This window comes from Bradyrhizobium sp. 45 (genome assembly GCF_023073155.1).
GTDB classification, from domain to species: domain Bacteria; phylum Pseudomonadota; class Alphaproteobacteria; order Rhizobiales; family Xanthobacteraceae; genus Bradyrhizobium; species Bradyrhizobium canariense_D.
On sequence record NZ_JADPIX010000065.1, the window covers coordinates 1 to 55,164 of the forward strand.

General features: G+C 59.9%; 48 protein-coding genes and 15 pseudogenes. 15 read left to right on the forward strand and 48 right to left on the reverse strand.

Translation table 11 applies throughout. The features are described 5' to 3' along the window. On the forward strand, nucleotides 1-397 hold a 397-nt coding region (locus IVB42_RS12340; protein WP_276576645.1), incomplete at its 5' end, for a TCP-1/cpn60 chaperonin family protein. A 248-nt stretch (nucleotides 398-645) separates the two neighbouring features. Here IVB42_RS12340 and IVB42_RS12345 read toward each other — a convergent pair. Beyond that, entirely contained in the window at nucleotides 646-990 is a 345-nt protein-coding gene (locus IVB42_RS12345) for a prolyl oligopeptidase family serine peptidase (RefSeq protein WP_247470283.1), read from the reverse strand. 1,800 nt (nucleotides 991-2,790) lie between these two features. Here IVB42_RS12345 and IVB42_RS12350 point away from each other — a divergent pair. The 4 genes and pseudogenes from IVB42_RS12350 to trpD all read left to right on the forward strand — a co-directional run bounded on the left by IVB42_RS12350 (nucleotide 2,791) and on the right by trpD (nucleotide 5,947). Continuing rightward, a complete protein-coding gene (locus tag IVB42_RS12350) occupies nucleotides 2,791-3,189 on the forward strand; it encodes a VirK family protein (protein WP_247470284.1) in 399 nt (132 codons plus the stop codon). A 154-nt stretch (nucleotides 3,190-3,343) separates the two neighbouring features. Then, a pseudogene (locus tag IVB42_RS12355) lies at nucleotides 3,344-3,607 on the forward strand (carbonic anhydrase); the annotation flags it as partial. A gap of 573 nt (nucleotides 3,608-4,180) precedes the next feature. Then, nucleotides 4,181-4,366 carry a hypothetical protein gene (locus IVB42_RS12360; RefSeq protein ID WP_247470286.1) on the forward strand — a complete coding sequence of 62 codons (186 nt, stop codon included), beginning with the start codon at nucleotides 4,181-4,183 and terminating at the stop codon, nucleotides 4,364-4,366. Nucleotides 4,367-4,933: 567 nt separating this feature from the next. Then, complete coding sequence (trpD, locus tag IVB42_RS12365; RefSeq protein ID WP_247470287.1) at nucleotides 4,934-5,947, forward strand: anthranilate phosphoribosyltransferase; 1,014 nt, start codon at nucleotides 4,934-4,936, stop codon at nucleotides 5,945-5,947. A 679-nt stretch (nucleotides 5,948-6,626) separates the two neighbouring features. Here the strand turns inward: trpD and IVB42_RS12370 are convergent. The 12 genes and pseudogenes from IVB42_RS12370 to IVB42_RS12425 all read right to left on the reverse strand — a co-directional run. Continuing rightward, on the reverse strand, nucleotides 6,627-7,103 hold the full coding sequence (locus IVB42_RS12370) for an Lrp/AsnC family transcriptional regulator (RefSeq protein WP_247338325.1): 477 nt from the start codon (nucleotides 7,101-7,103) through the stop codon (nucleotides 6,627-6,629). A 479-nt stretch (nucleotides 7,104-7,582) separates the two neighbouring features. Further along, nucleotides 7,583-8,188 (reverse strand): hypothetical protein, encoded by a 606-nt coding sequence (locus IVB42_RS12375; protein WP_247470289.1) that lies wholly within the window; start codon nucleotides 8,186-8,188, stop codon nucleotides 7,583-7,585. 1,615 nt (nucleotides 8,189-9,803) lie between these two features. Further along, nucleotides 9,804-10,010: a hypothetical protein gene (locus IVB42_RS12380; RefSeq protein ID WP_018459463.1), complete on the reverse strand. Its 207-nt coding sequence runs from the start codon at nucleotides 10,008-10,010 to the stop codon at nucleotides 9,804-9,806. A 562-nt stretch (nucleotides 10,011-10,572) separates the two neighbouring features. Beyond that, the gene (locus tag IVB42_RS12385) at nucleotides 10,573-10,842 is read right to left on the reverse strand and encodes a hypothetical protein (RefSeq protein ID WP_247282153.1); all 270 of its coding nucleotides are present in this window, start codon (nucleotides 10,840-10,842) and stop codon (nucleotides 10,573-10,575) included. Nucleotides 10,843-10,873: 31 nt separating this feature from the next. After that, nucleotides 10,874-11,215, reverse strand: coding sequence for a DUF3024 domain-containing protein (locus tag IVB42_RS12390; protein ID WP_247367642.1), 342 nt, complete (start codon nucleotides 11,213-11,215; stop codon nucleotides 10,874-10,876). A gap of 15 nt (nucleotides 11,216-11,230) precedes the next feature. Beyond that, nucleotides 11,231-11,470, reverse strand: coding sequence for a nitrogen fixation protein NifZ (locus IVB42_RS12395; protein WP_247369408.1), 240 nt, complete (start codon nucleotides 11,468-11,470; stop codon nucleotides 11,231-11,233). Next, nucleotides 11,467-11,781, reverse strand: coding sequence for a nitrogen fixation protein NifZ (locus IVB42_RS12400; RefSeq protein ID WP_247282156.1), 315 nt, complete (start codon nucleotides 11,779-11,781; stop codon nucleotides 11,467-11,469). The genes IVB42_RS12395 and IVB42_RS12400 overlap by 4 nt, the downstream gene beginning before the upstream one ends. Beyond that, the gene (locus IVB42_RS12405) at nucleotides 11,778-12,071 is read right to left on the reverse strand and encodes a hypothetical protein (protein WP_247369406.1); all 294 of its coding nucleotides are present in this window, start codon (nucleotides 12,069-12,071) and stop codon (nucleotides 11,778-11,780) included. Before IVB42_RS12405 ends, IVB42_RS12400 begins: the two co-directional genes overlap by 4 nt. Before the next feature lie 638 nt (nucleotides 12,072-12,709). Further along, the gene (locus tag IVB42_RS12410; RefSeq protein WP_247369403.1) at nucleotides 12,710-12,952 is read right to left on the reverse strand and encodes a ferredoxin; all 243 of its coding nucleotides are present in this window, start codon (nucleotides 12,950-12,952) and stop codon (nucleotides 12,710-12,712) included. Nucleotides 12,953-13,044: 92 nt separating this feature from the next. Next, nucleotides 13,045-13,470 (reverse strand): annotated as a pseudogene (locus IVB42_RS12415) (nitrogenase cofactor biosynthesis protein NifB); the annotation flags it as partial. A gap of 1,204 nt (nucleotides 13,471-14,674) precedes the next feature. Then, nucleotides 14,675-14,867 (reverse strand): annotated as a pseudogene (gene nifT, locus IVB42_RS12420) (putative nitrogen fixation protein NifT); the annotation flags it as partial. Next, nucleotides 14,864-15,123: pseudogene (locus IVB42_RS12425) on the reverse strand (cysteine desulfurase NifS); the annotation flags it as partial. The pseudogenes IVB42_RS12425 and nifT, both read right to left, overlap by 4 nt. 8 nt (nucleotides 15,124-15,131) lie before the next feature. Between IVB42_RS12425 and groEL the strand changes: the two are divergent. Next, nucleotides 15,132-15,328, forward strand: a pseudogene (gene groEL, locus IVB42_RS12430) (chaperonin GroEL); the annotation flags it as partial. 1,249 nt (nucleotides 15,329-16,577) lie between these two features. After that, a pseudogene (locus tag IVB42_RS42145) lies at nucleotides 16,578-18,334 on the forward strand (aldehyde dehydrogenase family protein). A gap of 227 nt (nucleotides 18,335-18,561) precedes the next feature. Here the strand turns inward: IVB42_RS42145 and ald are convergent. Then, complete coding sequence (gene ald, locus IVB42_RS12445; protein ID WP_247470292.1) at nucleotides 18,562-19,674, reverse strand: alanine dehydrogenase; 1,113 nt, start codon at nucleotides 19,672-19,674, stop codon at nucleotides 18,562-18,564. A 592-nt stretch (nucleotides 19,675-20,266) separates the two neighbouring features. Here ald and IVB42_RS12450 point away from each other — a divergent pair. From IVB42_RS12450 to IVB42_RS42260, 3 genes and pseudogenes are all read left to right on the forward strand, one after another. Further along, nucleotides 20,267-20,734 carry a LuxR C-terminal-related transcriptional regulator gene (locus tag IVB42_RS12450; RefSeq protein WP_276576647.1) on the forward strand — a complete coding sequence of 156 codons (468 nt, stop codon included), beginning with the start codon at nucleotides 20,267-20,269 and terminating at the stop codon, nucleotides 20,732-20,734. 76 nt (nucleotides 20,735-20,810) lie between these two features. Then, nucleotides 20,811-21,437, forward strand: a pseudogene (locus IVB42_RS12455) (acyl-homoserine-lactone synthase). 184 nt (nucleotides 21,438-21,621) lie between these two features. Beyond that, nucleotides 21,622-21,948, forward strand: a complete 327-nt coding sequence (locus IVB42_RS42260; protein WP_346659079.1) for a LysR family transcriptional regulator — start codon at nucleotides 21,622-21,624, stop codon at nucleotides 21,946-21,948. 461 nt (nucleotides 21,949-22,409) lie between these two features. Here the strand turns inward: IVB42_RS42260 and IVB42_RS12465 are convergent, their stop codons facing one another. From IVB42_RS12465 to IVB42_RS12530, 14 genes are all read right to left on the reverse strand, one after another. Beyond that, entirely contained in the window at nucleotides 22,410-22,652 is a 243-nt protein-coding gene (locus IVB42_RS12465; protein ID WP_247289307.1) for a DUF2274 domain-containing protein, read from the reverse strand. 5 nt (nucleotides 22,653-22,657) lie between these two features. After that, nucleotides 22,658-23,863: a TrbI/VirB10 family protein gene (locus IVB42_RS12470; protein WP_247394965.1), complete on the reverse strand. Its 1,206-nt coding sequence runs from the start codon at nucleotides 23,861-23,863 to the stop codon at nucleotides 22,658-22,660. Continuing rightward, entirely contained in the window at nucleotides 23,860-24,834 is a 975-nt protein-coding gene (gene trbG, locus IVB42_RS12475; protein WP_247394949.1) for a P-type conjugative transfer protein TrbG, read from the reverse strand. Before trbG ends, IVB42_RS12470 begins: the two co-directional genes overlap by 4 nt. Nucleotide 24,835: 1 nt before the next feature. Further along, nucleotides 24,836-25,516 (reverse strand): conjugal transfer protein TrbF, encoded by a 681-nt coding sequence (trbF, locus tag IVB42_RS12480; RefSeq protein WP_247394946.1) that lies wholly within the window; start codon nucleotides 25,514-25,516, stop codon nucleotides 24,836-24,838. A gap of 47 nt (nucleotides 25,517-25,563) precedes the next feature. Then, nucleotides 25,564-26,799 (reverse strand): P-type conjugative transfer protein TrbL, encoded by a 1,236-nt coding sequence (gene trbL / locus IVB42_RS12485; RefSeq protein WP_247470293.1) that lies wholly within the window; start codon nucleotides 26,797-26,799, stop codon nucleotides 25,564-25,566. 3 nt (nucleotides 26,800-26,802) lie between these two features. After that, nucleotides 26,803-27,174: a putative entry exclusion protein TrbK-alt gene (gene trbK-alt / locus IVB42_RS12490; protein ID WP_247296878.1), complete on the reverse strand. Its 372-nt coding sequence runs from the start codon at nucleotides 27,172-27,174 to the stop codon at nucleotides 26,803-26,805. Between the two features lie 2 nt (nucleotides 27,175-27,176). Next, complete coding sequence (trbJ, locus tag IVB42_RS12495) at nucleotides 27,177-27,911, reverse strand: P-type conjugative transfer protein TrbJ (RefSeq protein ID WP_247394942.1); 735 nt, start codon at nucleotides 27,909-27,911, stop codon at nucleotides 27,177-27,179. Beyond that, the gene (gene trbE / locus IVB42_RS12500) at nucleotides 27,908-30,343 is read right to left on the reverse strand and encodes a conjugal transfer protein TrbE (protein WP_247394924.1); all 2,436 of its coding nucleotides are present in this window, start codon (nucleotides 30,341-30,343) and stop codon (nucleotides 27,908-27,910) included. Before trbE ends, trbJ begins: the two co-directional genes overlap by 4 nt. Before the next feature lie 9 nt (nucleotides 30,344-30,352). Continuing rightward, nucleotides 30,353-30,616, reverse strand: a complete 264-nt coding sequence (locus IVB42_RS12505) for a VirB3 family type IV secretion system protein (protein WP_247386364.1) — start codon at nucleotides 30,614-30,616, stop codon at nucleotides 30,353-30,355. Continuing rightward, nucleotides 30,616-30,942 (reverse strand): TrbC/VirB2 family protein, encoded by a 327-nt coding sequence (locus tag IVB42_RS12510; protein WP_247338342.1) that lies wholly within the window; start codon nucleotides 30,940-30,942, stop codon nucleotides 30,616-30,618. Before IVB42_RS12510 ends, IVB42_RS12505 begins: the two co-directional genes overlap by 1 nt. Then, entirely contained in the window at nucleotides 30,939-31,859 is a 921-nt protein-coding gene (gene trbB, locus IVB42_RS12515) for a P-type conjugative transfer ATPase TrbB (protein WP_247394877.1), read from the reverse strand. Before trbB ends, IVB42_RS12510 begins: the two co-directional genes overlap by 4 nt. 573 nt (nucleotides 31,860-32,432) lie before the next feature. After that, complete coding sequence (gene dctA / locus IVB42_RS12520; RefSeq protein WP_247470294.1) at nucleotides 32,433-33,728, reverse strand: C4-dicarboxylate transporter DctA; 1,296 nt, start codon at nucleotides 33,726-33,728, stop codon at nucleotides 32,433-32,435. A 536-nt stretch (nucleotides 33,729-34,264) separates the two neighbouring features. After that, nucleotides 34,265-35,479, reverse strand: coding sequence for a TlpA disulfide reductase family protein (locus IVB42_RS12525; protein WP_247371267.1), 1,215 nt, complete (start codon nucleotides 35,477-35,479; stop codon nucleotides 34,265-34,267). Between the two features lie 214 nt (nucleotides 35,480-35,693). Beyond that, nucleotides 35,694-36,938, reverse strand: a complete 1,245-nt coding sequence (locus IVB42_RS12530) for an MFS transporter (RefSeq protein ID WP_247470301.1) — start codon at nucleotides 36,936-36,938, stop codon at nucleotides 35,694-35,696. A 55-nt stretch (nucleotides 36,939-36,993) separates the two neighbouring features. Here IVB42_RS12530 and IVB42_RS12535 point away from each other — a divergent pair, with 55 nt between their 5' ends. Then, on the forward strand, nucleotides 36,994-37,164 hold the full coding sequence (locus IVB42_RS12535) for a hypothetical protein (protein WP_247371270.1): 171 nt from the start codon (nucleotides 36,994-36,996) through the stop codon (nucleotides 37,162-37,164). 8 nt (nucleotides 37,165-37,172) lie between these two features. Here the strand turns inward: IVB42_RS12535 and IVB42_RS12540 are convergent, their stop codons facing one another. Next, a complete protein-coding gene (locus tag IVB42_RS12540) occupies nucleotides 37,173-37,586 on the reverse strand; it encodes a hypothetical protein (RefSeq protein WP_247394863.1) in 414 nt (137 codons plus the stop codon). A gap of 1,122 nt (nucleotides 37,587-38,708) precedes the next feature. Between IVB42_RS12540 and IVB42_RS12545 the strand changes: the two genes are divergently transcribed. After that, nucleotides 38,709-38,879, forward strand: coding sequence for a hypothetical protein (locus IVB42_RS12545; RefSeq protein WP_247339234.1), 171 nt, complete (start codon nucleotides 38,709-38,711; stop codon nucleotides 38,877-38,879). Between the two features lie 1,123 nt (nucleotides 38,880-40,002). Here IVB42_RS12545 and IVB42_RS12550 read toward each other — a convergent pair. The 14 genes and pseudogenes from IVB42_RS12550 to IVB42_RS12610 all read right to left on the reverse strand — a co-directional run bounded on the left by IVB42_RS12550 (nucleotide 40,003) and on the right by IVB42_RS12610 (nucleotide 49,767). Next, entirely contained in the window at nucleotides 40,003-40,998 is a 996-nt protein-coding gene (locus IVB42_RS12550) for a nitrilase-related carbon-nitrogen hydrolase (RefSeq protein WP_247289279.1), read from the reverse strand. A 68-nt stretch (nucleotides 40,999-41,066) separates the two neighbouring features. Beyond that, nucleotides 41,067-41,708 carry an SDR family oxidoreductase gene (locus tag IVB42_RS12555; RefSeq protein ID WP_247470295.1) on the reverse strand — a complete coding sequence of 214 codons (642 nt, stop codon included), beginning with the start codon at nucleotides 41,706-41,708 and terminating at the stop codon, nucleotides 41,067-41,069. Nucleotides 41,709-41,811: 103 nt separating this feature from the next. Beyond that, a complete protein-coding gene (locus IVB42_RS12560; RefSeq protein ID WP_247470296.1) occupies nucleotides 41,812-42,036 on the reverse strand; it encodes a hypothetical protein in 225 nt (74 codons plus the stop codon). 603 nt (nucleotides 42,037-42,639) lie between these two features. After that, nucleotides 42,640-43,059: pseudogene (locus IVB42_RS12565) on the reverse strand (CopG family transcriptional regulator). Between the two features lie 111 nt (nucleotides 43,060-43,170). Then, entirely contained in the window at nucleotides 43,171-43,623 is a 453-nt protein-coding gene (locus tag IVB42_RS12570) for a type IV secretory system conjugative DNA transfer family protein (RefSeq protein ID WP_247470303.1), read from the reverse strand. Continuing rightward, nucleotides 43,620-43,772, reverse strand: coding sequence for a TraM recognition domain-containing protein (locus IVB42_RS12575; protein WP_247470305.1), 153 nt, complete (start codon nucleotides 43,770-43,772; stop codon nucleotides 43,620-43,622). The genes IVB42_RS12570 and IVB42_RS12575 overlap by 4 nt, the downstream gene beginning before the upstream one ends. Further along, a pseudogene (locus IVB42_RS12580) lies at nucleotides 43,753-44,244 on the reverse strand (type IV secretory system conjugative DNA transfer family protein); the annotation flags it as partial. The gene IVB42_RS12575 and the pseudogene IVB42_RS12580, both read right to left, overlap by 20 nt. Next, nucleotides 44,186-44,503 carry a hypothetical protein gene (locus IVB42_RS41900; RefSeq protein ID WP_247480162.1) on the reverse strand — a complete coding sequence of 106 codons (318 nt, stop codon included), beginning with the start codon at nucleotides 44,501-44,503 and terminating at the stop codon, nucleotides 44,186-44,188. The gene IVB42_RS41900 and the pseudogene IVB42_RS12580, both read right to left, overlap by 59 nt. A 55-nt stretch (nucleotides 44,504-44,558) precedes the next feature. Continuing rightward, nucleotides 44,559-44,936 carry a DUF3363 domain-containing protein gene (locus IVB42_RS41905; protein ID WP_253075411.1) on the reverse strand — a complete coding sequence of 126 codons (378 nt, stop codon included), beginning with the start codon at nucleotides 44,934-44,936 and terminating at the stop codon, nucleotides 44,559-44,561. 47 nt (nucleotides 44,937-44,983) lie between these two features. Beyond that, nucleotides 44,984-45,253, reverse strand: coding sequence for a DUF3363 domain-containing protein (locus tag IVB42_RS12590; RefSeq protein WP_247394855.1), 270 nt, complete (start codon nucleotides 45,251-45,253; stop codon nucleotides 44,984-44,986). A gap of 1,375 nt (nucleotides 45,254-46,628) precedes the next feature. Further along, nucleotides 46,629-47,717, reverse strand: a complete 1,089-nt coding sequence (locus IVB42_RS12595; protein ID WP_247470307.1) for an IS110 family transposase — start codon at nucleotides 47,715-47,717, stop codon at nucleotides 46,629-46,631. 193 nt (nucleotides 47,718-47,910) lie between these two features. Beyond that, nucleotides 47,911-48,804: a lytic transglycosylase domain-containing protein gene (locus tag IVB42_RS12600; protein WP_247470297.1), complete on the reverse strand. Its 894-nt coding sequence runs from the start codon at nucleotides 48,802-48,804 to the stop codon at nucleotides 47,911-47,913. A gap of 2 nt (nucleotides 48,805-48,806) precedes the next feature. Then, nucleotides 48,807-49,308 (reverse strand): annotated as a pseudogene (locus IVB42_RS12605) (S26 family signal peptidase). Then, a pseudogene (locus tag IVB42_RS12610) lies at nucleotides 49,305-49,767 on the reverse strand (DUF2840 domain-containing protein). Before IVB42_RS12610 ends, IVB42_RS12605 begins: the two co-directional pseudogenes overlap by 4 nt. Nucleotides 49,768-50,045: 278 nt before the next feature. Here IVB42_RS12610 and IVB42_RS12615 point away from each other — a divergent pair. Beyond that, nucleotides 50,046-51,092 (forward strand): annotated as a pseudogene (locus tag IVB42_RS12615) (IS110 family transposase). A 586-nt stretch (nucleotides 51,093-51,678) separates the two neighbouring features. Here IVB42_RS12615 and IVB42_RS12620 read toward each other — a convergent pair. The 5 genes and pseudogenes from IVB42_RS12620 to IVB42_RS12645 all read right to left on the reverse strand — a co-directional run bounded on the left by IVB42_RS12620 (nucleotide 51,679) and on the right by IVB42_RS12645 (nucleotide 54,327). Further along, nucleotides 51,679-52,568, reverse strand: a pseudogene (locus IVB42_RS12620) (replication initiator protein A). Between the two features lie 7 nt (nucleotides 52,569-52,575). Further along, nucleotides 52,576-52,857: a helix-turn-helix domain-containing protein gene (locus tag IVB42_RS12625; protein WP_247397833.1), complete on the reverse strand. Its 282-nt coding sequence runs from the start codon at nucleotides 52,855-52,857 to the stop codon at nucleotides 52,576-52,578. A 249-nt stretch (nucleotides 52,858-53,106) separates the two neighbouring features. Further along, nucleotides 53,107-53,454 carry a DUF2285 domain-containing protein gene (locus tag IVB42_RS12635; RefSeq protein WP_247470299.1) on the reverse strand — a complete coding sequence of 116 codons (348 nt, stop codon included), beginning with the start codon at nucleotides 53,452-53,454 and terminating at the stop codon, nucleotides 53,107-53,109. A gap of 111 nt (nucleotides 53,455-53,565) precedes the next feature. Then, nucleotides 53,566-53,745 (reverse strand): DUF6499 domain-containing protein, encoded by a 180-nt coding sequence (locus tag IVB42_RS12640; protein ID WP_247397836.1) that lies wholly within the window; start codon nucleotides 53,743-53,745, stop codon nucleotides 53,566-53,568. A 261-nt stretch (nucleotides 53,746-54,006) separates the two neighbouring features. Beyond that, nucleotides 54,007-54,327, reverse strand: coding sequence for a DUF736 domain-containing protein (locus tag IVB42_RS12645; protein WP_247397839.1), 321 nt, complete (start codon nucleotides 54,325-54,327; stop codon nucleotides 54,007-54,009). 402 nt (nucleotides 54,328-54,729) lie between these two features. Between IVB42_RS12645 and IVB42_RS12650 the strand changes: the two are divergent. Together IVB42_RS12650 and IVB42_RS12655 are read left to right on the forward strand one after the other, a co-directional pair. Beyond that, nucleotides 54,730-54,981: pseudogene (locus tag IVB42_RS12650) on the forward strand (hypothetical protein); the annotation flags it as partial. A gap of 3 nt (nucleotides 54,982-54,984) precedes the next feature. Next, nucleotides 54,985-55,071: pseudogene (locus IVB42_RS12655) on the forward strand (SOS response-associated peptidase); the annotation flags it as partial. Between the last annotated feature and the right edge of the window lie 93 nt (nucleotides 55,072-55,164).

Consider the following 55,164-nt stretch of genomic DNA (forward strand, 5'->3'; position numbering starts at 1 on the left):
CCTGCTCCGTGCCTCCGAGCAGCTCAAGGGCCTGCGCACCAAGAACGACGACCAGAAGACCGGCGTCGAGATCGTGCGCAAGGCGCTCTCCGCGCCCGCCCGCCAGATCGCGATCAACGCCGGTGAAGACGGCTCGGTGATCGTCGGCAAGGTCCTGGAGAAGGAGCAATACGCCTACGGCTTCGACTCGCAGACGGGCGAGTATGGCAACCTGGTCAGCAAGGGCATCATCGACCCGACCAAGGTGGTCCGCACCGCGATTCAGAACGCAGCCTCGGTTGCGGCTCTGCTGATCACCACGGAAGCCATGGTCGCCGAGCTGCCCAAGAAGGGCGGCGCCGGTCCGGCGATGCCTCCGGGCGGCGGCATGGGCGGCATGGGCGGCATGGACTTCTGATCCAACTCTCTCAAATGCGATCCCCGGCAGAAAAATGCCGGGGGTCATTTTTTTGCTCGCGGCTTTTTCAGTTCGTTGTTCTGATCTCGCGCTATGCGCTCCCGCTATTTGCACTGGCGACCTTAACGAACTCACTCGTCAACCGCACTCAATCCACAAGCCGCCTGGATGCATAGGTCTATTCGGGTGCCAGCCGGCGCGCGTATCCCATGAGATTGGCGGCCGCGCTATGCCCGCCGTCGATATTTTCATAGCAGTAATGGGGCTGGCCGAGCGCCGCAAGCCTGGCGGCTGCCTTGCGGCCGTGGGCCGGATGCACGCGATCGTCCTTGTTGGAAGTGAGAATGAACGGGACCGGGTAGGTCTTGCCCAGGACACGCTTCTGACAGGGTGAGTTGGTCTCGATCCAGCCGCGCTGCTCGGGATGGCGGGATCGCCGTATTCGCCGATGTAGGAGGAGCCTGCGCGAACTTGGTGAACCGAAACATGTCGAACAGCGCCACCTGCACGATCGCAGCGTTGAAGCGGTCCCGGCGCTGAGTAATCGCGGTGCCCACCAGCAGACCTCCGTCGCTGCCGCCGACCACGCCCATCGGCGCGGAGAGGTGACTTTCCGACGGATTAAGTCCTCCGCAAAGGCGATGAAATCATCCATGCCCGCCGCTTCGTTGCCGCCTGGGCCGCCTCGTGCCAGCGCGGCCCAAACTTGCCGCCGCCCCGCAGGTTCGCGACGACATATGCACTGCCCTGCTCGGGCCAGAGCCGGCCCGTCGCTCCGGCAAAGGATGGCAGGAGGGTGGCGAGGACTCCGCCATAACCATTGTAAAGAGTTCGGATCTCCGCTCCGAACCTCGCGTTCTTCGGACGTACCAGAAAGTAGGTGCGGGTCCTGGCCGCGCTAGCTGTCAAGCCTGGTACGCGCCCAGATGCCGCGCATGTGATTCTTGTCCTGATATTGCTGCGATCCCCCCGTTCCAACGAAACATACCAAATCCGGTCTTTGGCCTGAAGCATGCTGAGCGCCTCCTCAAAGAAGCGGCGATTGCACGGATCTGATTGGAGCACGCCGAGCGTCTTGTCATTCTCGGCGCGGGCCCAAGCCAGTGCGCGCGGCTCTTCGATTTCCTGGAGCCAAAGGACGGGCCGCAGGGGCCGACTTCTGGAGAACCGCCGTGGAGGACAGACACGTCAGCGAGAGCAACACGGCGGCAAGGGGAGTGATCCTGGACTGGGTGGGCCGCCCGGCTCGCGCGAGCGAGCTGGGCCGGAAGCAGACAGAAGAGGTACATTCGGTCTCGACAGCGGACATGCGTGGGACCGTGCCCGCCGGTCCAAACGAAGCAAGCAGGGTGCCGCCTGAAAATTGGAGCTCCTCCAGTCGCCCTGTCGCGCCCGTTGGCTCAAACCTGACAATGTGGTGTTAGCTTCGAAAGTATTGTGATGCGGTTTACGCTTCTCACCGATGGAACAGAGGTGCCCTGCGCTGGCGTTTCACAGATCGGTCCGTAATCGCGCTAGAAGCATTTATGGCGCGCCTAGCTTGTAACGGCACGTGCTCAAGGAAGGCTCTCGCGCGGAGAATTTGCCGCGGCTTGGTGCAGCGAGCGCGAGCACATGTCAGCACGGCGCGTCATCATGCGGAGGGTCAGTGGCGAGCCCGCCGAAATTCGCAGGCATTGCACGAAGTGTCTCGCACTCCGCGGGATCGACCATGATTATTTGCAAGCGCAACGCACCCTTAGGCGCACATACCCAATCACCTGCGCAGGTTCCTCGCGTGAGAACAAGAACCGGCTTCACGGAATCAAGCACAGGCTCTCGGCTTTTCGTCAAAACCGTCAGGGCAACGTCTCTTGATTGTTCATTAAGAGCCGCCACCAATGGTAGTTCGCTACTCACCGACCTGCGAAATCGAGGCGGCGACCCAGGGAGAGGTTGGTCTTACCGGCTGGCAACGACGGCCGTGATTTCCCGAGTCTCTGGTCGTCCGACGCTGACAGGGTGCCAAGGTCAACAAGCGTGCATAATCAAAGGTCTCGAGCATGGCGCGATTCGCCTTTCGACACGCGCTTGATCTTGGCACCGCTGCGTTGGCGCACGAAACGACTTTCGTTTGCGCCGGCTACCGCCGAAGGCAGGTGTTCGGCACCTGAATTAATCCGGCGGACCGCCAACCGTGCACAGTCTTACATACGAGTTTGTGACGTTAGATTCCCTTCGAAGCACTTGAGAACGGTTAGGGCACATGCTTGCATGCCATCGAGCAACTTGACTTCTTCGCGCCTGCTCCGTGGAGGAAGAAGAGAATATGCTGTGCAATGGCAGACGCCCGCCACTCCTGCAGACGCCCGCCACTCCTAGTGTCCTTACTGTTGGCCGTTAGCGTCAGCACGATGGTCAAGGCCGAAGAGCCCTCACCGAAGTACGCTGAGGTGCTCAGTGCCTTGCAGACCGGCAATACTCCGAAGGTCATACTGGACCTAAACCGCTGCACCACGCGCACCGCGGGACGGCGCGCAGTTCGTCTAGAAATTGGAATGAGGCTTGAGCCGTTCTTAGCTGCGTCGCAATGTGATAGGCATCCCATTGGGCACGCGCCGATGACAACTTCGGTCGGGCTACATTACCTGAGGAGCGCTAGCGACCAGGATGCCAGTTCGTTCGTGCTCACCGTGCGTGCGCACATGGGAATTCCGGCGCTAAGGCCGTTCGCGCGGCTCCGCGTTCACTCCACTCCTCCCAATCTAGTGAAGCGCATGCCGCCTGAAGAACGGCTGTTTGGGAGGCGGTGACGTTGTCTCGAAATCCTGATCAGGCTGCCGTAATGACACTTTAGAACTCCTTCTCGGAGCCATTTTGGATAACGCCCATCGCGCTGTCATCAAGCGAAGCGAGAGGCGCTAGGGCGAACACATCTGTGCAACTGAGTTGGTGAACCTCCACGGTGCTACGATCGAGTCTTTAAGAGAGGGCAAGCCTTTGCCTGGGCACATTCCATCTCTCGCCGCCGCACTTGCGCCCGCGGTAAAAGCGTCTTCCCAGGAAAGCGGGGATGCACTCGCAAATGCGATCCGGCAAAATGTAATCGACAATGTCAATAAGCTCAAATCGGCAGCTCCGATTCTAAATATAGCAATTGAGCAGAATAGGCTGAAAGTCGTCGGGGGTCTTTATCGGCTCGACACCGGCCGAGTCGAATTGGTGAGCTGACCGTCATCAGAGCCCTATTCTGAGCAGTGCCGTTTGAAGCGACAACGTTGAAAGGTTGTTGTCTCTGCCGCCGAGTCGACCAGATCCTGGTGATCGGAGGGACGGATCATACTCAGCGGGCCGGCGCAGCGCCTTGACGTGGCAGGCCCCACCGGTGGGACAGAATGGATAGTACGTTACGCACGGACCTGGCTACTTCCGGGGAGCCAAAAGCTTGGAGATCTTTCTGCGATCATTTCGTTGAAAGGACTTGAATCGCACGTAACGTCACATTGTACAATCTTGAAATGAAATCGCGAACTCTAACAAACAAATGTAACCTACTCCTAGCGTGTGGGGTGATGGCATAACGATCCTATCCTATTTCGAATTTGCGGCGAACGCTCGCCGCAAATGAGCCGGCGGCAACTCTCCCTTGCCCACGGTCGGTGCGATGTGTAGCAGCGTCGCTCCTCCCAGACTGACTTCGCCCGGCTTCCAAAATGAGGCCGGGCCTTTTTTTGCATGCAAGCCATCATACGATCGCGGTCAACGATTCCACGATGGGCTGGTTGCAGAAGAAGTCGTCCCGCCATGCTCGGCTATGGAAACCACCCACCGTCTTCCCATCCAATCGCCGGCTCTGATCTCGAGCAAAGAACGCTTGCTCCTTTGCAGGTGAACGCCATGGATAGCTTGATTCTTACGCAGCGTCAGGTTGTAGGATCGCAGAGCGGACTGACGTTCAAGCTGACCGCGCATGCCTTCGACGAAGCATAACGGTCCTAGCCGGACCGGCTGCCGAGCTGCATGCCCCACGAATGCCCCCCTCAAATGACGCCTCGCTGTTGAACGCAGAAAACGAAAACGGGTGAGAATGATGTCATGGGCGCGCAAGTATCGATAACGAGTTACTTAGGATCAGTGCAAACATCCACCAAGCCCACAAGCGCTGCCGGTAACGAGCCCCGATGATGCCGGCCGAGACGCGCAAGTTGTGCAACGCGCTCGAAGGTCAGTTACCTCAAAGAGGAGGAGCACCATTTTTGATCGAGACGGCGCGACATAATGCCATATCAAGAGCAACATGCAGTGTATTTGGTCAGGATCTCGAGCTATGCGCCGGCGCCAGCTGGGAGCATCAACGACGAGTAGTCGTGTGTGGCATGGACGTCATTCTGCAACCGTCGAGTGCGGCTCGATCCCAAAAACCGCAACGTTTGTCCGATCATATATCAGCAAAGAACAGCGTGGGTAGCGACAACATGGAGATGGGATCATCTAGCGGATTAAGGTCGCGCTCGCACGCGCGACTGGCCAGTTGGCACGCTAAACACGTGTAGAGCAATGAACGCGCTCAAATCGATCATTAGCAAAGTTGCTACCGGTGCCACGCTGACCCGCGAGGAGACCGCAGCAGCCTTTGAAATCATGATGTCGGGCCAGGCGACATCCTCCCAGATCGGGGGATTACTAATGGGCATGCGGGTACGTGGCGAAACCGTAGAAGAAGTCACCGGCGCAGCCTCGGCCATGAGGAGCAAAATGCTCCGGGTCAGCGCGCCCCCCGATCCTGTCGACATCGTTGGTACGGGCGGTGACGCTTTGGGCTCAGTCAACGTGTCGACATGCGCCTCATTCATCGTCGCCGGCGCCGGCGTTCCTGTGGCCAAGCATGGCAACCGCGCCGTGTCCTCACTATCGGGCGCTGCTGACGTCTTGGCCCGGCTCGGCGTGAAAGTCGACCTCCCGCCTGTAAGCGTTGCTCGTTGTGTGCACGAAGCTGGCATCGGCTTCATGCTTGCGCCCATCCGTCATCGAGCTATGCACCACGTTGCCCGGATCCGAGCGGCACTTGGGACCCACACGATCTTCAATCTAGTCGGACCGCTCGCAAATCCAGCCGGAGTCAAGCGGCAGATCGTCGGAGTGTTTTCGCGTCGATGGGTGCAGCCCTTGTCGCAGGTGTTAAAGAACCTTGGTGCTGAGTCGGTGTGGGTGGTGCATGGCTCAGATGGACTCGATGAGATCACCCTCACCGGACCGTCATTTGTTGCCGCGCTAGAGAGAGATGCGATCCGTACCTTCGAAGTCACCCCGGAAGACGCGGGCCTCGCCCGCTGCCACAACGAGGCGCTGAGGGGCGGCAACGCCGATGCCAATGCAATCGCGCTGCAAAGCGTGCTCGACGGCATGCCAAGTCCGTACCGCGATGTTGCTCTTCTCAACGCCGCCGCAGCAATGATCGTGGCCGGCCACGCAACCAGCTTGAGGGACGGCGTCGCCCTTGGGCAAGAATCCCTTAACAGCGGAGCGGCAGCTGCGCGATTGAAACACCTGATCGCGATCTCCAATGCTTGACACGGCCGACGCGGGACATTTTGAACACCAACATCGAAGCCTACGAGCGCGAAGAGATTGCAGGCGCAAAGCGCGATGTGCCTCTGTCACACGTCGAGCTTACCGCGGTTGCCGGGTCACAGACGCAGCAGCCCCGCTTTTCGAACCGACGGAGCGGGATCCGCGAAAGGCCTCAGATCGCCAAGACCAGTGCGAAGCAGCCTGCCGACACAATCAGCAAAGGCCGCGGCCGAAGCTTAGGTTCTCAATTTTGTGTGCACGCAAGGCGTCAATGGATGAGCAATGACGTCCCCGCGAACGGTAGAAGCGCTCGCATTTATGGCAAAGATAGAACACATTATTCCGAAATTTCGGGCGGTCATCGATACAGGCAGCTCCATCCTCCAAATCTGCGGGGTACGCTGCACACAACACTCGATAGGCATCTTCTCGCTGCAAAAAAAAGCAGGTTGTCGACGATTCCGGAATCCACTAGGTGCTCTCATGCCGCTAGTGTTAACCTCGGACATTGCTGTTGAGGAGCATGCGCCGAGCCAGATGGAATTGCGGGAACGCGGCCTCATCTTAATCGGACCGCATCGACCCGGGCCCAGAGTGCGAGATGGTCGTTACCGCTCTCACAGCGCGGAAAGCCATTATGCTGCATCCAAGATCAGGGCGTTAAGGGTCATGGCGAGGGTCACCAGCATGCCAACGATCCCATTGGTAAAATGAAGCCGGCTTTGACTCGGTCCAGAACAACTACAGTCTCGAGGCGCTTTATATCTGGATTCTCATTTATCAAGCGTCGGGTGAAATGCTCGTACTCTTCCATATTATTTGCAGTCACCAACAAGATGAAATCAGCTTGGCCCGTGATGTAAAATCCGCTCATCACCTCCGTCATAGTGCGGATCCCCCGCTTAAAACGATCAATGATGTCGGCGCGATCGCGCTCAAAGAAAATGAGGACCAGCATAGTCACGTTTCGGCCGATCGCCCTTGGCGAAATGATTGAGACGTCTGATTCTATCACGCCTTCTTTTCGTAGGCGCTTTAGTCGGCGCTGAACTCCAGATGCAGATAGGGCAACTTTTGCGCCGAGTTCTTCACTGCTTAGGCGATTGTTGCGTTGAACGAGATCAAGAATACGAGCATCGATTTTGTCGATTTCCATGGCTGCATTGCGGACTCTCGAGCGCGACCGCCTCCTCCAAGCATGCGAAGTAGTCCCATTGAGCGTCCCGGTCATCTCTAAATCTCCTCCCTAGCACCTCTACGAATGTACGTCTTCAGACGACAATGCGCGCACTGACGAGTTGAAGGCTCAAACCTTATTGGGGACAGCCAACCACCGGTTCCGGTCTTGTGCGCGCCCGGTCGGCTTGCGTCGCCTCCCCTAATTCCAATAAGCCGCTAAAGCTCTTTACCTCACGCGCTGTTTGTGGAGGTGAATTTGTCGGTACCGCACCTCTTTTGACGCCTGGCAGCTGATTGAACGTAGTTCTTTCGGGAGCGGACATGTGGGCGGGTTACCGTCACCAATGGAGCGCCATCGGATTGACCTCGCGGGCGAGCTAGTGGCGAGTGAATTTCCTTCAGCTATGTCACGTCGCGCCCGTGGCGGCCCGCAGGCCACACTGGCAGTTCTCGAAATCAATTGACAGGCAGCGCGGCTTCCCGCCTGCGTCCCCTAGTGTGATGACCGATCACTGGACGCAATAGATCAGGAAGCAGCGCGCCCGGCATCGTCGCGCTCGCACCAGCATCGAGATCTGGCATCATTGTAATGGCTTCCTCTCCGTCGAAGGGGCCGAGGATTGCCTCTCCTTTGGCGTCAGTCAACGTCCGCGGCTTCGCCGCGGCAAACGGCACCTCGACATTGAAATAGCTAAAGCGCGGCATCTCCCGGGCAAGGCGCACCAGAAACGACATTGTTAATGTCACGCCACTGAGCAGCGCATTCAGGACCAGGATCGAAATCTTGGCCGCATCTGCGATACGGCCGAAATGATCGAGCATCGAGGGCGCGTCCGCGTTGAGGCTCACGCCGTGGTAGGGCGGCATCAGCATCAGAAGGCTTGCGCCACGCGCGGCCGCATAGCGGGCGCGCTCGATTGCAAATTGCGTCCTGAAATGTTTGCATGTGATCATGACCGCCTTGCGACTACCCACATGAGCCAGGCACAAATCAACCAACAATCGCACTCCTGCTCGGTTAACAGGAACTGCTCGGAACGATGAGCCAGAATGCAGATCCATCGACGCGCTCGTCGATCATGCATCGCGGCGCTCCCCCTCAATGGCAAGAACTCTGGTTTCCGTGAACGCCGATGCGACTGGGAAGAGGCGGCTACAGGCGTATTTCCTTGCATTTGGCATGAGCAGGCTTCCAACAAGCAGATGTTCTTGACGGGCAGATGTCTCTGGGCTCGCTCAGGTCATCAAGAACATTGGAGGCCTCGAACTGACAATAGGAACCGAGAATGGTCCTCCCTGTGTTCGCCGTCTGCAACCCAAAGGCCGAAGGGATCATCGGACGTCCAGCCATCTGCTGCGAAGACTTCGTAGTTATTCTTCCAGAGGGTCCACCAAAAACTAAAGGCTGCGTCGGTGTAGCTCATGCCATAACCCGCTTCACTTTTCTCTTCCGATGAAGGGCGTGAGCAATCCCACGAGATCATTCCGGCTCTGCGGCAGCCTTTGCCGATGAGATCGGAGCGATAGAACTTTGTCCTAGCGGTCATCCGTGGATACCCGGCGTTTTTCGCTCAGCATGGAGATGACTGGAACTGTCCTGCTTCGACCTTATGAGGCGGGGCCCTGACCCGATGGTGATTATTCCACATGAGGTCGCATTGGTCGCTGGCCCCGAAATCAGGATCTGGGTAATTTTGGGAAAATATCTCTGTAAGAGACAACCCCGTCTAATTCAGCTGCCAACTCAGACTTGTCGTTTCTCGCGTATCGCGACGTGAACGGAATGATTCACCTAACATATGCTGGGCGGTGTCTTCCGCTTATACAGCTTTCGAGAAGCAGACGGCGCTAAAGGCTCCGCAGGAAGGAAAACGCTAGCGAGCTTTTGTCTCAATCCCATAGGCTCCTCCCGCGGCCAACGCCTGCTTGTGAGTGAAGCTTTTTCTTGTGCAACTGAGAGAAGGACACGACGCCCTGTTATAGAGATCTCCAAATTGCCGGTCGTCTCAACGATTCGAGTGCGCTGGCGCCCCCCAGTGTCAGTCCCGTATACATCCTTGTCCACTGGACTCCGGCTGGACACTTTCAGAATGAAGCTGAGGCATCGCCGATGGTCAGGCGCATCAGGGACAAGCGCTCAAAAGCCGCAGTGCGTGGCTGGACAAGCCGGTGCGCGAAACGCCCCTCTTGGTTTCAATCGGACGAGGCCTGTCGATCGGTTATCGGAGGAACGAGACCGCCGGCACGTGGGTGTTTCGCAAAGCCGACGCATCGCGACTGTACGCCCCCGACACTCGGACCCAACTGTCGACTACAGCGTGGAGTGCAACCGATCTAAGCGCGTGTCCATTACGGGACCCCGATGCAAAACCCACTGTCGACCTCCAAGGTCGCACCGTTCCGTTGTATCTGAATCATGACCGATCCGGGGAGAACAACCCGCAGTAACCGATGCTAAGCCGAACACCGTCGTGCCAGCAACAATTGGTATTATCGAAATAGTCATTGCCGAAAGAATCACAAGAATTGTAACCGGCAGGCCCTCGCCGATGTCTTCGATCTGCGACAGACTGCACGCCCTGGCGCCACCCGCTTGATCGCATCGGCTGGACAGCCTGCGAACACCCCAATATCGTGGCTAGCCACGATATCGATGATCTCTTCGCTCATGCCGGCGTCACAGTTTCTGCTTGAAGGTATCAACTGCGGCCCGGGTCACTCGAAAAACGCCACGACCACGGGACAGTGGGCGATAGGCAGAGCCGGCTCGGGTCTTGAGAACATCAAACCATTGGTCGGGCGTGAGCCTCGCCGGGCGCTCGCTGATCTGGATCACCCTGCCATTCGGGGCGAAGCGGACGTGAATGATGATCTGCGGATTCATATCGTTCCCGTTTTTTTGCCAGGTTTAGAGACCGGTGGGCTGCTCGATTGTGGCGTGTTCAGTTTCGGCCCGCTTTGGGGTCGACCTCGCGCAGCGACTTAAACTTCGCACCTGCATTGGTGCCGGGTGGCCCGTTCGGGTTGGCGGCGATAATCGCCCCTGTGTTAGGCCTCATGCGTTCTTCGGCATTGTCTTGAGGCACGTTTCGGACCAACATTCGGTGTCGGCAAACTTCCCCGTGTGTCCGCCAGATCGACGGCATGCACGGTCTGAGAAACGAATAGGAAGAGGCGATTACCTCTTCCTCTCGCTCGATACCGAGCGCCTTCAGGCCAGGCAGGAGCCCAATCGTGCGTTTGGAACCGCAACGCTATGCTTGCGGCCAACATAGATCGCGAAAGCTCGTTCGAGCATCTCAGTCGTCGACCGACTGAAAATTCGCTGCGAACACAATAGCGCTTCGACAGCCGAGAGTCGGCAACAACGATATCAGGATGCGAGAGCGGAATTGCATTCACCGCCTGCGCGTCATCGGGGCGATTCTCTGCGGGTCCAGTGCCGATCACCGCCCAACATGCCTTCTAGCCAGCACCAATCCAGTCGCTCGCGCCTGGTCGGCCGTAATCTGCATGCAGTGGTCAGATCCATCGATTAGATGCAGGTCAAACTGCGGAAGACGCCGGAATGGCTGCTGCGCCACATCCGACGCATCACATCGAACCAAGGTGAGCTGCGGAAAGCAGCGCCTTAGGTCAGCAACGGCGCTAGTGTCTGTGTTAGCTGTCTCAAGCAGGCGTTCGATTTCGATCAATTGTTCTGTGGCGAGCGCCATTGTGACTCCTTATGATTGTTGCCAATGAGCATCACTGCCAGAACAGCCGCTCGGGATCCGTGTTCAATTCGTCGATCGCCGACGCAAGCCGGTGGAAAATGCTGTAGAATTTCCAGCTTCCTCGCGCATGATTCTTGAAGAACAGTTTCCAGATCCCGCTCACGGCATCGTAATGAAACAGCGCGACATCGATCTGACCGCCATCGTTGACAATATTGCGCGAGCAGCAGGGACTCTCAATGAGATAGCCAGCCTTTACCGGCGTCACACTCGGCGAGTGCTTGCGGGAGATCAAAGCACGTTCGATCCGCTTGCGATCTAGCTCGTTCGGATGCGGGATCAGCCCGACCGGTACCTCTCTCGACACTCTCATTGCGAGAACATCCCCTCAAAGGACTGTGATCTCTTCTTCAAGACAACCAACGACCAGCCGCTCACCAAAATCTACAAGATAAATCGGCACGCTTGTTTCGGTATGCATCGCGACCCGGACGATCTCGCCGATGGCACCGGCGCCGACCAGGATCCCATCAGGCGGCGCGGTGGCAACTGACTCGTCATTGATGAGATTGGCTGCCGTTTTCACGCGCTGGCCCGATCGATATTTTGGAATGCGCGGCTCTGTCATGACACAGCCACTTCCGGCAATGGCAGATCATCTACGCCCTCGTCGACCGGTCCGACCTCTTTGCGCCTCACGCCGACGCGGTAGCCACTTTCAAGAAGTTCGACACCGCAGATATAGAATTTCTGCAGGAACGTACCGATGGAAACGACGTAACCCAGGTCGCCCTTCTTGGCCAGAATGTCGCCGATCTCCTTGCCGCAAAGGGTGCCGTCATTGCGGATGGTACTGCTGGCCCTCACCTTTTCGCCAAAGCTGAACGCGGGCCGCCCGCTTAGCTGGACCACATCACTGTCGGAAACGATCATGTTCATGCACCGCCCCCTGGCGAACCTGCAGGGCGCACGGAGACGCGAGCAGAGGTGCTTTTCCGCAGCATATTGTCCTTGTCTGCGATGGGATATGCCGACTCGTCATCCGCGATGCGACTCGCCACTTCGTAGCGGGCACGCCGTTCAGCTTCGCGGTTCAGAGCGGTTACCAAATGAGGTGAAGGTCGCTGCGCGTACTCGAGGTGCACGGAGGTATCGGGATCGTTCACCGTGGCAAGCAGCCCCATACGTCGTGCCACCATGCGGCGAAACTCTATCGCCTCATCATTCATCACCCAGCCAAGCCGGCGCGGCGCGATGCGCTGCGTTCCGACCCGACAGACGCTATAAAATGCAGAGCTTTGCCACCTCCGACGTCTTAGCCCAGCGAGTCTGTAGAAGTGGAAGCGGTAGAGCTCGATCGGGGCAGAGGCCAACGCCTCTGCTTCGAGCAGATGTTTTCGGCCACTCCGTCCAGACGATAGAAGATCCCGGTCTGCCGTTGCTGATCCTCGGCTTCGGGTAGCAGACTTTCGTCGAGCCGCGTGTGTGCGACCAACGCTCCCTTGCTGCCTGATAGTGGAATGACTGGGTCCAGGTTCATGGGCAGCTTTGCTCCTCTGACAGGTGGCCCCTTCGACATTGCAACGCGAGGCACCTGGCTCGGCGAAGAACAGGCCCATCTGCACAGCGGCGTGGCTCAAATCGATGACAGCGCTGCTTAGTGGGCACTCGACATCGAGACGCAACTTTGGACTGTTGCGCTTCGTTACTTTCTTGCGGGGTCCGGGGCGCCGCGTACGCACCGATGTTGGCGATCGATCCCGAGTAATCCGTGGCCATGACAGGAGATTGCAAGTCGACGGCTGCGGCGCCATCAATGCACACGGCGATACTCGCGACTTTGGAGTGACGGAGCTCGGCATGAAGTTCACGAGCACCCCCCTTTGAGGCAGGCGCGTGGTAAACGCGACACTGATGTATCCATGACGTTGGTGTTTTCAACTGGACAGACAGCGACACACTGCGGCTCGTCAAAGTAGACGATGCGTTCGGTGCATTTCTGGGATTCAATTGCGAAGCTTCCAGCCTTCTCCGACGTTGCAACGTTCGGGTATGAGGGTTCACAATCCGAGGAACGCGTCCACTGCGAGGCGACGATCTTGAATGGCATAGATACGACCTCTTACGCGACCGAGATCAGCGGTTCTTGCGGGATCGCGGCGTCGCCGCGCTTGTCCTTTGAGCCCGAATGCTGTGCCGTACTCGGGCACGGAGATCTATGGCATGATAAGTCGTTTTCGGATTGGCCAAAGCATCGCCGGGGCCGACGATACCGAGCACAGTCAGCTGCGGAATTCTGGTGGCTACCGCGAGCAGCTTTCCCGCCGCCTGCTCAGGAGTGAACTTGTCACGACCAACACCGGGACGCGATTCTTTGGCGCAGTCGTACTTACGATTGCAGTAGTTGCATTGAAAATTGCACGCCGGCGCGACCGCGACATGGATGCGAGCGTCATGATGATGAGCTTCTTCGCTATAGCAGGGATGCGCCCTAACTTTGTCCCAGATTTCGGCCGGCAGATCGCCTGGGACAGCCTGTGACCCATAGCTCCCTTTGCCATTCTTCGAAGAGCTCCGGGAACCCTTATAATCGGCGCATCCCGCCGCTATCCTCAGCATCTTTGACATGTTTTCCGCGTCCGGCAACAGCGTCCATATTCAATTCTCTACCAAGTGTGCCCATGGCGATCAGCCTGAGCGGCCACAGAACGAGAGTTAGCAACTCGCGTGCCATCTCGGATGCCGATGGCATTCCCGCCGTATGAACGAGTTAGCTAGACTTGGTCCGCACAGTTGTGCACGCGTCAGCGACAGTTCACACGTCGGAAATGCGACAGGCGTCGCAATTGTGACGGAGATGGCCGTTGGGTTCTCATTGAGCTCGCGTGAGATCTCCCAACACGCACCGGTCGCTTGCGATGCGACCTCTTCCTACTAGCGGACCGCGGCGAGAAGACCACTTTGCGCCGCTACTTGGCGCTCAACATCTCTATCGCGTGCGGGCCATATCGCGACCAGTGTCAGGTGTTGCTCGACCAGAAAGCAGAGTTTGTTGCGTGAGAGTGCTTGCGGATCGACGATCGCGTGATGGACGTCAGCCGAGCGTTTGGTGATCTGCCGGGCATAAATAGCAAAAGCAGATCAGTGAAGAGACAGCCGAAGAAGAGGGAGGAAGCTGCATCCGTTCCGCCTTTCCTTGATGAGGTCGGGAACTGGTGTCTGGATGCCGATTTCAGTCAGAACCTCAACATAATCCAGCGTCAGTAATTCGAAAGCTCTTGACCGGCAGCACGCTGCCGTGCGTGTTGCGCAGCACAGTAGGCCAATGGGGCCGCCGAGGCATGATCAACCTCTTGGCCTGCCGGATCGTAAATTGGATACCAGCAATCGACGTGGATGCCGGAGCGCGCGATACCTTCACCTCACGCCATCCGTCGCGTGTACCGGAGAGCCGTCCGCATCGCGCCGTCGTACCAAGAGTCGACTATCACAGGCCGTGGTAAGGATGCTAGATGATGATGCAGTGGTGTCGGCTCCACCCGCGCACGAACGCCTGGACCGTCAATGCCGTCACGGTGGAGCGATGTGTGTCGCTCTCGACATCCGAGACGTTGCCTTTGGCCTCGCGCGATAGTGCAACTTTGCTGGAGAAGGCAGAAGGCCTCCTGTGTCATTGGCATATCTGGTCCGATCAACTCGGCGAGGTCAGGTCCGAGATACGGAACAATGCTGAGCTCTCATCCTCACCCCAAGATCAGTAGGAATCGCCTTCGCGTCGACTGCGTTGACAAATTTCAATTCGCGGGAGCGCGTTCATCGGTCCCCCTGTCTTCCCGCGCGTTTTGGCATTCATTGTGATCGGGAGCGGCGTGTCGCTCGCCATCTCAGGCAGATCGAGCATCCAGCTAATGGCCATTCTGATCCAACCGCCCCGGAGCGTTTCATACTCGGATTCCGCGATCGGCTCTTCGAGATCTTTCTTGCGAAAGGCCCGCATCAAGAGAGCGGCGACTCAAGAGTTTCATGAGGCCAATTTTCTCGATCGCGATGCATACTTGTGTGGTTTAGCATGCTCCCGCGAGTTGGCGCGCAGGTGAGCCACAATGTTTGACAATACGGAGACGACCTGGTCGACCTCTGGAGGGTTGTCTCACGCGGCAGGGACAAGCGCAGCGCGCCGTGCAGGACATGCGATGGCGCGATTGAGCAGGATCCGCAGGCTGATCCGAGCGAAGCGGCAATGCCCGCACGATTTAGATGGTGGAGAATTGCGTCTCTTTCGCCAAGCGATCTCGGAAGATCTCGGCGTTAAACTGAAGAACGTCACGCTCAACATGCTCGGTCGCACCAAGAAGGGTGATGATCGGCAAGGAGAACACCACCATCGTCAATGGCGCCGGCAAGAAGGCCGACATTGGGGCGCGTGGCCCAGATCAAGGCTCAGACCGAGGAGACCACCTCGGACGAACAGCGCGCAAAAGTGCAGTGGTCGTTGCGTCCAGCACTTGGCGACTCCGCAAGGAGCAAAGAAGTAGCACGAGGAAGCACGCTGACACTTTAAAATGAACTACTAGCTGATTCCAAGACTATGAACTTCACCACAGTTGCCGTTGTTCTTTGATGCCCGAGACGTCGCGGCCGTGTCCTCCTCACAACGATAGTTGTGATGCTCTCGCTCCGCCACGCTGGTGCCGAGGAACCACCTCCGTGATGGAATCCAGCTCCGGAGGCGCTCTTTTTACGATTTTCATCGCGATGGGTTTGTCCTCGCCGCGCAACATCAATTCATGGCCGAGGCAACGCATCTTCAGCATCAATATCGGGCGCTGAGGCTGATTGAGCTCGCTCACCCGATGCTCAACTGCGCGGACGGCTATTCGTAACTTGCCTTGAACTCCTCAATCTCGCTGAAGCCAAGGCTTCGTCGGGCCGAGACCACGTTCTGGAAGCCCGTTGCGTAGAGATTGATCACAGACCGCAGGGAGGGTTGCAATTTGCCCAGATTCCAAGAAGGTCTGTGACAACGATATAACATGATCTTTGAATTCGTTGCTGGCATTCGACTCACGTTGCGCCACGCTCCCGTAGAGCATGGCGACAGCGCAGATTGCGCCTGTAACAATGGCGCTTGAAATCCCCGGCGGTGCCAGCTGTTCGCGTAGCCCAACGCGCAATCCGCGACGCGGTGATGATCTCCGCGAATTTCAATCGCAACTTTGCGCATTTTGCCCCTCAAATGACTTGTCCGGAGGCGCCCGATGCTGGTTCGCACTGTCGCGACGCGCAGCTATCCTGCTGGATCGCCACGCTCAACATTTCTCTGCCGCTCGTCACGAGCGCTGACTAATTTGGATTGATTTCCGTAAATCCTGAAACCATCAACGGGACGGACGCGTACACGAGCGAGTGTTCGATGCTCTCAATGAACAGTACGCAAGTTCGAATGTTCTCGCGAGAAGCGCTTGCAGATAGCAAGTGCTGCGAAGTTGGCGAAATCTGCGCACAAAAACTGCAAGATATCGCTACGAACGCCTCCAATCCTCTCAGGTAAATGAGTATCCGATATCCGCTTGCACGATCTAACGATCGCTTCGTGCAAGATTGGAGTTCGCGGTGAGTTCATTTAGCTGCCGAGCTCCTATTCAGTGCCCTTCGGGGCGTTTCCTCCCTGACTCGGCCGCGCGGTATCTCGCGCGGCCTTTTTTCGCGGTCGACGAAGACCTGATTGCTCGGATTTGAAGACCTGCAGGAGCAGGGCGACGACCCCGACCACCGCCGCACAATCCACGCAAGGCTCGTCCTTCTTCGCTAGCGTCTGAAGGACCTGTCACTTCGGCGGGAGACCTGCTACATTGATGGAGCCTGAGTTGGCTCACCTCGCCTTTCGGTAAAAACAATCTGGCGATCGGCATTTGGCTCGCCAAACTGCCGCAGCTCTCAGCCGACGGCTCGAGAGCCGTGGAGGCTGCTGAACGAGCGCTCCCTGCATGGCCTAAGCTCACAGCCAAGCAACGTTCCAACACCCTGCGCGTGGTACGAATTGATGGTCGCAAGTCGCGAGAATCTCGCGCTAATCCTGACCTCCAAGCAGGGCAAACCGCTCTCTGAGGCGCTAGGCGAACTCGATACCGGGGCGCCTATGCCGAGTTGTACGCCGCAGAGGCGCGCCGCATCTATGGCGAAACGATTCTATCGCCGCGCCCGGATGCAAGGCTGCTTGCGATCACGCCACCGATTGGCGTCTGCGGCGCCACAGGCCCTGGAACTTCCCCAACTCGATGATCACCCGCGAGGTAGGGCGGCGCTCGCCGCAGGTGCACCGTGGTGCTGAAGCCAGGCAGTCAGACGCAGCTCTCGGCGGTTGCGCTCGCAGCCCTCGCTGAGAAGGCAGGCGTGCCCAAGAGTGTCTTCAACGTCATCGCCGGAGATTCGGGAGGATCGGCGAGGTTTTGTGCGTGCACGCGGCCGTGCGCTTTGTCGGCCTCACCGGCTCGACGGAGGTCGGCAAGATCCTCTACGGTCGGGCCTGCATCGGCCTGAAGAAGCTCGGCCTCGAGCTGGCGCCTTTCGTGGAGTTCGAGGCCCCCATATCGATGCCGCCATCGAGGGCGCCATCGTCTCCAAATACCGCAACATGGACCAGACCTGCGTCTGCGCCAATCGCCTCTACGCACAGGCAAGCATCTATGAGGAATTCGTGCAGAAACTCTCGACCAAGGTCGCGGCATAGAGATCGGCGAAGATGCGGTTCGTGCCTGCACACTGTCCATGAGCAGCGCGATCGCGGCGCTGGTGCTCAGTCATAATTCGCCCTTGACAGCCGCAGCTCTGTTTTTGCGGGCGCCGTATGGACGTGATGCTGTTCAACATTGACGTGCAGCTTTCGGCTCCGCGCTGGATTGCGGGCCGATCCGTTGCAGCTTGGCAGGCTGCGTTCTCTGGAGGCCTCGCACTTGGCAGTTGGGGCGGGGTCGCCTCAGCGATGCCGTCGGTGTGGACATCACGCTGCTCGCCTCTGCCGGATTGATGCTGCTCTTGCCACTGCTAGGGCGCTGGCTGCGCATGCCGGCCATCACCGAGCGCGGGGAGGACGCCGAAATGCTTGCGATCCAAGGAGCGGCTTCTGCTGACACCGGAGCGGCCCGCCGGTGGTTGAGCTCGAATATCGCGTGGCTTCGGAAAATGCGCGCGCCTTCCACAACGTTATGCAGAATGTGCAGCTCTATCGGCAACGCAACGGCGCCTATGGCTGGTCGATTGGGCGTGATATCGCCGACCCCGAGCTGTGGACCGAGCGCTATCACTGCCCGACATGGCTCGATTATTTGCGCCAACGCAACCGCTGGACACGCTCGGAGCGCGCATTAGATGCAAGGCCACGGCTTTCCATATCGGGCCTGAGCCCGTGCGTCTCCGTCCGTATGCTGGAGCGCCGTTTGGATCGGTACGCTGGAAGGATGATGTGCCCGACCGCGCCGCGAGTGAGCTCTAGCTGCGGGTTGGAAGTGCGCACAGGCACTAGCAGTCGTCCCTTCCGTGCCCCCCATTCAAAAAGCCCCGGGCGTGTTGACGCGCTTGCGCTTCGCGAGCCCCTCGCCGTCGCAAGTTGCCTAGAGGACTTCCACCTCCAAGCTGTGGCTGATACTCGGCACAAAAAAGGGGCCACTCTGATGAGTGGCCCAAGTCCTGCGAGAGAATGTCCCAGCAGAGCCTCTGGGATCAGGCCGCAGCCTGTTCGATCGGCGAGAAGGGAAGCCCGAGACTCTCGGCGACAGCCTTATAGGTTAGCCGGCCCCGATAGACATTTAGGCCGGCGCGCAGATGCGGATCTTCGAGCACAGCTGCAAATCCTTTACTTGCGAGAGCCAAACCAAAAGGTAGCGTAGCGTTGTTGAGTGCCTGGCTTGAGGTGAGCGGCACAGCTCCGGGCATGTTTGCGACGCAATAATGGATCACGCCATCCACCTCATAGGTTGGATCGGCATGTGTCGTCGCCCGCGATGTCTCGAAACATCCGCCCTGATCGATCGCCACGTCCACGATCACGGACCCTTTGCGCATCGAGCTCAACATACCTCGGCTGACCAGTTTCGGCGCGCTCGCGCCAGGAACGAGAACGGCGCCAATGACAACATCTGCCGCAAATACCTCTTCTTCAACGGCCTCGATCGTCGAGAATCTGGTCCGTACTCGCCCTTGGAACTGCTCATCCAGTTCGCGAAGCCTGGAAATCGAACGGTCGAGGATTGTGACCTCAGCGCCTAACCCTGCCGCCATCCTTGCAGCGTGAGTGCCGACAACGCCCCCGCCGATCACCACGATGCGAGCGGGTGGCACGCCCGGTACCCCGCCAATCAGCAGTCCCCGTCCGCCGGCGTACCTCTTCAGCGCGGCGCCCGCGGCCTCGATCGCAAGTCGTCCCGCAACCTCGCTCATAGGGGCAAGCAGTGGAAGGGCGCCGTTCGCGTCAGTCACAGTTTCATAGGCAATTGCGGTGCAGCCAGACTTGATAAGGCCCTTCGCCTGCTCCGGATCCGGAGCCAAATGCAGATAAGTGAAGAGGATCTGGTTTTCTCGCAGCTGCGTCCATTCGGAGGGCTGTGGCTCCTTGACTTTCACAATCATTTCGCTTGACGCGAACACCTCGCGAGCAGAGGCCGCAATCGTTGCTCCAGCCTTTTGGTAAATCTCGTCTGTTGCGCCAATCCCGGCGCCGGCGTTCGTCTCGAGCAATACGCTGTGGCCAGCGGCCACGTATTCGCGGACGGCCCCAGGCGTCAGGCCGACGCGGTACTCGTGCGTCTTGATTTCCTTGGGAACACCGACCTTCATTTGCAATCTCCATGGTGAGCAGCTCGTTGTAATCGGAAGAGCGTTACAAACCTCGGGGCGAGAGGCCAAATAGCGCAGTAATCCGGCGATCTTACATGCCTGCTTGCAGGATTTCGAACGGACAACCGAATACTGCCGAGTTGCAGGATGCTACCACAGGGTGGCGAGACCTGATGCGGCCCCGGCAGCCAAACCAAACAGTCGTGATCAGGATTGATCTACGCCGGATTGGATCGACTTCTTCGTTGTTTTGCCTCATTCGCAACGATGCTCGATTTGCTAAAATGAGTAGCGCTTGCGATGGAGGCCCGTTAGTTCATCAAAGGATGGATCGGGTTTTTCAAAGGTCTGCTGAACGATTGATCGAAAGTACGCATCGAGACGCAGCTTAGCAGAGCATGGCTTGGATCGCCGCTGCCCTGTCGTGCTTCGCATATCTCGCTCTTCCCGCGAGCCAGGCAGTGCTTGCAACCTGATCTCGACATATCCCCCTCCTGGACCGTCATCCATCTGCAGCGCGGCTACGACTCCGTCGATCCGGTGGTACGTCGGGCAATGCGCCAGCCTAAGCCCTTCCGATCGGGGCCCGGATTTGAAGTGCGAAAATCGGCCGAAGCCTGAACGCGCTCTGTTCGAAGAAGCCGACAAATTTGGAATCCGCTGCGGGTTTACATTCGCTATCCTCGATGACAGGTGCGTAATCGCCGCGCTGAGCTTTGCAACTGACGAGCGTCGAGCTGGTTTCGCGCGCGCGCTTCTCGAGCACGCCCAGAGCCTGCGGTTAGTCGCAACCGTTTTCCATGAACATGCAAAACGGTTCTGGACGATTGATCGCATGGTCGGCGGCGTGGTGCTGTCTCATCGCGAGTACCAGTGTCTCGAATGGTCCGCGCGCGGTAAATCGGCCGGGGAGATCGGGATCATTCTTGGTATCGCAGAGCGAACCGCGGGTTTTCACCTGGACAGCGCCCGTGCGAAGCTCCGTGTCAGCTCCCTGCGTCAAGCGATCGTGCTGTTGACCGAATCAAAATCTCGAAAATGGATCGCCAGCCCTCCATAAACGCCTCTGGAACTGCACAACATGCGCTCGCCTAGGCCTCTCTGCTTGGTTGCCGAAATCAAGCAGGGAGGCGAGAATGATGCAGCTCATCATGCCGGAGTACTACGGGGAATTCGTCAACGATCGCGCCGAGATGCACCGGCTGCGCTACCGCGCTTTCAAGCAGCGTCTGGATTGGACCGTCGAAGTCAGCGGCGACATGGAAGTGGACGAAATTTGACGTCCTTCGACCGGTGCATCTACTGAACCGCTCGGGAGCCGGACAAATTCAAGGTTGCGTGCGGCTTTTGCCTTCCACCGGGGCAACCATGCTGAGGGACACTTTTCCGATCCTGCTGGACGGGCAGCCGGCACCACGAAGCGACTGGATCCGGAGAGCAGCCGATTCGCGCTCGATGTTCCCGCGGATGCGCCGGCGAGCGGTGGACTTGCTGCTGCCACTTACGTGCTGTTTGCGGGCATGATTGAATTTGGCCTTTCCATCGAATTGATCGAAATCGTCACTGTGACCGACGCCCGCATGGGGCGGATTCTTCGCCGGGCCGGATGGCCCCTTCGCAGAGTGGGAAAAGCGCGCCCCCTTGGAAACACCACGGCTGTCGCGGGCTACCTGGAGGCTTCGTCCGATGCGTTGGACCGCATCCGCAAGGCGCAAATCTCGGGACCGGTGCTCTGGGCTCCGGTCATTCAAGTCGCTGCCTAGCTTCTGGGAAGCAAACGTAACGGCTGCAGATCGGTGCGGAGAGCCACTCTGCGCTCTCAAGACTTACCATGCACAAGCCAGGTCCCACACTTCCGTCACTCCAAGCCACCAGAGCGATCGAACTGAAACACCTGAGATCGGCGGTCGCTGCCGCCGATTGCGGTAGCTTTCGTGAGCCGCCGAGTTGCTGGGATCGCAACAATCGAGCCTTAGCCGCAGAATCAGCGAGTTTGAGCACGACTTGGGCGTTCCATTTTTCGAGCGCTTCAGCGGAGGTGTGCGCCCAACGCGGCCCGGCCGCGACGTTCTTCGGTTGGCCAGAACCATCCTGGAGGAATTCGGCGCGCTTATTGCAACGGCCCGATCCGTTCACAACAGCGAAACCGGCCGTCTGAGCGTCGGTTTCTGCACATCACTTTCGGACGGCAATCTGCAAGCCTCCCTACTTGAGTTCAAGCAGCGCTTCCCGCAGAGCACGATCACGGACACGTTTAGCAGAGGCACTTCGTAACGGAGCGCTCGATCTCCTGATCGTCACCGGGCGCTTGCCGTTGTTGGACAATAAAGCCATGGCTCTGTGGAGCGAGGGTGTTCTCGTGGCCTTCTCATGACCATCCCCTCAGTTCGCGCGAAACTGTCTACTGGAACGACCTGTGCGGCGAGACGGTGCTGCTCAGCCACTACGACCTCGGAAACGAGCTCGAAGATCTTCTGCGTTTCCAAGCTCCGAGCTGAGGTCCGCCCAAAAATCTGGCGCCACGAGGTCAGTCGCGGCATCATCAAAAGCCTGATCAGCATGAACACAGGAATAAGCCTCCTGTTCGAGGCCGACATAGGCGCAAATTTTGCCGGCCTTGTTTACCGGGAGCTGCGCGATGGCGCGGGTGCGAGCCGATTCGAGCTTTCTGCCTATTGGCGCGCCGACAATGAAACCCGGCGCTGCACGGAGTTCCTGAAGTTGGTCTCTGAGCGCTACCCATCGCCTTCGAGTGGTCGCTGACGCGCGTGGCGCGCTTTCCGGAAGCTCCTGTCGGCTGCCATGAACCGGGCCAGCATGGGCGCGATAAGCTTAGCTGGATCGCCGATCGGCTGAGCGGTCTCCTGCGCAAGGATCTCGGCATATGCCACGAGATCCCTGTGCACGCTCGCGGGCAGTTCATGCGTAATCTTGATCGGCTTGTCGTCGTGGATTGCGCCGAGCTTTAACTTGGGCATCGTTCTCACCCCCTATACGGTTCAAGCACCAGGTCACGGTTGACGATCACCCGCACCGGAAATCCCGGACGGATCGTCAAAGTTGGCTGAATGTTGAGATTGCGGCGGACTATCTGCTGGCCCGCTTGATTGATCGATTCCCCAGCTCCACGGCGGAGCGCGGCAATGAGATCGCTGTTGGTATTGCCGCTATCCGCCCCGGAATTCACCTCCGTGCCGACGGAAAGCAGCGTCGAAAGAGCGGCGGCCCCCAACAATTCCTTCCAATGATTGTCGATTTCGTCCTCAAGACCAGAGTAACCTGCCGCATCTGCGCCGGGCTGCCGTTCCAAAACAATCGACCTCCCATTCGGCATGATAAGGCGCGTCCACACCAGGAGCACGCGCGACTGTCCAAATGCGACCTGGCTATCGTAGCTCCCGATCAGCCTTGCTCCCTGGGGGATAAGGCGAGCTCGCCCGGTAGGAGAATCGTACACCGCTTCTGTGACTTGGGCTGTGATCTGGCCAGGCAGGTCGGAGCGGATTCCTGTGATCAGCGCGGCCGGAATGACCGTTCCGGCCTGAACGACAAAAGGCGAAGCGGGCCTCACAAGGCGATCGGAGCTTGTCGTCCGACGATCGACCGTTGCACTGACGAACGCAAGCTTTCGGTCTTGGCCATTTTGAGCAAATGCTTCGTCGGATGATGGCGCGGCGGATGAACGAGCTTCGCTCGATGAGGTGGCAGGGACCTGTGGCCGGACATTGGTGCTGGCAAATACCTTGCTGATCCGTGCCGCCTCGCTCTCCTGGCTGAGACGCTGCTGTTCGGCATCGATGCCGAGGGAGCTGGATGTCGAAGACCCCTGTGCTGCGACGATCGGCCGGCCGAGATCGCCCGGCAAGGGCGGCCCTAGACGCGGCACGTCCTTCGGGATCTCGGTGTAATCCTTTGGTAAGGTCGCGAGCTGATCGGCGAGATTGTGGTGGTCGGTGGCGTAAAGCTCCTCAGGCGCTGAAGTATGAGACCGTTTCTCCTGCAGCGCCCAGAGCACCGCGCCGATGACCAGCACGAGCACAGAAGCGCTGACGCCTATCAGGACCTTCCGCGAGAGGCGCGCAACTTGCGGAGGATCCGGCCGAAGCCGCAGCGCTTCGGCGATCTCTTCCGGTGGCCTGGCCCGAGGTGGTTCGTTTGGTTCATCGATCGCCTGGTCACTATCGTTCAAAGCGACCTCCCGTCGGTTCGCACTATCCTGACCTTCTGCTGGTGCTCCTCGCCGAGCCTCAGCTCGGCGGCCGCGAACAGCCGGTCAACAATCAGCACATTTCCGTAAGCGCGGTAGTTGACGATCTCGGCTTTACCGTCGGGCCCGATCACGAAGAGCGGCGGCATCTCGCCCTGACTGACGCCGGAGGAGAATTCGACATAGGTTTTGCGGCCGTCATCATAAGCGTTGACGGGACGCCACGGCGGGCTGTCGCCCTCGATCGCGTAACGGTACCGGCGCGCCGGCAGGTCCGGAATAAAGGGTGCCGGCGGTAGAGCTCGCGTTCGCCCGCCACGATCCGCCGGATAGAACCAGGCGACCGAGGGCATATAGGGCTTTTCTTTGGCGCGAAGCTCGATCAGGTAAGTACGGCGATCAGTATTGACGACGAGGTTGGTCTCGATCGAGGGACGGGTGGGCTTGACCATGATGTGAACGCGGCGGGTGTCGCCGCTGCCACTCTCGGTGTCGCCGACCACCCAGCGGACGGTATCGCCTGCGGCGACCGGTCCTGAGCCGATCAGCTGCTCACCGGGCTCGAGGGCAATGTCCGTAATTTGCCCCGGCGCGGCATAGATCTGGTAGAGCGCGCCCGGGCTATAGGAAAACACTTGCACCGCATTGTAGTAGCCGGCTTTGCGAGGCTGCACGCGTGCAGCGTCATTTGCGGTTTCGATGCGCTCGACAGGCTCCTTGGGCTCCGCGCTGTTGCCGCCTCGTGCAGCCTTCCAGGCCGGCGGCACATGCAGCGGTCGCGGGCGATCATCGGCAAGCGCCGGCAAGTCCGTTGCCGGCGGGAGCTCGTTGTCGTAGCTGATTTGCGGCGGCCTGAAGGTCGTGCAGCCGCCGAGCGTCGAGACACAGACCAGAAGAGCCAGAGGCAAGCACGGCCGCGCTTTTCGTGACACAATAACGAGACCTGATGGCATGTTAGCCGAGCTCCTTTGACCAGTTGATCGCGTTGACGTAGATGCCGAGGGGATTTTTGCGTAGGCGATCCAGATCGCGAGGCATTTCCAGGACGATGGTGACGATCGCGCTCCACCGCTCCGTTGCGGCAAGCTGACCGTTCTCATAGCGCCGCTCGATCCAGGCCAGGCGAAAGCTCTCAGGGGAGGCCCGGATGACGCTAGACACTTCGATCGCGACTTGCGTTTTGCCGAGCTTGGCGAATGGTTCGTTGTTGCGGGCATAATCGTTGAGCGCCGCGGCACCGCGATCCGTCGTGAAATCGTAGGCGCGCAGCCAGTTTTCGCGGAGCACGATGGCGTCCATCGGCAGACCACGCACATGCTCGACGAATCGCGCCAGGTGAAAAGCGACTTGGGGGTCGGTCGGTTGGTAGCTGGCATTTGCCGGAGCGACAGTCTTGGCTTCCCCCAATTGGTCGACCTCAACCACCCACGGCGTGATCGTCCCGTGTGCGGATTGCCAGACCAGAGCGGCGGCAAAACAGCCGGACAAGAAGAGGGAGCCAAACGCCATCAGGCGCCAGTTTTTGGCCTGGACGCGCGCAGACCCAATGCGATCATCCCAGACCTGGGCGGCGCGTTGATACGGAGTGACAGGCTCCGGCATGCGGCCATAGTGAACGGCCGATCGTTTGAACATTGTTTGACCTCAAGATGCTCAGGAATGGAAATGGTCGATGTGAAGCGTCAGCGGTCTTGTTGCGAGAGGTCGACAGATCCGCCGCCCACGCCGTGATCGCCGGAACGGATCGCCTGGGTAGCCGCTGATGCGCCATGGCTGATCGTCTGCGCTCGCTTCATCCGACGAACCCAAGGGGGCGCGTCGGACCCAGCGGCGGAAGAGTCCCCCTCTTCACGACCGGCATGGTTCGGCGCTCCGCCAAGACCAGTGGCGACCGAACGTAAAGGACTAGCCGCACCTGACGCACTTGCTTCTGCGCCGGACATGCTCCTCGCCCGCGACACGCTCATCGTACCATTTGCAATCGCGCTGCCTCCACGTGCCGCGCCAGCAATCGCGCCGCCGGCGAGACCGGCCCCTCCGGCGGCGAGACCTGCGCCAGCCGCAACAACGCCACCGGCGGCGAGGCCTGTCCCGACAGCGCTTCCGGCGCCAAGCTGCGGACCTCCGGAGACGATGCCGTTGGCAATACCGGGCCCGAAAATCCCGAGCCCCAGAAGTGTGAGCGCACCGAGCACCAGCGCCATCGCATTCTCGATGGTCGGCTGGTTGCCGCCGAAGCCTGCCGTGAACTGCGAGAACAAGGTCGATCCGATGCCGACAATGACGGCCAGGACCAGGACCTTGACGCCGGAAGAGATTACGTTGCCCAGCACTCGCTCGGCCGCAAAGGCCGTCTTGCCGAAGAGGCCAAAGGGGATCAGCACGAAGCCGGCAAGTGTCGTCAGTTTGAACTCGACAAGCGTGACGAAAAGCTGGATCGCGAGAATAAAGAAGGCCAACAGCACCACGATCCAGGCGAACAGCAGGACCACGATCTGCACGAAATTCTCGAAGAAGCTGACGTAACCCATGAGCCCCGAGATCGAGTCGAGGATGGGTCGGCCGGCATCAAGGCCAACTTGGGCGATCCGGCCCGGCCGCAGAAAATCTGTCGACGACAGGCTTGTGCCTGAGGCTTTTAGCCCAAGGCCTGCAAAGCTCTCGAAGACGATGCGCGCAAGGCTGTTCCAATTGCTGATCAGATAGGCAAAGACGCCGACAAACAATGTCTTCTTGACGAGCCGGGCAAGAATCTCCTCATCAGTGCCAAAGGACCAGAACAGGCCCGCGAGCGTGAGGTCGATCGCCGCCAGCGTCGTGGCGAGATACCCCACTTCGCCTCCGACGAGGCCAAACCCGGAATCGATGTAGCGGGTGAAGGTTTCCAGGAATTGATCGATGACGGAGGTACCACCCATGGGTCACTCGCTTTGGCTTGGAATGGAGGGAAAACCGGACGGGAGGCGACTTTCGTCCTTGCGCGGGACAGGAGAGAGGAATGGCGCGGCGCCTGTCCGGCTGTCCGGATCACCTGTCGATCTACTTCCTGCCAAGAACTGCCTGCGCTGCTCGGCCCAGATCTTCTGGCATTCGAGAAGAGCCTCTTTCTGCTCGTAGGTGACGGTGCGGCATTGCTCGAGCTTTGCTGCGGTCGCATCGGATTTTGAGGCGAGATAGACGGAAGATTGGGTCGCGCTCCTGTCCTCAGGCAACCGAATGGCGCAGACGCCAACCACCAGGACAGCAAGACCAAGGGCTGCCGCGGCGGGCAGTCGTTCAAGTCGTTTCTTCATGATCAGTGAAACATCTGCACGGTTGTTGGTTGGTAGCCCTGCCCCTGGCTAAGAAAGCGCCGCAGTTGCTCCCTGCCCTGATCCTGCGCAGCTGCGCGCTGGGCAGACTCGAGCATTTGCGCACGACCTTGCGACGCGACAGTAGCCGTAAGGTCCGCAAGCTGCTGAGCTTGCAACGCAAGGAGCTGGTTGCCGGCCTGACTTGCCTGAAGCGCACCCGATGCGCCCTGGCTCGCCGTCACCAGGGCGGACATTTGGGTGCGGTTGGTGTCGAGATTGCGGACAACACTCGCTTGGAGCCGCATGGCGTCCTGCAGCCCGGCCACGGAGTTCTGCCAACGCGTCTGCGCATTCCCGACAAGGAGCCCATTGGACATGCTGACCGATGCCGGCGCATAGGTGGTGGAAAACGCGCGATCGACCTGCTCGACATCATAGGCAATTCGCTGTGCCTGCGAGAGTAGCTGCTGGGTGCGCTGAATCGATTGCTCGAGCTGTTGTAACGACGAATAAGGCAGGCTGGCCAGGTTCTTCGCCTGATTGATCAGCATCTGCGCTTCGTTCTGCAGCGAGGTGATCTGGTTGTTGATCTGCTGCAGCTCACGCGCGGCGGTCAGCACATTCTGAACGTAGTTGTTGGGATCGAAAACGATCCACTGCGCCTTTGCTCTGCCGGGCGCTTGGACCATGATCATGGCGATGATGCTTGCCGCCAGAATCGGCCGGATCCAGTTCATGAGAGCGCTCCTTGTTGGGCGAGCTGCGGAATGAGATTGCAGGCCCAGCCGAGGTCGCGCGCCATGAGCCAACCGGTCACGAACTCGTCCCTTCCGTGCTCGGCAAGCACCCGGTCGACGAGAGCCTGGTCGGCTTTGGACGAGGCGGCCACGAAGGCGAGCGCGATTTCGCCAAGTCCGAGCTCGAACAGGCGGTTGCCGCGTCGAGATTGGCAGTAGTAGTGTCGCTTGGGGGTGGCGCGGGCGAGGATCTCGGTCTGGCGGTCGTTCAGCCCAAAGCGCCGGTAAATCGCCATGATCTGCGGCTCGACGGCGCGATCGTTTGGCAACAGGATCCGGGTCGGGCAGCTCTCAATGATGGCAGGCGCGATTTTGGAGCCGTCGACATCGGCGAGCGACTGGGTCGCAAAAACGACGGAGGCGTTCTTCTTGCGAAGCGTTTTGAGCCATTCGCGGAGCTTGCCGGCAAAATCGGCATCATCGAGCGCGAGCCAGCCTTCGTCGATGATGAGCAGTGTCGGACGGCCGTCTAAGCGGTCCTCGATCCGGTGAAACAGATACGCCAGAACTGCGGGCGCGACAGAGGTCCCAATCAATCCCTCGGTCTCGAACACCTGGACGGAGGCTTCACCGAGCATTTCGTGCTCGCCGTCCAGCAACCGCGCGTATGGCCCCCCGAGGCAGTAGGGCTGCAGCGCGCGCTTGAGAGCGTTGGATTGCAGGAGAACGGAGAGCCCAGTCAGCGTCCGCTCGGCAACCGGCGCCGAGGCGAGCGAGGTCAACGCCGACCAGACATGATCCTTAGTCTCAGGCGTGACCTCGATCCGCTCGCGCGACAGGATCGATGCGATCCAGTCGGATGCCCAGCCTCGCTCGCCGAGATCGTCGATGCGCGCGAGCGGCTGGAGGGCGACGAGTTCTGACGGATCGAGCGCGCCGCCGAGATCATGCCAGTCGCCGCCCATGGCGATGGCCGATGCGCGGATCGAGCCGCCGAAGTCAAACGCAATGATCTGCGCCGCGCTGTAGCGGCGGAACTGCAGCGCCATGAGCGCCAGCAGGACCGACTTGCCGGCGCCCGTCGGTCCAATGACCAGCGTGTGGCCGACATCTCCGACATGCAGAGAAAACCGGAATGGCGTGGAACCTTCAGTCTGGCCGAAGAACAATGGGGGCGCCTTGAAGTGGTGATCCCTCACCTCTCCGGCCCATACCGCAGATAGCGGGATCATATGGGCGAGGTTCAGGGTCGAGACCGGCGGCTGGCGGACGTTCGCGTAAGTTTGTCCCGGCAGGCTGCCGAGCCAGGCTTCGACGGCATTGACCGTCTCGGCCATGCAGGTGAAGTCTCGGCCCTGGATAACCTTTTCGGCGAGGCGGAGCTTTTCGTCGGCTGCGCGCGGATCCCTGTCCCAGACCGTGACCGTTGCCGTGACGAAGACCTGGCCGATCTGATCCGAACCCAATTCCTGGAGCGCACTGTCCGCATCCATCGCCTTGTTGTGGGCATCGGTATCCAAAAGCGCGGAGGCCTCGTTCGTCATCACCTCCTTCAGGATCGAGGCGATCGACTTGCGCTTGGCAAACCATTGACGCCTGATCCTGGTGAGCAGCTTTGTGGCATCTGTCTTGTCGAGCATGATCGCGCGCGTCGACCAGCGGTACGGGAATGCCAGCCGGTTCAGCTCGTCGAGAATCCCGGGCGTGGTCGCAGTCGGAAACCCCACGAGCGTCAGAACGCGCAGATGCGCGTCGCCCAGCATGGGTTCAAGTCCGCCTACCAGCGATTGATCGGCTAGCAACGCATCGAGATACATCGGGATTTCTGGCACGCGCACCCGGTGCCGTTTGGTCGAGACCGTCGAATGCAGGTAGGTCAGCGTTTGCTCGTTATCAAGCCAACGGCATTCCGGCATGAAACCCTCGACCAGCTGCAGCACGCGGCTGGTCCGGTCACTAAAGCCGGCGAGCAGCTCGCGTGCATCGGCTCCCGCAGCGCGCTGGCTGCCCTCGTACAGCAGGCGCTCTGCTGCGGCCGCACTCTCTGCCGGAGGCAAATAAAGGAAAGTCAGGTAGTAGCTCGACTCGTAATGACTGCCGGCTTCCTCAAATTGCGCCTTCCGCTCCGCATCCACCAGCGCCGAGGCGACGTCCGGGAATGTATCCGGCGGATAGCGACCGGCCGAATGCCGCTGCGCCTCGACGAACACGGCCCACCCCGATCCGAGGCGACGGAGTGCATTGTTGAGGCGGCCAGCGACCGCAACAAGCTCGGCCGGCACGGAGCTGTCGAGATCCGGCCCTCTGAACCGGGCCGTTCGCTGAAACGATCCATCCTTATTGAGAATGATCCCTTCATCGACCAGGGCAGCCCAGGGCAGGAAGTCGGCAAGACGTGTGCTTGAACGGCGGTATTCGGCAAGATTCATCATGGGACGACTTCAGGTGCTGAGGTGAGCGGGAACGCGAACATGCCGGCGCACGACTTCCACGAATTCCGGATCGCGCTTTGCGGCCCAGACCGCAGCCATGTGACCCACGAAAGCGAGGAGAAGGCCGGCCAGCCACATGCGCAGGCCGAGACCGAGTGCGGCGGCCAGCGTGCCGTTGAGGATGGCAACCGCGCGCGGCGCGCCGCCCATCAGGATCGGTTCGGTGAGCGCGCGGTGGACGGGAGCCACAAATTCCGGGACTGGCTCGTCCATCAGATCACCACTCCGCCGCCGAATGAGAAGAACGAAAGGAAGAAGCTCGATGCGGCGAATGCGATCGACAGGCCGAACACGATCTGGACTAGCCGCCGGAAACCACCCGAGGTGTCGCCAAAGGCGAGCGACAGCCCGGTCACGATGATGATGATGACCGCAATGATCTTTGCGACCGGACCTTCGACCGATTGCAGGATCTGGTTCAGCGGCTGCTCCCAAGGCATGTTCGAGCCGGCGGCCCAGGCCGGCGCGCTGGCTAGGGCAAGGCTGGCGAACGCCACAATTGAGATGAAGCCGCGCCCGAGAGACGATCGTGTGGTCATGACTGATCTCCGATGTTCGAAAGGCTGTAGTCGCCCAATGATCCAAGGCCGTCGACGCTGGCGAGTTCGCTCAACCGCCGTTCGCCGCCACGGCCAGAGAGAACGGCTATGACGTTGATGGTTTCTGCAATCAGGGCGCGCGGGACGGTGACAACGGCTTCCTGGATCAGCTGCTCGAGCCGGCGCAGCGCGCCAAGCGAGGTCCCCGCGTGTATCGTGCCGATGCCGCCGGGATGTCCTGTGCCCCAGGCCTTCAAAAGATCCAGCGCTTCGGCCCCACGAACCTCGCCGATCGGAATGCGATCAGGGCGCAGGCGAAGAGAGGAGCGCACAAGATCGGAGAGCGAGATCACGCCGTCCTTGGTCCGCAGCGCCACCAAATTTGGTGCCCTGCACTGAAGCTCCCGGGTATCTTCGATGAGAACGACGCGGTCCGAACCTTTGGCAACCTCGGCAAGCAGCGCATTTGTCAGCGTGGTCTTGCCGGTCGAGGTGCCGCCGGCGACCAAGATGTTCTTCCGTGCGGCGACCGCGTTGCGAAGCGCGCTCGCTTGGCTCGCGTTCATAATGTCCGCGGCGACATAGTCGTCCAGGCCGAACACGGCGACCGCCGGTTTGCGGATCGCAAACGTCGGCGCCGCAACAACCGGCGGCAGCAATCCTTCGAAACGTTCCCCCGTTTCCGGCAGCTCAGCCGAAATCCGGGGCGAGCCGGGATGAACTTCTGCTCCTACATAGTGCGCGACCAGGCGGACGATTCGTTCGCCATCCGCTGCCGAAAGGCTCTCTCCGGTGTCTGTAAGGCCGCTCGACAGTCGGTCGATCCACAGCCGGCCGTCGGGATTGAGCATCACCTCGACGATTGCCGGATCTTCCAAAAACCCTGCGATGGCGGGCCCCAACGCGGTACGCAGCATACGCGCTCCGCGCAAGTTCGCTTCTGAATCAAAAGAATGGATCGCCACGATTTGCCCCAAGCTGCTGAGGCCGCTTTCGCGCCCTCATCTGAAGGCAAATAAAAGATAGGTCGCGTGTTACCGCAACGAAGGGAATATGCTGTTCGTAGTCTAGCGTAGAGAAAGGAACATTTGAAAAGAGCGCCGGCTTGACGCCCCGGCCCCTCCACCGCGAGGCGAGAAATCAGCAATGAGCAATGGTCCTGAGCTTACTATTTTTACGCCTTTCCCGGCCGCGATGTTTGCTCAGCCTCCATTGCTTCTCCTGAACCAAGGTCGCTCCCTCGCGTGGGCACGATTGAGTTCCCAGTTTTTGAGGAAGCTCAAACGTGGGATAATGAACCACATCAGCCGGCGGGCTGCAGCAGGCACCAATGCCGACGCTGGTCTGGTGCACCACCGTGAGCGTAGCATGACCCTGCACCATTCTTCCTGGAAACAGGGTGGTCCAGTACTGCACGACGATTGCCGACGCAGAATGCAGGCATTCAAACAGTGATTCTAGTCCGCAATGGCCGAGCTGAAATCGCAGATCTACTTGAGCTGCGCGTGTAGCGAGACATGGTCGAGTTCACCTTCCCACCACGACACAAACACCGCCGCAATACCGTTCCCGATGATGTTGGTAAGCGCGCGCACCTCGCTCATGAACTTGTCTATCGAGAATACGATCGCAATGCCCGGGACGAGGTCAGGACTGACCACGGTCAACGTTGCGGCCAGGGTGACGAACCCGGCACCGGTAACACCACTTGCGCCCTTCGAGGTGAGCATCGCCACAACGAGTATCGTGAGCTGCTGGGCGAAGTCGAGATCGACCCCGAGCGCCTGCGCGATGAACAAGGTCGCCAACGTCATGTAAATGTTGGTCCCATCCAAATTGAAAGAGTATCCTGTCGGCACCACCAGGCCCACGACCGGCTTGGAACAGCCCAGCCGTTCGAGTTTTTCCATCAACTGCGGCAGCGCGCTTTCGGACGACGATGTTCCGAGCACGATCAACAGCTCATCCTTGATGTAGAAGATGAACTTTAGAATAGAAAAACCGACCAAGCGCGCGACCAGGCCAAGCACAATGATCACGAAGAGCCCGGCTGTCACATAGAACAGAGCAACCAAGCCGATGAGTTTACCGAGCGCGGACGGTCCGAATTCGCCGATAGTGTAGGCCATAGCGCCGAACGCCCCGATTGGCGCTGCCTTCATGACGATCCTAATGACGCCAAACACCGCGTGTGCAGCATCGTCGACCAGACTGCGCATCCGCTCACCCCGCTGGCCAAGCGCCATCAGCGAGAACCCGAATAGGATGGCAAACAGCAGCACCTGTAGCACGTCGCCTCGGGCCAGAGCGCCAACTACGCTATCCGGAATAATATTGAGGAGAAAATCGACCGCCTTCTGCCCTTCCGCTCTTTTGACGTAGTTGGCTACCGCCGCGGCGTCAGCCCTGGGAGCAAGCCCATGACCGGCCTGAATGAGATTGCCCATCACGAGACCCAGGATGAGCGCGAAGGTTGACACGATCTCGAAGTAAAGCAGCGCCTTGACGCCGACTCGGCCGACCTTTCGTGCATCCTGAACATGCGCAATTCCGGACACAACAGTGCAGAAGATGATCGGCGCGATCACCATTTTGATCAGCTTGATGAATCCGTCACCAAGCGCTTTGACCCAGCTGTTCGTCCCCACAGAAGGCCACAACCAGCCAACGAGAACGCCAATCAGGATCGCGATCAGTACCTGGATATAAAGAACATTGTACCAGGGGCCAGATGGCTGGAACAGGGCGGCGGCTTTAACAGAGCGGCGCTGGCGGTGATTGTACATCACGCTCGACCCGGCGCCGTGGTACCAAAGCGGAGTGACAATGAAGGCACGGCTTCGCTCAGTGTTCCCTTAGCGCGGCGCGCACAGCGCACTGACCGCTTTAAAAAACCCCGTCCGTTGCCACCGGTTGCCGCCTCTCCCGAATGGGCTTGCGGCCGACGCGAAACAAAGTCCTGAATCCCTTCTGAAACCAGCGGTAAAAACTTCAGAAAGCTTCCTTGAGAGTTCGAATGCATCAGCGTCACCACCCATTTCTATCTTTTTTGGTTGTTCGAAGATGCCACCAGCATGTTAAAAGCCGCCACCCTTAGCAGCCGGCGACCACTCTTCACCTGAGGCATTCTCGCCGTATCGCGCCGGACCGCGACCGTACGTTGAAGAGACATTCACCGTAAAGAACTTGTGGTGGTGCGGCGCGCCTGCGTTCACCCCTCACTCGTCCTATCCTGGCTTCAGGTGAATGCCCGGACATTCCCAAAGGCATCAACTTCGATCGAAAACCACAAGGGCCGAGAAGACATAGCCAGTAGCATTGCTCACGCTGCCTCCATTGGCGATCCCGGTTCCGCCTTTTCGGGAGCTGTGTTTTGCGGTGCCGAACAACACTCCTCGTAACAGAGCTTCTCACTCCTGTAGCTCGCCAAGGCCTGGAGGGAGCACTGCACGAGATCCCGTTTCGCTACATCGGAGGCAGGCGCTGCATCCAGCCATTTCAGCGCCACCTCGACCAATTCGATCGCGCGATCCCTGTTACCGGTCTCGTAATAGTACCGAGCGACCGCCCCGTACGAGAGGAACTTCGCGCCCTCGCTGCCTTGGGGCGGATTCGCCGCGAGGATGTGTTCGGAGAGGTCCTTGCCCATGGCAAAGCGCTCGGCATGTGGGAAACCGGAGTAGTCTTTCGCGGGGTCGAAGAGTTGGCGGATGGCCACGCTCATCCAAACCACAGATTTCTTGTCGATCGCATCGCGAACCAATTGGCGCAATACCGCCAAGCCGGCCCGCATGTCGCGTATCTTGTGAAGCAACAATTCCGCATGAAGCCCACGGAAGGTGACATCGTCCGGCATCGCAGCGAGTGCCTCCTCAACCCCTGAAAGGGCCGCCGCCCAATCCTTACTATTCATGGCGGCTTCAAGTCTGGCAAAGATCGGTTCCACCAGCGCTCGCTTCTGCGATAGTTCGCGCTTTCTGCGTCTGCCCGTGGTTATCCTTTCCGCATCCAGGGCTTTGGCTTCGTCGCTCACTGCCCAGGAACCGTTCAGAACTTTGGGCAACAAGTTATCGAGTTGCGTCGGATGGCCGATAAAGGCGAAGCGGCCGTCACGATCGACCACGAATGACGATGGAATCCCGACAGAAAAGCTGGGATCCATCCAAAGGTTGTTCATTTCGCCGGAGTAGTCGAATGCGATCGCGAAGTTCAGATCTGGCAAGCTCTTCGTCAACCAAGCGTCCAAGCTGGCTCGCGCTTCATCTGCCGTCGAAGCTTGTTCGTGAGCCGCGATGCCGACCACCTCAACTCCGTTGCTCCTGTATTTGCTTTGCAGGGTCACCAAATTCGGCATCGAGGCGATACATGGTCCGCACCACGTCGCCCAAAACTCGATGATGTATACTTTCCCAGGTTCGAACTTTGTAAGCGGTTGGCCACGTAGCCAGTCCTCAACTTTGATGGAGGGAGCCGGCGAACCGACTCTCAGCACACTGTCCGCACCGACTTGACTTGCGCTCTCAGTCACACTGGTCATTGCTCAAATTCGCTTTACCTGGCTCTGTGGAAAACAACAGCAAGTCGCATGCCAGCCAGCGCTCATTGATATTACGCATTTTTCGTATCATTCCTGTCGACCTTGCGACGCATGTCGCATATCCGACCAGCTGTTTGGAGCTTCTTAGGCAATCAGTCGGCCGGACGTGCTTAACGCAGACCGACGAGGCGGGAAGTCAGGCAGAAGGCCGAGTTCACCACTCCACATCATGATCGGTTTCCAGGATAACCATTTCGGCGCTCGGGATCATGACGTGAACTGACCTGCTTTGGCCCGTCGACTTGCGCTTGACGGCGATCTCAGATTTCCAATTCAACTCTTTGAACCAAGGGGCGATGAACCAGACTAGAGCGACCAGCTGCAGCACAACATTCATACTGAACGCCGTCTGATACGCGATTGAGGGGTAGTGTCCGTCCTTTACCGGCCATTGCTCTAGAATTAACCCCGTCCCGTACTGGACGAGGAAAGCCCACCCGAAATGCAGAACATTGAGCACGCCGTTTGCGCGCGCGATCAGTTGGGCCGGAAAGTAATCTCCGATGATCGCGTAGCTGAGGACGATTGCTGATCCGACCACCGCCACAACGATCCACGACGGTAGCGACGGGAATGGCGGATGCAATATCAGCGCGAGTTCGGCTGCAATGAACACAGCAGCTACGATTGAGAGCAACGTTTCAATGTTCTTGCCATGCCGGCGCAGTGAATCGGCGACCACGCTGAGCAGCAATGCGCCAATGCTTAGGGCTATCGCCATTGCGAGCAATTGAGTGACAAGGCTTGTTCGATCCAACCCTTCCACATCGCTCAGCCAGGACGCTGCCCACAAGGACTGCAGGGCCCACGCGGACCCGATACATGTTGAAGAAATCGGCGCAATTCTCCAGAACCGCCCATCCGTATAGACGGTCTTCAGGCTGACTGTCCCTGGTCTCTTCGCAGTTGCCTCATGCTCTGGAACCAAAAAATAGATCGAAGCGGCCGCGGACGCGCTGGATGCGGCAAGCACCTCAAATAGACCGCGCCAGCCTATCCAGTTAAGCAATGCCTCGGCTGGTGCGGTTGCCGTTACCGCGCCCAGTGCACCCAGCATGATCATACAGCCGTTGATGAGCGCCACGCGCTCTCTCGGAAACCAGAGCACGACTGTTTTCAGGCCAGACATGAGGGAAGCTGCGGTACCGAATGCTATCACCGCGCGAGCAATCAGAAGCGACAGAAATCCATTCGATAGTCCGAAAAGCGCAGCGCCTGCGGCAGCCAGCAGCAAGAGCGCACCCTGGACTCGGCGCGGACCGAAGCGATCCAAGAGCATGCCCATCGGAATCTGGCTGCCAGTAAGGATTAGAAAGTAGATCGAGCCCAACAGCCCCAAATCGGCCGTACCAAGCCCCAATTCAGAGGCGAGGCGGTCACAAATGAGCGTGTTGATCATCCGAAACAGGTAGGAAAGATAACATCCCGCTGCAAAGGGAAGGAACACGCAAGAGATGATCCGCCAGCTCCAAACCCGGTTGACCGGCTTCTCGCCTGATCTCAGCCCAGCGGCATCGCTGCGCGTGTTGCTCGAAACGCGGCCACTGGCTTTAACACAAGGCGTTTGGCAGCTGTCGAAAGTGGATATTGCTGCCGCCCTCCTCGGCGACAGCACCCGCGTTTGAGTTTTCACCTACGACGGCCACGCAGTGGGTTTCTTCTTCAACTGGCGCTCGTGGAACGGCGCGTGACGCTCCGCCGCCCATTTCAGGCCCAGATCGGCTGGAACTTCCCGAGCTATCAATTGCCTCCTGCAGCAAGGGCCGGCCAAACCGTACGCGACGATCGACCTGCTCGGCAAAAGCCTTGAAGCGCTCGAGCCCCAGTCGCACGCCTCGTCCTGCTTGGATGGCGGCATCGGCGGCGTCAGCGTGAGGTGGTATCGCACATGGAGAGCCACTGTTTCCGCGATCACCGCAATGTCCGTCCGCAGACTGAGCACCTGCTTATTCGTTCGCTCGATCGCCTCGTAAACCAGACCCTCTATACGCGGCGCCGAATCCAGGAAGCGCTCAAGTGCCGCCTCGACGACGACGCTCTTGCCCATACCAGGGCGGTCAGTCGCGGCTTCGAGTCGCTGGAAAATGCACTCAGAAAGTTGAATTGTTATCTTTCTGGTCTGCTGAACTTCGCTTGGACTCGGCTGCGCGTCCACCTCAGGTTCATTCCGACTTGAGCTCGGTTCTTCCCGGCGCCCGCCGCTAATCTGCATACTCCAGCTTCCTTCTTTCTGCGACCGCACACCGCCTGCGCTTGCTCGCGCGTGGTCTGGATGTTTGGTCGAAACAGATGAATCGCCCTGCGATGACGCACGACAAAAGGGCCGAGACCGCATGCCGCTTCAACCGCGGGGACATTCTGGTCGCAGCCTGGCGTACCGAAAGAAAGAAAGGGCGGATTCCTAAAGACCAGCGCCAGACGTCGTAGCCTCTTGTGCCTCTAGACAGTCAGGTCGCCGATAGACGCGCGATTTCGCGGACGGTGCGTGCACCCTTACGTCAAATGGACAAAGTTACCGATCAAAAACGAGGCGCAGGCGCAATCTAGATGCGCCCTCGCGCCCTCGAGGTCGCGAACGACCCGCGCGGACGCACCGGCCTTATTCCCTGTGCGGTGATGCGCCTCGTAAGAAGCGCACCAGCTCATGCGGCGACCAAATACACCCGCGCCTCGCCCGATTTCCGGCATGCATCACCAGCGTGCGATAGGACTTACACCCGTTCGCGTGCCGCACGTCGAGCCCGTCCTACGGCTGTTCAAACGTATCAGCAGGCCGAGTGCGACCACTCACTTGTCAGGAGGCCTCAGGGGAACTATCGGTCGCACTGGCAGGCGGGAGGACGCAGCGGATCCCCCTCGTTATGGCTGCAGACGTAGCGCTCGTTGTGCCGGTCCTCGCCAGCCACCCGATTCATCGGTCCGCCCGCACCCCGGGCGTCGCTTCCGGATCGATGGAGGTCTGACATGTGAATTGCCCCTGCCGACGGCGAGCTTACTGCGCCAAATCGGCTGCTACAGCCGCGTTGCAGAATATTGTGCGAAAGGCCCCCCTGTTCACCCGCCTTGGCATCGGAGCCGCCGATGTACTTAAGCGCAAATCCTGGTGGCGTTGAGTGAGGGCACATCATGGATGTCGAGTTCTACAGGAGCTTTGCAGAGCGGGCCCACGATGGCTGATCAGGCCGACCCGTTCACGCGAAAGCGGCTTCTGGTGCTGGCCGAGAAATACGATGCTAAGCTGGGGAAACCTTCGCCGGCCAGCCGCAATCTTCAACGCACGCTGCCGCTGCACCGCACCGTGCCAGCCGTAAGCGCCATTTCTGATGGTGGCGAAGCTTGAGGAAGAGCGCCGGCAGCGAGGGCGACTGCGACGCCTGCAGCGGCAGCAAGCATCACCCCTCCAAGGCGCTGGATTTTCCAGCGATGGTACGCGAACTACGCCGGAAAGGATGCGCACCCAAACCGGAGTGAGCATGCCGGATGGCACCCGTCGACTGCCCTCACCGCACTTCAGAAGCACTGTGGTCACAGCTTGCCGGTGGAGGCATTCACCAAATGGACCGAGGAGCATGCCGGCCAAACGACCGGTAGATGAGTATCGGGACCGATCTGCTCCAGTCCCGTCAGCAGTTGCTGCACGTTCATGCCCGTCTGCGCGGGCACCTGAAAAGTACTGATTGCTCCATCCCGCCAGCATAGGCCTGGATACTGCGCCCTGAAAGTGCGGTTGTTTACTGAGAGCGTGCCAGCGCCTTCCAGAGCACGTGCGGCGGCAGTTATGAATTTTCATCGCATATGGAGGCCGGGTCCAGGACACAGCTTTTCGTACTTTTTGGCCCATTTCTCGAGCCGCGGGCTGGGTCCGGATCGTTGAGCGCAACCGTGGGCACCTTCCCGGCGAGTAATCTGGTTTTTGTCGTCCTTCATAAAATTCCTAACCCGAATGGGCGCTCGTTTTGCGCAGGATTGCCGTTGCATGGAGATCACATAGCTTGAGTGCGCGTTCACCTTCAGCCGCCAGCTTCCCCGGCGGGGATCGCCTGGACCTGATCTGTCCGCCGTTTGGCGCCACTCGGAAAGAGCTGCCGTGACGAGCCGTCTCGAGCTGACGATGTAGGCTCCCAACATGAGCGGGTCCTCATCGAGGCAACATCCAGATCTCAAGGCGGGGCGCGGCAAGGATGGGCGCGGCGGTCAGCGTAACTTTTCGAACACCTGAAGCGAACTTGCCGCTGCAGTGACCGGGTGCGCTGTAGGCTGAAGGTCATTGGCGAGGCTCCGCAGCTAGTCATTTCTCCAATAGAGAATCGGTCTGGATCATGCCAAGCGGCCCGCATGGCCCTGCTGCAAACAAGCTCTTTCTCTTTGCGCACGTGACTCTCGGGCGATTACCTGATCTCCGGCCGTTCGGGTCGAAGCGGGGATGCGCCATCTCCGGCTCGGGCGGGGAGGACCAAAAAATGTCAAGAGGCGTCCGCAGCACGGTCCTCGCGATGAAGGCCGGCAGTCGCCACGCTCCTCGGAGGAATAGTCCGTTCATGGACGTGCGAAGAAGGTGTTCGGTCGATCAGGAGGCTGATCAGTTCAGGGCGACTGTAGTGACCGCTTGCATCCATCACTCTCTTGCGCCCGTCGATTTCGATGAAGTCGAGATCGGCAATCACCTCTCCTTCACCTTCCTTCAGGGGCTCGCCTATCAATTGACCATCGGGGGCAACGATAGCCGTGAAGCAACCGCCGGAAATCGGGGCGATAGCAGCGCCCGTGTCATTGGCAATTTGGGCTTGTTGGTCGGCGTTGAGCCATGCGGTTGCGCTGACGACGAAGCAGGCCGATTCAAGGGCATGCTGTCGGGTGCTCACTTCCGTTTGCTGGGAGAAAAGAGGGCCGAAGATTGAGCCGGGGTACATCGCGGAGTGGATCTGCTCGCCATCGGCAATCAAGGCGTATCTTGCCAGCGGGAGATAATGTTCCCAGCACGCAAGCTGGCCGATCCGGCCAACGGCGCTGTCTACGGCGCGAAGGCCGGCACCGTCGCCTTGGCCCCAGACCATCCGCTCATGATAGGTGGGGGTGATCTTGCGGCGACGCTGGATCAGCGTGCCGTCCGCATCGAACAGGAGCTGAGTGTTATAGATCGATCCTCCGTCCCGCTCATTGGCGCCGACCGAAACGACCATTTGGGCGTCCTTGGCCGCATCACCGATCGCATGCGTCTCCGCAGAGGGTACCGTAAGGGACTGCTCAAGCAGCCTCTGATGCTCCTTGGCAAGCGTGAAGGGCGGCTGGACGAACGAGAAATACGGGTAGTAGGGAATGATGGTCTCGGGAAACGTGGCGAAACGCACCCCCTTTTTGCCCAATTCGCGAATCTTTCTGGTGATCTTCTCGACTGTCCCCTCTCGGCTGTACAACACGGGGCTGATCTGTACGGCGGCTGCCTTAATGATTTTTCTCATTCTGTTCTTCTGCACATTGTGAGTATCCGCGTTGCACTGCAACTGGTGTAGAGGATGACGGATGACTCTCACGGGGGCTCTTCGAGCCCATGGGGGCTTGTTGGACTCAGGGCTGTGTGCGTCTGCCATCGACAGCCACGTCGATGCCGGTGATGTAGGATGCGTCGCCGAAGGCGAGGAAGCTCACGCGCCGCGATCTTCCGTGGCTTACCGAAGTGTTTCGCGGCTATCTGCTCCAGCGGGACCGTTGCGCGGTCTTGCACGCTGGTCTCGGAAATGCCGATGTTTCTAAACAGCGGACTTTCGGTGGCGCCCGAGCTCTCGGCGTTTATCCGAGCGCTTCGGCGGATCAGTTGGGTGCCAAGGGCTCGCGTCAAGTGGCACAGTTCGGCCTTGGATGCCGACACAACCGATGTTCGCGCGATTCCGACCTGATTGGACGAAGAAACCGTGAAGACGATCTCGCTCGGGTTGCGCGCGAGAGGCAGCGCCTTGTGAGTATTGAAATAGAATCCGGGGAAATTGACGAAGACGTCAACGCTCTGCTGAGTTGTTTGCGCGAGCGAGCCGAGTTTCGCGATTTCGGCATTGGCATCGAAATGGGCTATAACAGTTTCGCGCTTTCCTCCGAAGCGGGATAGCCGACGCGAAAAATAGCCGAGCCTCGCTGTCGGGATAGCTTCGCGATTCCCTGCAGGACTTTGGCTCATGACGCGTTTTCCGCATCACTTGGCTTATGCATTGACGGATAGGGCTTTCTGCCCACTGTGTCGGTAGTCGCGTCGGCAACTGCCGTAGTGGAATGATGCGCCATCATGTGGTGAAGTGGCCGCTCTTGCTGGCGATCTTACCGTTCTTGCGAGTGACGCTGCCCTTCTCACGTTTGGTAATCAGCTTCATCTTGCACCGCTTCGCGATCAGGGGCATCGGGACAAGCTTCCATCCTGTGGCCTTGCGCAACTCTGCTTGCGTAACGCCGTCTTGTCGCGAGGCCAGCGAGCTGATCAGATTGATCTTGGTGTGAGGATGCTTGGCCATCACCGCCATCCGGCGGGATTGGGCCTCATTCAACGGCTCCAAGCCAATGTGCTTCTCCAGTTGTCCTTCCCTCGAAAGTGGACGATGTAGTTCCGTTCCTCTGGAATTGTGAAAACATATTGCAGGCGGTCTCAGCGGTTGCCTCATTGCAATCTGACGTAAACGGATAACGTTACACCAGTTTGCTGAAGTTTGGGGCAGTGCAAGTTCTCGCATTTTCGACAGGATTTCGCAGAGACTAAGACCGTGCAAGGTGGATTGCTAACACAGAGGACCTGCGATGCAATCCGCAAAAACTGGTAGGCCACGTATTGAGAAGAGCTTCCGGAACTCTGGAGAGGCTGCCGCTTGCTCAAGCAAGCAGCGTTACTCCATCGAGCGGCAGCTCGAATGCAGGCCGTACTCATCTCAACTCGCTTCAGATTTCAGCATTCATGTCATGCGGCCTCCCAGCCCTCAGATATCTGCCGTCGGTCCCGATCTAAGGCGCTCGGTCCGTTCGATTTGGCCCTGTCGTTATCTGCGGCCGAACTACTCGGCGCGAGCACCCTCGCAAGTTCCCTTGTAGTCCTGCATCGTCCGCCTGCTCCGGCGATTGTTAAATTACTCTGGAATTGCGGCGTTCGAATCCAAGCTCACCTCTTTCAGAACGGTTGATCCGCTGGAACGCCGTCGGCCAAGCGCTTCAACGACTCGATCATAACGTTCGGCGCATTTGGCGCGAGCGGCTGGACTGGATTGTTCTGGTAATGCCGGCAGCGATGTCAACCAGAAGCGAACGAAAAGGGCGAGCGTCTCGAGCGTGATGCTGTCATTGCGTTCGAGACGCTCGAGCAGCAGTACGATGCGATCCAGCCGCTTGGCAATAGCCGCCTCGCGTCGCTCGGAATTGTCAGGCAAAAGAAATGACGCGATCGCGGCCGCTGCGACCAGCGACTTGGGCTGGCCACGACGCTCCGCAAAGACATCAAGGGTCCTGAATGTCTGCGGATCAAGTTAGATACTGAGCTGAACCTTTTTCACCGATTTGTCCCCACTCAGAGGTCCATGCCATCGTCAGGTCGAGGCTGGTCGCGCGCTAATCCCTGCATTACGCGGCCTAGCGCTTGTGCCTGGACCGCATCTGCGTCGGGCTCACGGGAGCAGCATCGAACTCATGTTCCGCGAGCGGTGCCTTGATTTCGATCTCCTCGTGCTGCGGCAATTCTGGCTCGCGCCGGAGCCGCCCGTTCGGGTCGCCATGCTTTCGCTGCCGAGTCGCAAGCCGTTCGATCGAGGGCGCAGGGGATGGGTGCCCCGACCAGTCCTCATCCGGGCGCGAGGACAAGAGAATTGTTGCTGCTTTAGGGGCTTGAAGATTCGCTTCTGAAATTGCGGGTCCTCGTGATAACGAACCTTGGTGGCACGCAGCGGGTGGAGGCCCGACACCATCACAATCGCCTCTTTCGACGAGAGCTGCATGACCTCGCCAGGCGTCAGGAGAGGACGGGACGTTTCTTGGCGGCTCACCATCAAGTGTCCAAGCCAGGGGCTTATGCGATGCCCGGCATAGTTTTTCATAGCGCGCAGCTCGGTCGCGGTCCTCAGCGCATCCGAGACGCGCTTAGCGGTGCGATCGTCATTGTGGAGACGGCTATCCGGATGTGACGATTGTCGACGTGGTTCGGCCCATAAGCGCGTTCTAACTGGTTCAAGCTCTGAGTGATCAGGAAACTGCGAATGCCATAGCCGGCCATGAATGCAAGCTGGCTCTCGAACAAATCGAGGCAGCCCAGAGCTGCATGACTCGTCGAGCATCAGGAGGAGCTTTTGACGGCGCCGGTCGGGATCCAGGCTCTCGGTCAGGCGCCGTCCGATCTGATTGAGGATGAGCCAAATCAGAACTTTTGTGTGGAAGATGTCGGATGGCGGCACGACGAGATAGAGTGAAACGGGCTGCGGTTTGTCGGCGACATCGAGAATGCGCCAATCGCTCCGCGCGGTGACCTTAGCAACGACCGGATGGCGATAAAGGCCCAAGAAGCTCATTGTGGTCGACAGCACGCCCGACCCCTCGTTCTCGCTCTTGTTGAGCAGCTCTCGCGCTGCTGAAGCGACGACGGGATGAACGCGATCACCAAGTTGAGCCCCGGCAAGTGTCTTGTCAGCTTCAGCGTAGAGGACATGCAGGATAGCGCCGACGAGCAGAAAATGGCTGGTTTTTCCCAATGGTTGCGGCGCTCGAGCGCCCCTTCGGGATCAACCAGGATATGCAGAAATTTTGCGCTTCTCGTACTTCGCAAGTTGTAGGCGGCGCTTGGCGTGTTTGTCGGTCGAATAAGATTACATCTCCACGGCGCGCGCGCCATCCCGAGGTCAACTGGAAATTCTCGCGCTTGATTTCGTGGACGATCACCGAACGCGGCCACTCCCGCTCGAGCGAAGGCGACCAGGGCACAAGCTGAAAGCCGAGGCCGTTCTCGATCATCGCGAAGCGCCCGGACGCCAGTGACAGACGTCCACGATAATCCCCTCAGATCTGCTCACCTAACATCAGATGACAAGTGCGGAAGCCCCGTTTGCTCCATGAGCCGTCGTGTAACGACGTCGAATTCGCGCTCGCGGAGGCTTTCGATCACGTTGCGGCTTAGCCGGACCTTGTTGCCATCGCGCCGGGCGAGTCCTTGGTCGGCCAAAACATCGATGCGCCGTTCAAGTGCGCACGGACCTCGGCGCCAAAACGCAATGCGCGAGAGCTCGGCAGGATCTCGCGCGACGAGCTGCCGGTCTAGCCACGTTGTTCCATCCGCCGCGACCTGCTGGTCCAGAAAGAGCTCCGAGCGAACCGCGAGCGCAATCCGTGTTCGACCACGGGTGTCCGCAAACCGGCGCAGTTCCACGATCCCACCGATCAGGCCCATCGCCGGCCGCCTCGACAGCAGGAAGCTTCACGTGATGCACACGCCCGTCAATCCCGTCGACAACGGCAAAGGCTGTGCCCTTCATCAAGCCCGCGCCCGATGAGACGGCCAACGATTGGTTCGCCATGAGTTTCGCCCTCCAGTGCCCAGGATGCGGGGGTGCGGCTGGCGCCGTCCCGCGTGAGGGCTTTGTGCAGCCACTTGATGATGTCACCGCGCTCGCCCAGCGCGCGCAACCTCGCCTCCGCATCGGGGGCCAGAACCCAGACGGCGGGGCCCGCAGGTTCCGCCAAACCGCGCCGCGCGAGCGTCCGCATGCGCCCAATCCGCTTTCCCGCAATGGATCGCGCCCGGCACCCCGCTCGGACCTCAACTTGATAACGCCGTCCGCCGTCCCCGCTTCCCGGGCAAGCGTCCGATCGAGTGTGGTCCAGCGTTCGGCTGTCGTGTCCGCCTCAAGGCTCTGGCGAGTCTCGAGCTCCGAACGAGGGCCAAGTTCGCGCATGACAAGGTCGCTGGCGCCGGCGCGCAAGCCCATAGCGATATAACCGCGACTGATGACGAAGTCGGCAGATCATCGGTACCGCCCCGCACGAGGATGTGAATGTGCGGATGCTCTGTATTCGAGTGGTCGACCGCCACCAGTCAAGCCGTGTGCCAGGGTCGCGCGAGGCTTGGTCCATCAGCTCCCGACTGAAGCTACGCAGGCTGGCAAGTTCACCCGCATCATCAGGCGAGACAATGAACCTAAAATGATGGCGGTCACCCTCGCAACGCGTGACGAAGGCGCAACCGTCCGCATCATCCGCCTCGGCGTCGAATAGTTTGCCCTGAGCGCCGTCTCGTGTGACTCCGTCGCGCTGCAGGTAACCGATATGGGCGCGCAACGCGCCCGGTGAACGCATCCGCCGCACCACCCGCGCCTTGACCATAGCACCGCGGCCGCTGGCGTTGAGAAGCCGTGCCGCAGCGATGCTCGCGGCGCGACCGCGTCCAAACTTTCCGCCATGGCCATCCTTGCCTCGCGAGAGGCCGCCGGCCTTCTGAGCGGCTGTGAGTACCTGCGCCACAAACGGCTTTGTCCGGGGCGCGCGCGTGGAGCGGATACGGCCGGGACGGATCCGAAGCTCATCCTCGCGCGTCATTCCGGCCGCCGCAAGGCATCGAAAGCCGTGTAAGAACAGCGCCTTGGGGAAAGCCGAACTTTGCTTCGAGTCGCCGCAATGTTTAGTCGATCATTGAAATCCATATACTTTCTCTCACAACCGACCGGCCGCACCTTGCGGCTTTTATCCTGCCGTCTTAATCGGTCGTGTCGTCTGTCTGACCTCAGCCATTCTCGCTTCCTTTCTCGCTTGCGACAAGCCTCTCTGATCCACGCCATGACACGATGCGCCGCGATGCTTGCGAGTCCTGATGCGCCGTGCAGTCTTCCGCGCTCAGCGACGGCACAGTGTCGCTGCAGCAAGGCAGCGCGGACGCCGTCGCGGCGCATCTTTCCATCGGTGTGACGGAGCCACATCACAGGCAATCCGGCGCGATCGGTCGGCATCCGAAGATGCATCGTCGCAGGCAAGATAACGTGCGTTCCGTCGTGTTGGTGCTGCACCAGTCCTCATCCGCCGGCGGCGGAGCTCCGTGTTCAGGTCGCGGCCATCACCGCGTCGTTGCCAGGTTGCAGGATCACGCGCCTCATGCGTAGGGCCCGAGCAATTTGCGCGGCTTAGCTGTTGTTTCGGCATGCATCTCCGCCGCCGAGGCGTCCGGATCGCCGCAGTACAACGTGCCGCTGGTCCACATCGCATGCATGATCACAGCGAGCTTGCGCGCTACCGCCACCGTCGCCTTGCGGTGCGAGGAGCGCTTGGCCAGCGCCAGCCCCCACGCCTTGACCTTGTCTTTTTTCTTGTAGCGAGTCAGCAAAGCGCTGGCCGCCTCGTACAGCGCCCGCCGCACGTCACCGTCGCCCGCCTTGCTGATCCGGCCCTTGACGTCGATAGACGAGCCGGACTGCCAGCGCCGCGAGGTCAGGCCAAAATACGCCGCCACGTCGCGCGAGCGTCTGAAGCGCGAGGGGTCATCGACCGCGGTCATAAAGCTCAGCGCCGCGATCGGGCCGACGCCAGGAATCTGCATGAAGCGCCGGCACAGCTCATGGCCGGCGACCAGGCGAACCACCAGGTCGTGCAGCCGGCAGTACTCCTTCCACAGCGCCGCGCGCGCATTCAGCATGGCGTCGATCAGCTCGCTGACAAGCGCATCGTGGGCGACCGCCTCGCGCACGACTTGCGCAAAGCCGCCGCGCCCGACCCGGTTCAGCCGGATGCCAAACACTTTCAGCGAGTGCCGGATCGCATTCTCGAGGTCCACAAACTTGCGCTTCAGATTGCGCCGGTGCGTCAACAACAGCCGCAGCCGGTAGCAGGCCTCGCTCTTGATATGGGCGCGCCGGAACCAGCCGGTGCGCATGATGTGGGCAATCCCGAGCGCATCTGCCCGGTCGGTCTTGTTGCGCTGCGCCTTCAGCGCCGCGCGAACATGCAAAGTCTCCAGGCAGACCGCCGGCAGGCCCAGCCTGAGCAGCTCCGGATGCAGCCAGGGCGACAGCGATCCCGCCTCATGACCAAGGCGTCGCAAGCGGCCAAGATAGGGCGTCAGCGCCACCTTGATCGCGTCCGGATCGGTCACCACCGCCGTCTCCAGCATCACCTTGCCGGTCGCGTCCACCACGCAGATCGCCGTCTCGTCCATGCCGACGTCCAAACCACAGAAGAATTCCATCACACGCCTCCCGCGTTGCTGAGCCGGTGCAGTGTGCGCAATATTCATCGCGCAGACCATCTGCTCCGCCGCCGCAAGTTCTGCAGGAGACCGATTACGGGCGGCCGTCCTGCCGTCGTGTTTGCCCACTGCTCTGCCCCTTCCGCCAATTCCTCGCTGAAGCACGCCATGGCTTGCGAACCCGCACACATGGTCATTGCGAAGCTCGCGAATCCGATCGAGGGACGAACACGCCAATAGGCCGGGGTACCAGGGGCGAAACATCGGGCGCCGAGATTGCGGTCGTGGCGCCGCTCGAAGGACTGAGCGCCGACGAGCGATCGCGTGTTTTCATCCGATCGGATCGCGCGACGAACAACGCTGCAGCTGTCGAAAACCGCCGGCCGGTGGTCCGCGTCGGAGGCAACTCGATGCCAAGCAGACTTGCAAGCTTGGCCACATACGCTTGCGTCTCGTCTGGCAATGGGCCGCCCGCGAGATGCTCTTCGTAGCGAGCTGGTCCCGCATTGTACGCCGCCAACACGCCAGGCCAGCCATACCGGTCGAGCAGTTCACGCAGATATGCCGCGCCTGCCAGAATGTTGTCGCGCGGGTCGTAGGGATCACGGCCGAGATTATGGCGCTCGCGCAGTTCCGCCCAGGTCGACGGCATGATTTGCATCAGGCCCATTGCGCCTTTAGGCGATCTGGCATGCGCGTCACCAGCACTTTCCATGTTGATGACTGAGCCAATCCAGTTCACCGGAACTGAAAAGCGGTCTGAGGCTTCGTCGACAAAGCCTGCAAATTGGTTGCTCGTTTGAGTGACCGCGCGAACCGCGGCCGCTCCGCTCTCCGCGACAGCGGCACCGAACGGCACAGCGCAGATGAGCAGTAGCGAAGCGATAGTCAAAACAAGCGCGCACAACCAGGCCAGCCATCCCGTCGTGCTCGCGCCCGTCCAGGGTAACGCGGCTCCGCGCCAGGTATTCGGCCGCCTTGGACTGCCGCTGCACGCGGTAGCCTCGCAGATACTGATCGGAATGTAGGAATGATCCCGCCATCGATCGAACGAAGGAATGGCGGGGTGAACACGTGGAACACGCACGTTCACTCCTCCCAGGTCCACACCGGCAGCGCACGGCCAATCACGGCCGACGCCGGAAGAAATCGAAAATATCGGCCATCGAGAGAGTCGTCCGACTGCCAGTTCATGAGAAAGAGCTCGCCGTCGCTGACAACGCTGCAACCCTGCCATTTCGGCGCCGGCCGACCGCGTCCGTCGCGATCGCGCGCCTTGCCGACCGCAATTTCATCGACGGAAATTGTGAGCCCGTTTCTGCAGACCGTCTGCCCTGGCAGCGCCAAGACGCGCTTGAGCATGGGCACGCCGACCGGCAGATAGCTATTTAGGTCGAGAAAGGTCGCAAGCGGCTCCCGCGACCAGCTCGGCGACATGGAAGCGCTTCTCCGATCGTACAGTATAGAGGCCGATTGGCACGCTTGCCGATGCGTTCCAAATGTAGAGTGGAAGCGGCTCCAGGACGATTGTGGAGACGAGCGCGGCAGCAACCGCAAACGTGGTCGTCAGTATCATCAGGCGGCCCGTCATCGCATCACCCTCTGACGATGAAGCCAAGCCTGGTGGCGCGCCTTCGTATATGGACGCGGGTTCTCGTTGACCGCCAGACGGTTATGAACGTGATGCCAATGATCAGGAGCGACGTCAGCCGGATCGATGCTGAGCACCTCAATCGCATCGGTCATCTGCAGCACGCGCTCGACCTTCGGCCAGCCGGAGACGCAGCAGAATCTCTCCGCCGGGTGTCACATAGGGGACGGTCGAGCAGCGTTGTCCCGGTGCGACCGCGCGCAGAATGTCAATCCGCGAAATGATCATGCCAAAGTCGTTGGAGGTCCAACGGACGAAGGCAAAGATGCTGCCGGGCGCAAATGACAGGACACGGCGGTGACGATCAAGCTTCCGTTCCTTGACGATGCGACCGAACCGAATGCGGTTTTCGATGCGCTTCTCAAGCCACAGGACTTCTACTTCGGTGAGATTACTCATGCCGCGGCTCCTTGATGCTGGAGCTGACAGCCGTGAGCTTTGCGTTCGGCGAAGTACGTAGGCGGCTGGTGAAGGCAAGCGCGACTCGCGGCCCGCGCTTGACGATCGAGTCCAATGCGGCGTTCGGTCCGGTCCGTTAGAAGAAATCCGAAGGATTTCTGGTTAGCCGGGGTACTGACCTGTGCCCCCTCGCCGGCCGTGCTGCTGCGAAAATGCTTCACAACGATTCGCGAACGGAACGCGCGGTGCGTGCCGGCGATCGGCAGTGGAGCCGCATGATGGACTTCTATGCAGGGCTTGACGTGTCGCTGGACGCGACGAACATTTGCGTGGTGGACGGCGACGGCAAGGTAGTCCGGGAAGCAAAACTCGAGACCGATCCGGATGCGATCGAGCTGTTCCTGGCGGAGCGGGGAATCCACCTCAAGCGCGTCGGGCTGGAAGCCTTCTCGTACAGCGCCTGGCTGTTCACGGCGCTCAGCGAAAAGGGCCTGCCCGTGATTTGCATCGAAAACCGCCATGCCAAGGCAGCGCTGAACGCCCTGCTGAACAAGACCGATCGGAACGACGCCAAAGGCATTGCGCAGATGATGCGGACCGGCTGGTTCCGCGCGGTGCACGTCAAGTCGGAAGGCGCGCAAACGCTGCGCGCGCTGCTGGTCGGGCGCAAGGCGATGCTCGGCAAGGTGCTGGACATGGAGAACATGATCCGCGGCCTGCTGCGCCCGTTTGGCCTCAAAGTCGGCGAGATTTCAGTCGGCCACTTTGACGCACGCGTGCGCGAGATCATGGCCGGAAAGAAGGAACTGGAGGCCATCGTCACGCCGTTGCTGGACGCGCGCGGCGCCATGCGACTGCAATGGCGAAGCTGCACCGCCTGGCGCTGGCGGCAGCGCGCAGCGACAACGCGGTGCGGCGGACGATGACGGTCCCCGGTGTCGGCGCGCTGGTGGCGCTGACATTCCGCGCAACTGTCGACGACCCGGCCCGATTCAGGAAGTCGACCAATGTCGGCGCGCATTTTGGGTTGACGCCGCGGCGCTACCAATCCGGGCAGACCGACCGGATCGGCAGCATCTCCAAATGCGGCGATGAGCTGACGCGGGCAATGCTGTACGAGGCAGCGATCGCGATCCTGACGCGCATTCCAAAGAACTTTAAGCCGCGGCTGTGCGGCCTGCGGCTGGCCAGGAAGAAGGGTCTGAAGCGCGCGGCAACGGCGGTGGCGCGCGCGCGCCGTGCTGCTGCACAAGATCTGGATCGATGGCACGACCTTCCGGTTTGGCGCCGGCGGCAAGCGCAGCCGGGTCGCTGCGGCGATGTAAGGGCCTCCGCGACCAGGCCGCTTCCACGCGCGCCTTTTCCTTCCGCCACGGCGGAGCGGCGTCTCCCGAGGAGACGGGGTTTTGGGTGAGATCGCAACTTTTCTTGCCGGCGGCTTCATGACGACGTTTGAAGCCATCACGCACGGCGCTGGTTAGCCTGACCGCCCATTCCTCAGATTCCGGCTTGTGGTCGCCATCGTGCCAACCACGGATGTTAGCGAGTTCTCCTCGACGAGCGAGCTGCCGCAAGGGAAAGCAACGATCGTGATGCGGTGACCCCGTTTCCGATGATCGCGCAGATTTGCGCGCGATCGCGTTCGCGCGCGTGCAGTGGCGACAAGAATCGCATTGCAGGACGGCTTCGCGCCTGAGAGAGTAGATGCATGAGGCATCGTCGCTGCATGCGCGACCGGCTTGTTCACAACGCACTGATTCACAACAAGAAGTTAGTGTTAGTACGTTAGAAGAGTTACGGCGGCTGGAAAGCGCTATTAGACGAGGACTTAGGCCTGATTTCGGTCCCCGTTAGCACGAGGATCGGTCGCTGATGGCACGAGGGTTGCGGTCCCCGATAGCACGAGGTGATTCACAGGCTATCTCCCGTCTTCGGAATGAGACCGCGCTTGCGAAGTCTCTCGGTGACTGGATCGATGAGGGCAGCACGAAGGTTAATCGCTCGGCGCCATTGGCGTCGCGCGTGAGCACCAGCGCGTAGCCGGGCAATCTCTGCCGCTGGACAATCTGGCGCACGTCGTACGCAAAAGGCTTAAGTGGCGAGAGGCCGCCGGACTTGGCATGGAGATGCACAAGATCGAAACTCCAGCCGCCCTCTTGCCGGCCACCGTGCTTACGCACGAGACGGTAAAGCCAGCGCTCGAGTCCGCCCGTCAGATCGAAATACGTGCGATCAATGGTGAGCACGAGCGCATCATCGATCACGCCGGCATAGAACCAATCGGTCAAGATCAGTTCGATTCCGAACGGGCGTCCGTTTGTGTCCGCCGTCTCCTTCCACTCGTTGATCCAGGAGAACCGATGGCGTCGTCGTTCTGCAGGCTGGCGGATCGACGTCAGCATGGTCGGCAACCAGTCGAGACCCGCCTTAAGGCGATCGTAATCGCGTGCGCTAGTGCCACGCCCAACGAACGTCAGAATCTCGCACGGAGTTGCAGCCATCAGGCGCGACGTCTTCAGGCCCGCGTCTCGCGCTTCGACGATCTGCGACGCGGCCCAAATCAGGACATCGGCATCCCAAATGGTTGCCATCCCGTGTTCCGGCACGGCCTCGACACGAATGGAGATTACGCCAGCACGGAAATCAATCGGAACGACTCGCTTGGTATTTGCGAGGGAAAAGAACGGATACGCCATCAGACCCTGCGCGTCGCCCGGCGCGAGATCGCCAGGTAGCGCCCGAAACAGTTCAAGTTCATCGCGTTCGGATGGGAGTTTTCGCCGCTTCGCTACTGTCCTCATCTAGCGATCAGCGTCGTTCCTGGCCTGCATAGGGGCGCAGGTTCGGATGTTTCCTGGCCGGCAGCACGGTCCCCTTCCCGGGGTCGGACGTCGACGTCTTGGCGCCGAGATCGGCCCACGCCTTCAGATCATCCAGGGCGTAGACGACACGTCCGCCGATCTTCCGATACGTCGGCCCGGTGCCGTACGTGCGGTGCTTTTCCAGCGTACGACCGGAAAGGTCAAGATACCGCGCGGCTTCTGGTGTACGCAGGAAGCGCGGAGGTAGACCGGCTGTCGAATCGGGCATTTGAGAACTCCAAGGTGACAACGCACCGCGCATAGCGGAGCCGGCGTGTCTGCGGTCATCATGGAGAAGCGCGATCTCGGAGGGGGATGCCGAATATTGAGGGCATCATTTTCGATATCCCTCGGCCGAGGGCTATTCGTCCTTCGGCCGGGCCGCAGAAGTTTGCGGTAACCTCCGCGTACCAACGCGAGGCCGCCCTTCACCAGGCGGACCGTTCGATTGCGCAAATCGTGCGTCTTCCAGGCGCGATCAGGGATGCGCTTTTTTGCCGAACAGCGCTTCGGCGACAGTGAGATAGCTACCGCCGGCGCTGCGAGCATCGAGCGCACGGATCGCGGCGCTCAGACGTTGGCGCCGCTGTTTAGATAGTTTGTGAAATGCAGGACCTGGCGCGCGTCCATTCATCGCGCGCCACAGCCGCCGGACTGCATACGCACCCGCTTCTAGATCGTCGTCGAACGGTAGTTCAACAACGTAAGCGGCGCTGAGTACCGGCGGTTCTTTGGACCAGACATGGTGATCCACGGCGCCGACGCGCGGCACGGCGCGCCAGCCATCGGCGGCGCGCCGCACCTGACTTGCTGTAAGATCGAGCAATGGCTGAGACGCCGAGCTGCGATCGGCGGCCGAGCCAACCGTTACTGGAACGACCGCAGTCAGAACCTCGGGCGCCCAAAAGAGGTCTGCTCATCGAAGGACCGCTGAGGGTCACGGGCGAAAGCAGATGCCCCACCTCCTCCTGAACTCGGCGGTCGCTTGGCCATCTGGGCTGCTAGCGATCATCGCTTCGTAGTCTCGTCGATAGTCCGCGTTGCAGGCGATGTCGGCGATTTCGGCGCCTTCTAGGCTCTTGTAGGAATCCGGCGACCGCCAGTCAAATTCAGGCATTGCTTCCGTCCCATTGCACGCAGCTAACAAGGATTGCGGCGCAATAGGTATGAACGAGGCTGGTTGTAGGAAGCTTCTAGGTTGGCACCACGTGGTGCACTGGAATGACCACCGGATAACGGAAGAAAATCGTTCTGCGTGCAAGCCGCCAGTCGGCGATTTTCTTCTATTTTGAGTCGCTGCCGCGCAAGAGCCGCCCCTGCTCCCGAGGTAGGATTTGAGAAGCCCCGCCCGGCGGACCGGACGGGGCTGGCAGAGCGTCTACTCGCCGTTCTTGCGGGGCCGCGACCAGAGCAGGGTGTATCCCTCGCCGCCTTCGTCATCGAAGAGGTTCGCGTAGATCGGCGCGTTGAACGAGGGGTCGTCGAGCTTGAGCGAGAGGTAGTCGCGGCCGTCTTCGGAGCGCTTCGACCAGGCTGCCCCGATCTCCGCCCGACCCACATAGATCCGGTGGCTGGGAGCGTTATCGTTGGAGCGGTTGGTCTCGGCGACGATGCGGACGCCCTTGGCCTGCAAACTCAGGGTGACGATCTCGCCCTGGAAATCGTTGCCGACTTTCTTGAAAGAACCGATGTTAGCCATGTCACTTCTCCTGTTGTGTTTCGAGCCCGCGACCACCGCGGCCTCGATGGCGATCTAAAGGCCGAAGACGATCGGCGACGCACCCGCTGGCGGGCCGGAGCGCAGCGGAGGACGCCGTTGGAGCGACTTTCTTGTCTCGCGAGGAATGGGCGCAAGCCCAGGGGAAGAAAGTCGCTCCAACGGCGTTGCGGCTCAGACGATCGAGGCGCAGCCGCTCTTGGGCCAGATCAAGCCCTCAAAGAGGCCACGTGCGTCCGCGTGCTGAACCGCAATCTTAAGGAGAAGACTTGGCGAAGCTCGGTTGAACTGCACAAGAGGTCGATACGGTTCGGCGCAGAAAGAGAAACAATCTGCCGCAATGGGCGATATCGTCCCGGAAGGAATGATCGAGCGCCGCGCGCCGAACCGATCGATCCGTCGCGCACCATCGACCAACCCGTGAACAGAGGCTTCCTTTGGCTCGAGATCAGGTGCACGTGCTGCAAGACGCCGAGCGACGTCGACCTTGCGGCGATGAAGCACCCGCCAACCACCTTCGTGTATGATCTGGCCAGCCGGCTGCGCTGCCGCAAATGCGCCAAGGCAGGCCGGCGTCCATCCGCGACTCTGCTACAATTGACTTGGCAGTCTCGCCACCCTCGAACCGAAGCCTGACTGATGTGCAATCTCTATTCGATCACGACCAACCAGGCGGCGATCACCGGCCTGTTTAGGCGCATGAATCGATATGTCGGCAATCTAGCATTACAGTTGCTTTTGTTGCGGGCTTCTGAATCCATGGGCAACCATGATTCGAATGTCGTGGGCGCGGGCCGCGTCGGTTGAGGCGAGGCATGC

Excerpts from the sequence above, each read along its gene's own strand:
- IVB42_RS12380 (WP_018459463.1), bottom strand. The coding sequence starts at position 10,010 with ATGAATCCGCAGATCATCATTCACGTCCGCTTCGCCCCGAATGGCAGG.
- IVB42_RS12375 (WP_247470289.1), bottom strand. The coding sequence starts at position 8,188 with ATGGATCTGCATTCTGGCTCATCGTTCCGAGCAGTTCCTGTTAACCGA.
- IVB42_RS12345 (WP_247470283.1), bottom strand. The coding sequence starts at position 990 with ATGGGCGTGGTCGGCGGCAGCGACGGAGGTCTGCTGGTGGGCACCGCG.
- IVB42_RS12510 (WP_247338342.1), bottom strand. The coding sequence starts at position 30,942 with ATGACCACACGATCGTCTCTCGGGCGCGGCTTCATCTCAATTGTGGCG.
- IVB42_RS12395 (WP_247369408.1), bottom strand. The coding sequence starts at position 11,470 with ATGACAGAGCCGCGCATTCCAAAATATCGATCGGGCCAGCGCGTGAAA.
- IVB42_RS12540 (WP_247394863.1), bottom strand. The coding sequence starts at position 37,586 with ATGGGCAAGAGCGTCGTCGTCGAGGCGGCACTTGAGCGCTTCCTGGAT.
- IVB42_RS12590 (WP_247394855.1), bottom strand. The coding sequence starts at position 45,253 with ATGCGGACGCTCGCGCGGCGCGGTTTGGCGGAACCTGCGGGCCCCGCC.
- IVB42_RS12530 (WP_247470301.1), bottom strand. The coding sequence starts at position 36,938 with ATGATCAACACGCTCATTTGTGACCGCCTCGCCTCTGAATTGGGGCTT.
- ald (WP_247470292.1), bottom strand. The coding sequence starts at position 19,674 with ATGAAGGTCGGTGTTCCCAAGGAAATCAAGACGCACGAGTACCGCGTC.
- IVB42_RS12535 (WP_247371270.1), top strand. The coding sequence starts at position 36,994 with ATGATCCGCCAGCTCCAAACCCGGTTGACCGGCTTCTCGCCTGATCTC.
- IVB42_RS12550 (WP_247289279.1), bottom strand. The coding sequence starts at position 40,998 with ATGAGAAAAATCATTAAGGCAGCCGCCGTACAGATCAGCCCCGTGTTG.
- IVB42_RS12370 (WP_247338325.1), bottom strand. The coding sequence starts at position 7,103 with ATGGAAATCGACAAAATCGATGCTCGTATTCTTGATCTCGTTCAACGC.
- IVB42_RS12385 (WP_247282153.1), bottom strand. The coding sequence starts at position 10,842 with ATGGCGCTCGCCACAGAACAATTGATCGAAATCGAACGCCTGCTTGAG.
- IVB42_RS12410 (WP_247369403.1), bottom strand. The coding sequence starts at position 12,952 with ATGCCATTCAAGATCGTCGCCTCGCAGTGGACGCGTTCCTCGGATTGT.
- IVB42_RS12560 (WP_247470296.1), bottom strand. The coding sequence starts at position 42,036 with ATGGCCAAGCATCCTCACACCAAGATCAATCTGATCAGCTCGCTGGCC.
- IVB42_RS41900 (WP_247480162.1), bottom strand. The coding sequence starts at position 44,503 with ATGATCGAGAACGGCCTCGGCTTTCAGCTTGTGCCCTGGTCGCCTTCG.
- IVB42_RS12350 (WP_247470284.1), top strand. The coding sequence starts at position 2,791 with ATGGTCAAGGCCGAAGAGCCCTCACCGAAGTACGCTGAGGTGCTCAGT.
- trbG (WP_247394949.1), bottom strand. The coding sequence starts at position 24,834 with ATGCCATCAGGTCTCGTTATTGTGTCACGAAAAGCGCGGCCGTGCTTG.
- IVB42_RS12360 (WP_247470286.1), top strand. The coding sequence starts at position 4,181 with ATGCTCGGCTATGGAAACCACCCACCGTCTTCCCATCCAATCGCCGGC.
- IVB42_RS12595 (WP_247470307.1), bottom strand. The coding sequence starts at position 47,717 with ATGGAATTCTTCTGTGGTTTGGACGTCGGCATGGACGAGACGGCGATC.
- IVB42_RS12465 (WP_247289307.1), bottom strand. The coding sequence starts at position 22,652 with ATGCCCAAGTTAAAGCTCGGCGCAATCCACGACGACAAGCCGATCAAG.
- IVB42_RS12575 (WP_247470305.1), bottom strand. The coding sequence starts at position 43,772 with ATGGCCGGCTATGGCATTCGCAGTTTCCTGATCACTCAGAGCTTGAAC.
- IVB42_RS12645 (WP_247397839.1), bottom strand. The coding sequence starts at position 54,327 with ATGGCTAACATCGGTTCTTTCAAGAAAGTCGGCAACGATTTCCAGGGC.
- IVB42_RS12555 (WP_247470295.1), bottom strand. The coding sequence starts at position 41,708 with ATGAGCCAAAGTCCTGCAGGGAATCGCGAAGCTATCCCGACAGCGAGG.
- IVB42_RS41905 (WP_253075411.1), bottom strand. The coding sequence starts at position 44,936 with ATGGGCCTGATCGGTGGGATCGTGGAACTGCGCCGGTTTGCGGACACC.
- trbK-alt (WP_247296878.1), bottom strand. The coding sequence starts at position 27,174 with ATGAAGAAACGACTTGAACGACTGCCCGCCGCGGCAGCCCTTGGTCTT.
- trbF (WP_247394946.1), bottom strand. The coding sequence starts at position 25,516 with ATGTTCAAACGATCGGCCGTTCACTATGGCCGCATGCCGGAGCCTGTC.
- IVB42_RS12505 (WP_247386364.1), bottom strand. The coding sequence starts at position 30,616 with ATGGACGAGCCAGTCCCGGAATTTGTGGCTCCCGTCCACCGCGCGCTC.
- IVB42_RS12525 (WP_247371267.1), bottom strand. The coding sequence starts at position 35,479 with ATGACCAGTGTGACTGAGAGCGCAAGTCAAGTCGGTGCGGACAGTGTG.
- trpD (WP_247470287.1), top strand. The coding sequence starts at position 4,934 with ATGAACGCGCTCAAATCGATCATTAGCAAAGTTGCTACCGGTGCCACG.
- IVB42_RS12405 (WP_247369406.1), bottom strand. The coding sequence starts at position 12,071 with ATGAATGATGAGGCGATAGAGTTTCGCCGCATGGTGGCACGACGTATG.
- IVB42_RS12390 (WP_247367642.1), bottom strand. The coding sequence starts at position 11,215 with ATGAGAGTGTCGAGAGAGGTACCGGTCGGGCTGATCCCGCATCCGAAC.
- trbL (WP_247470293.1), bottom strand. The coding sequence starts at position 26,799 with ATGGGTGGTACCTCCGTCATCGATCAATTCCTGGAAACCTTCACCCGC.
- trbJ (WP_247394942.1), bottom strand. The coding sequence starts at position 27,911 with ATGAACTGGATCCGGCCGATTCTGGCGGCAAGCATCATCGCCATGATC.
- trbE (WP_247394924.1), bottom strand. The coding sequence starts at position 30,343 with ATGATGAATCTTGCCGAATACCGCCGTTCAAGCACACGTCTTGCCGAC.
- IVB42_RS12545 (WP_247339234.1), top strand. The coding sequence starts at position 38,709 with ATGGCTGATCAGGCCGACCCGTTCACGCGAAAGCGGCTTCTGGTGCTG.
- IVB42_RS12640 (WP_247397836.1), bottom strand. The coding sequence starts at position 53,745 with ATGCCTGAATTTGACTGGCGGTCGCCGGATTCCTACAAGAGCCTAGAA.
- IVB42_RS12625 (WP_247397833.1), bottom strand. The coding sequence starts at position 52,857 with ATGCCCGATTCGACAGCCGGTCTACCTCCGCGCTTCCTGCGTACACCA.
- dctA (WP_247470294.1), bottom strand. The coding sequence starts at position 33,728 with ATGTACAATCACCGCCAGCGCCGCTCTGTTAAAGCCGCCGCCCTGTTC.
- trbB (WP_247394877.1), bottom strand. The coding sequence starts at position 31,859 with ATGCTGCGTACCGCGTTGGGGCCCGCCATCGCAGGGTTTTTGGAAGAT.
- IVB42_RS12400 (WP_247282156.1), bottom strand. The coding sequence starts at position 11,781 with ATGAACATGATCGTTTCCGACAGTGATGTGGTCCAGCTAAGCGGGCGG.